The 54,978-nt window shown below is 59.8% G+C and carries 58 protein-coding genes, 1 tRNA gene and 3 pseudogenes (1 of these 62 only partly in view); 31 read left to right on the top strand and 31 right to left on the bottom strand.

Translation table 11 applies throughout. The features are described 5' to 3' along the window. Positions 1-113: 113 nt before the first annotated feature. From RWK44_RS32555 to RWK44_RS32610, 12 genes and pseudogenes are all read right to left on the bottom strand, one after another. On the bottom strand, positions 114-830 hold the full coding sequence (locus tag RWK44_RS32555) for a hypothetical protein (protein WP_316029969.1): 717 nt from the start codon (positions 828-830) through the stop codon (positions 114-116). Further along, positions 827-2,821, bottom strand: coding sequence for a BREX-3 system phosphatase PglZ (gene pglZ, locus RWK44_RS32560; RefSeq protein WP_316029970.1), 1,995 nt, complete (start codon positions 2,819-2,821; stop codon positions 827-829). The genes RWK44_RS32555 and pglZ overlap by 4 nt, the downstream gene beginning before the upstream one ends. Next, positions 2,818-5,631 carry a DEAD/DEAH box helicase gene (locus RWK44_RS32565; protein ID WP_316029971.1) on the bottom strand — a complete coding sequence of 938 codons (2,814 nt, stop codon included), beginning with the start codon at positions 5,629-5,631 and terminating at the stop codon, positions 2,818-2,820. The genes pglZ and RWK44_RS32565 overlap by 4 nt, the downstream gene beginning before the upstream one ends. Next, the gene (locus RWK44_RS32570) at positions 5,628-8,411 is read right to left on the bottom strand and encodes a DNA methyltransferase (RefSeq protein ID WP_316029972.1); all 2,784 of its coding nucleotides are present in this window, start codon (positions 8,409-8,411) and stop codon (positions 5,628-5,630) included. Before RWK44_RS32570 ends, RWK44_RS32565 begins: the two co-directional genes overlap by 4 nt. Beyond that, entirely contained in the window at positions 8,408-10,276 is a 1,869-nt protein-coding gene (locus tag RWK44_RS32575; protein WP_316029973.1) for an RNA-binding domain-containing protein, read from the bottom strand. Before RWK44_RS32575 ends, RWK44_RS32570 begins: the two co-directional genes overlap by 4 nt. A gap of 3 nt (positions 10,277-10,279) precedes the next feature. Further along, on the bottom strand, positions 10,280-14,011 hold the full coding sequence (locus tag RWK44_RS32580) for a DUF6079 family protein (RefSeq protein ID WP_316029974.1): 3,732 nt from the start codon (positions 14,009-14,011) through the stop codon (positions 10,280-10,282). 14 nt (positions 14,012-14,025) lie between these two features. Beyond that, complete coding sequence (gene brxF, locus RWK44_RS32585; RefSeq protein ID WP_316029975.1) at positions 14,026-14,484, bottom strand: BREX-3 system P-loop-containing protein BrxF; 459 nt, start codon at positions 14,482-14,484, stop codon at positions 14,026-14,028. Positions 14,485-14,751: 267 nt separating this feature from the next. Next, a pseudogene (locus RWK44_RS32590) lies at positions 14,752-14,933 on the bottom strand (TetR/AcrR family transcriptional regulator); the annotation flags it as partial. Further along, positions 14,921-15,700 carry an SDR family NAD(P)-dependent oxidoreductase gene (locus RWK44_RS32595; RefSeq protein ID WP_316029976.1) on the bottom strand — a complete coding sequence of 260 codons (780 nt, stop codon included), beginning with the start codon at positions 15,698-15,700 and terminating at the stop codon, positions 14,921-14,923. The gene RWK44_RS32595 and the pseudogene RWK44_RS32590, both read right to left, overlap by 13 nt. Positions 15,701-16,179: 479 nt before the next feature. Further along, the gene (locus RWK44_RS32600; RefSeq protein WP_316029977.1) at positions 16,180-17,442 is read right to left on the bottom strand and encodes a type II toxin-antitoxin system HipA family toxin; all 1,263 of its coding nucleotides are present in this window, start codon (positions 17,440-17,442) and stop codon (positions 16,180-16,182) included. Then, on the bottom strand, positions 17,439-17,669 hold the full coding sequence (locus RWK44_RS32605; RefSeq protein WP_038613852.1) for a helix-turn-helix transcriptional regulator: 231 nt from the start codon (positions 17,667-17,669) through the stop codon (positions 17,439-17,441). Before RWK44_RS32605 ends, RWK44_RS32600 begins: the two co-directional genes overlap by 4 nt. A gap of 267 nt (positions 17,670-17,936) precedes the next feature. Next, positions 17,937-18,545 (bottom strand): TetR/AcrR family transcriptional regulator, encoded by a 609-nt coding sequence (locus RWK44_RS32610; protein ID WP_316029978.1) that lies wholly within the window; start codon positions 18,543-18,545, stop codon positions 17,937-17,939. A gap of 111 nt (positions 18,546-18,656) precedes the next feature. Here RWK44_RS32610 and RWK44_RS32615 point away from each other — a divergent pair, with 111 nt between their 5' ends. From RWK44_RS32615 to RWK44_RS32625, 3 genes are all read left to right on the top strand, one after another. Then, positions 18,657-19,343, top strand: a complete 687-nt coding sequence (locus RWK44_RS32615) for a PspA/IM30 family protein (protein ID WP_316029979.1) — start codon at positions 18,657-18,659, stop codon at positions 19,341-19,343. A gap of 49 nt (positions 19,344-19,392) precedes the next feature. Next, the gene (locus tag RWK44_RS32620; RefSeq protein WP_003546080.1) at positions 19,393-19,674 is read left to right on the top strand and encodes a YiaA/YiaB family inner membrane protein; all 282 of its coding nucleotides are present in this window, start codon (positions 19,393-19,395) and stop codon (positions 19,672-19,674) included. A gap of 92 nt (positions 19,675-19,766) precedes the next feature. Beyond that, positions 19,767-23,162: an acyl-[ACP]--phospholipid O-acyltransferase gene (locus tag RWK44_RS32625; protein ID WP_316029980.1), complete on the top strand. Its 3,396-nt coding sequence runs from the start codon at positions 19,767-19,769 to the stop codon at positions 23,160-23,162. Positions 23,163-23,478: 316 nt separating this feature from the next. Here RWK44_RS32625 and RWK44_RS32630 read toward each other — a convergent pair whose 3' ends face one another. Then, positions 23,479-23,787 (bottom strand): hypothetical protein, encoded by a 309-nt coding sequence (locus RWK44_RS32630; protein ID WP_168258000.1) that lies wholly within the window; start codon positions 23,785-23,787, stop codon positions 23,479-23,481. A gap of 178 nt (positions 23,788-23,965) precedes the next feature. On the opposite strand from RWK44_RS32630, the gene dinB reads away from it, so the two are divergent. The 6 genes from dinB to RWK44_RS32660 all read left to right on the top strand — a co-directional run bounded on the left by dinB (position 23,966) and on the right by RWK44_RS32660 (position 28,736). Next, positions 23,966-25,054: a DNA polymerase IV gene (dinB, locus tag RWK44_RS32635; protein WP_316029981.1), complete on the top strand. Its 1,089-nt coding sequence runs from the start codon at positions 23,966-23,968 to the stop codon at positions 25,052-25,054. Between the two features lie 131 nt (positions 25,055-25,185). Beyond that, complete coding sequence (locus RWK44_RS32640) at positions 25,186-25,488, top strand: hypothetical protein (protein WP_131643064.1); 303 nt, start codon at positions 25,186-25,188, stop codon at positions 25,486-25,488. Between the two features lie 16 nt (positions 25,489-25,504). Next, positions 25,505-26,617, top strand: a complete 1,113-nt coding sequence (locus RWK44_RS32645) for a sialidase family protein (RefSeq protein ID WP_168285242.1) — start codon at positions 25,505-25,507, stop codon at positions 26,615-26,617. Between the two features lie 133 nt (positions 26,618-26,750). Then, positions 26,751-27,314, top strand: a complete 564-nt coding sequence (locus RWK44_RS32650; RefSeq protein WP_316029982.1) for a nutrient deprivation-induced protein — start codon at positions 26,751-26,753, stop codon at positions 27,312-27,314. After that, the gene (locus tag RWK44_RS32655) at positions 27,307-27,723 is read left to right on the top strand and encodes a phage holin family protein (RefSeq protein WP_025393550.1); all 417 of its coding nucleotides are present in this window, start codon (positions 27,307-27,309) and stop codon (positions 27,721-27,723) included. Before RWK44_RS32650 ends, RWK44_RS32655 begins: the two co-directional genes overlap by 8 nt. Beyond that, positions 27,723-28,736, top strand: a complete 1,014-nt coding sequence (locus tag RWK44_RS32660; protein WP_131643067.1) for a DUF3618 domain-containing protein — start codon at positions 27,723-27,725, stop codon at positions 28,734-28,736. The genes RWK44_RS32655 and RWK44_RS32660 overlap by 1 nt, the downstream gene beginning before the upstream one ends. Before the next feature lie 525 nt (positions 28,737-29,261). Here RWK44_RS32660 and RWK44_RS32665 read toward each other — a convergent pair. Next, positions 29,262-29,669, bottom strand: coding sequence for a hypothetical protein (locus RWK44_RS32665; protein ID WP_168260269.1), 408 nt, complete (start codon positions 29,667-29,669; stop codon positions 29,262-29,264). Positions 29,670-29,931: 262 nt separating this feature from the next. On the opposite strand from RWK44_RS32665, the gene RWK44_RS32670 reads away from it, so the two are divergent. From RWK44_RS32670 to RWK44_RS32685, 4 genes are all read left to right on the top strand, one after another. Next, positions 29,932-30,008: transfer RNA gene (locus RWK44_RS32670), tRNA-Pro, on the top strand. Between the two features lie 692 nt (positions 30,009-30,700). Then, positions 30,701-31,663: a sterol desaturase family protein gene (locus RWK44_RS32675; protein ID WP_316029983.1), complete on the top strand. Its 963-nt coding sequence runs from the start codon at positions 30,701-30,703 to the stop codon at positions 31,661-31,663. Positions 31,664-32,030: 367 nt separating this feature from the next. After that, positions 32,031-32,195 carry a hypothetical protein gene (locus RWK44_RS32680; protein ID WP_017959352.1) on the top strand — a complete coding sequence of 55 codons (165 nt, stop codon included), beginning with the start codon at positions 32,031-32,033 and terminating at the stop codon, positions 32,193-32,195. A gap of 292 nt (positions 32,196-32,487) precedes the next feature. Further along, positions 32,488-33,210, top strand: coding sequence for a Crp/Fnr family transcriptional regulator (locus RWK44_RS32685; protein WP_077975706.1), 723 nt, complete (start codon positions 32,488-32,490; stop codon positions 33,208-33,210). Between the two features lies 1 nt (position 33,211). Here the strand turns inward: RWK44_RS32685 and RWK44_RS32690 are convergent, their stop codons facing one another. Continuing rightward, positions 33,212-33,451: a DUF6894 family protein gene (locus tag RWK44_RS32690; RefSeq protein ID WP_131666974.1), complete on the bottom strand. Its 240-nt coding sequence runs from the start codon at positions 33,449-33,451 to the stop codon at positions 33,212-33,214. 220 nt (positions 33,452-33,671) lie between these two features. Between RWK44_RS32690 and RWK44_RS32695 the strand changes: the two genes are divergently transcribed. Continuing rightward, complete coding sequence (locus RWK44_RS32695; RefSeq protein ID WP_131666972.1) at positions 33,672-33,920, top strand: hypothetical protein; 249 nt, start codon at positions 33,672-33,674, stop codon at positions 33,918-33,920. 59 nt (positions 33,921-33,979) lie between these two features. Beyond that, positions 33,980-34,225, top strand: coding sequence for a hypothetical protein (locus tag RWK44_RS32700; protein ID WP_025393557.1), 246 nt, complete (start codon positions 33,980-33,982; stop codon positions 34,223-34,225). Between the two features lie 140 nt (positions 34,226-34,365). On the opposite strand, the gene RWK44_RS32705 is transcribed toward RWK44_RS32700, so the two are convergent. From RWK44_RS32705 to RWK44_RS32715, 3 genes are all read right to left on the bottom strand, one after another. Further along, the gene (locus RWK44_RS32705) at positions 34,366-34,815 is read right to left on the bottom strand and encodes a type II toxin-antitoxin system VapC family toxin (protein WP_316029984.1); all 450 of its coding nucleotides are present in this window, start codon (positions 34,813-34,815) and stop codon (positions 34,366-34,368) included. Further along, on the bottom strand, positions 34,812-35,063 hold the full coding sequence (locus RWK44_RS32710) for a type II toxin-antitoxin system Phd/YefM family antitoxin (protein ID WP_316030008.1): 252 nt from the start codon (positions 35,061-35,063) through the stop codon (positions 34,812-34,814). Before RWK44_RS32710 ends, RWK44_RS32705 begins: the two co-directional genes overlap by 4 nt. A gap of 137 nt (positions 35,064-35,200) precedes the next feature. Beyond that, positions 35,201-35,464: a hypothetical protein gene (locus tag RWK44_RS32715; protein WP_316029985.1), complete on the bottom strand. Its 264-nt coding sequence runs from the start codon at positions 35,462-35,464 to the stop codon at positions 35,201-35,203. Between the two features lie 261 nt (positions 35,465-35,725). Between RWK44_RS32715 and RWK44_RS32720 the strand changes: the two are divergent. The 3 genes and pseudogenes from RWK44_RS32720 to RWK44_RS32730 all read left to right on the top strand — a co-directional run. After that, positions 35,726-35,892 (top strand): annotated as a pseudogene (locus RWK44_RS32720) (DUF982 domain-containing protein); the annotation flags it as partial. Positions 35,893-36,011: 119 nt separating this feature from the next. Beyond that, on the top strand, positions 36,012-36,467 hold the full coding sequence (locus RWK44_RS32725; RefSeq protein WP_316029986.1) for a hypothetical protein: 456 nt from the start codon (positions 36,012-36,014) through the stop codon (positions 36,465-36,467). Then, positions 36,464-36,799 (top strand): hypothetical protein, encoded by a 336-nt coding sequence (locus RWK44_RS32730; RefSeq protein WP_316029987.1) that lies wholly within the window; start codon positions 36,464-36,466, stop codon positions 36,797-36,799. The genes RWK44_RS32725 and RWK44_RS32730 overlap by 4 nt, the downstream gene beginning before the upstream one ends. On the opposite strand, the gene RWK44_RS32735 is transcribed toward RWK44_RS32730, so the two are convergent. The 3 genes from RWK44_RS32735 to RWK44_RS32745 all read right to left on the bottom strand — a co-directional run bounded on the left by RWK44_RS32735 (position 36,796) and on the right by RWK44_RS32745 (position 39,042). Continuing rightward, positions 36,796-37,176 (bottom strand): hypothetical protein, encoded by a 381-nt coding sequence (locus RWK44_RS32735; protein ID WP_316029988.1) that lies wholly within the window; start codon positions 37,174-37,176, stop codon positions 36,796-36,798. The two genes, RWK44_RS32730 and RWK44_RS32735, sit on opposite strands and share 4 nt — an antisense overlap. A gap of 257 nt (positions 37,177-37,433) precedes the next feature. Then, positions 37,434-37,724, bottom strand: coding sequence for a hypothetical protein (locus RWK44_RS32740; protein WP_316029989.1), 291 nt, complete (start codon positions 37,722-37,724; stop codon positions 37,434-37,436). Between the two features lie 751 nt (positions 37,725-38,475). Further along, entirely contained in the window at positions 38,476-39,042 is a 567-nt protein-coding gene (locus RWK44_RS32745) for a hypothetical protein (protein WP_316029990.1), read from the bottom strand. Positions 39,043-39,156: 114 nt separating this feature from the next. On the opposite strand from RWK44_RS32745, the gene RWK44_RS32750 reads away from it, so the two are divergent. Further along, positions 39,157-39,396 carry a DUF982 domain-containing protein gene (locus RWK44_RS32750; protein WP_077975709.1) on the top strand — a complete coding sequence of 80 codons (240 nt, stop codon included), beginning with the start codon at positions 39,157-39,159 and terminating at the stop codon, positions 39,394-39,396. A gap of 26 nt (positions 39,397-39,422) precedes the next feature. Here the strand turns inward: RWK44_RS32750 and RWK44_RS32755 are convergent, their stop codons facing one another. Genes RWK44_RS32755 through RWK44_RS32765 form a run of 3 tightly spaced genes read right to left on the bottom strand, consistent with a single transcriptional unit; the run spans position 39,423 to position 40,155 of the window. After that, positions 39,423-39,647: a hypothetical protein gene (locus tag RWK44_RS32755; RefSeq protein ID WP_316029991.1), complete on the bottom strand. Its 225-nt coding sequence runs from the start codon at positions 39,645-39,647 to the stop codon at positions 39,423-39,425. After that, a complete protein-coding gene (locus RWK44_RS32760) occupies positions 39,644-39,880 on the bottom strand; it encodes a hypothetical protein (protein WP_316029992.1) in 237 nt (78 codons plus the stop codon). The genes RWK44_RS32755 and RWK44_RS32760 overlap by 4 nt, the downstream gene beginning before the upstream one ends. An 11-nt stretch (positions 39,881-39,891) precedes the next feature. Beyond that, positions 39,892-40,155 carry a hypothetical protein gene (locus tag RWK44_RS32765; RefSeq protein ID WP_168257994.1) on the bottom strand — a complete coding sequence of 88 codons (264 nt, stop codon included), beginning with the start codon at positions 40,153-40,155 and terminating at the stop codon, positions 39,892-39,894. 450 nt (positions 40,156-40,605) lie between these two features. On the opposite strand from RWK44_RS32765, the gene RWK44_RS32770 reads away from it, so the two are divergent. Continuing rightward, positions 40,606-40,818 carry a hypothetical protein gene (locus tag RWK44_RS32770; protein ID WP_316029993.1) on the top strand — a complete coding sequence of 71 codons (213 nt, stop codon included), beginning with the start codon at positions 40,606-40,608 and terminating at the stop codon, positions 40,816-40,818. A gap of 192 nt (positions 40,819-41,010) precedes the next feature. Here RWK44_RS32770 and RWK44_RS32775 read toward each other — a convergent pair whose 3' ends face one another. After that, positions 41,011-41,658: a S24 family peptidase gene (locus RWK44_RS32775; protein WP_316029994.1), complete on the bottom strand. Its 648-nt coding sequence runs from the start codon at positions 41,656-41,658 to the stop codon at positions 41,011-41,013. A 142-nt stretch (positions 41,659-41,800) separates the two neighbouring features. Between RWK44_RS32775 and RWK44_RS32780 the strand changes: the two genes are divergently transcribed. The 9 genes and pseudogenes from RWK44_RS32780 to RWK44_RS32820 all read left to right on the top strand — a co-directional run bounded on the left by RWK44_RS32780 (position 41,801) and on the right by RWK44_RS32820 (position 46,617). Then, positions 41,801-41,992, top strand: coding sequence for a hypothetical protein (locus tag RWK44_RS32780; protein ID WP_041936201.1), 192 nt, complete (start codon positions 41,801-41,803; stop codon positions 41,990-41,992). Next, entirely contained in the window at positions 41,989-42,201 is a 213-nt protein-coding gene (locus RWK44_RS32785) for a hypothetical protein (RefSeq protein WP_316029995.1), read from the top strand. Before RWK44_RS32780 ends, RWK44_RS32785 begins: the two co-directional genes overlap by 4 nt. 273 nt (positions 42,202-42,474) lie before the next feature. Beyond that, positions 42,475-42,754, top strand: a pseudogene (locus RWK44_RS32790) (sigma-70 family RNA polymerase sigma factor). Positions 42,755-42,787: 33 nt separating this feature from the next. Continuing rightward, the gene (locus RWK44_RS32795; protein WP_316029996.1) at positions 42,788-43,153 is read left to right on the top strand and encodes a hypothetical protein; all 366 of its coding nucleotides are present in this window, start codon (positions 42,788-42,790) and stop codon (positions 43,151-43,153) included. After that, positions 43,119-43,517 carry a hypothetical protein gene (locus tag RWK44_RS32800; RefSeq protein WP_316030009.1) on the top strand — a complete coding sequence of 133 codons (399 nt, stop codon included), beginning with the start codon at positions 43,119-43,121 and terminating at the stop codon, positions 43,515-43,517. Before RWK44_RS32795 ends, RWK44_RS32800 begins: the two co-directional genes overlap by 35 nt. Beyond that, complete coding sequence (locus RWK44_RS32805) at positions 43,514-43,813, top strand: GcrA family cell cycle regulator (protein ID WP_027668500.1); 300 nt, start codon at positions 43,514-43,516, stop codon at positions 43,811-43,813. Before RWK44_RS32800 ends, RWK44_RS32805 begins: the two co-directional genes overlap by 4 nt. Next, positions 43,810-44,007, top strand: a complete 198-nt coding sequence (locus RWK44_RS32810; RefSeq protein ID WP_316029997.1) for a response regulator transcription factor — start codon at positions 43,810-43,812, stop codon at positions 44,005-44,007. Before RWK44_RS32805 ends, RWK44_RS32810 begins: the two co-directional genes overlap by 4 nt. Before the next feature lie 13 nt (positions 44,008-44,020). Then, on the top strand, positions 44,021-44,614 hold the full coding sequence (locus RWK44_RS32815; RefSeq protein ID WP_316029998.1) for a hypothetical protein: 594 nt from the start codon (positions 44,021-44,023) through the stop codon (positions 44,612-44,614). A 428-nt stretch (positions 44,615-45,042) separates the two neighbouring features. Next, entirely contained in the window at positions 45,043-46,617 is a 1,575-nt protein-coding gene (locus tag RWK44_RS32820; RefSeq protein WP_316029999.1) for a carboxylesterase/lipase family protein, read from the top strand. Positions 46,618-46,692: 75 nt separating this feature from the next. Here RWK44_RS32820 and RWK44_RS32825 read toward each other — a convergent pair whose 3' ends face one another. The 4 genes from RWK44_RS32825 to RWK44_RS32845 all read right to left on the bottom strand — a co-directional run bounded on the left by RWK44_RS32825 (position 46,693) and on the right by RWK44_RS32845 (position 51,040). After that, positions 46,693-46,929: a hypothetical protein gene (locus RWK44_RS32825; RefSeq protein ID WP_085997531.1), complete on the bottom strand. Its 237-nt coding sequence runs from the start codon at positions 46,927-46,929 to the stop codon at positions 46,693-46,695. Positions 46,930-47,169: 240 nt separating this feature from the next. Further along, positions 47,170-47,673: an AAA family ATPase gene (locus RWK44_RS32830; protein WP_168283649.1), complete on the bottom strand. Its 504-nt coding sequence runs from the start codon at positions 47,671-47,673 to the stop codon at positions 47,170-47,172. Between the two features lie 948 nt (positions 47,674-48,621). Continuing rightward, a complete protein-coding gene (locus RWK44_RS32840) occupies positions 48,622-50,148 on the bottom strand; it encodes a winged helix-turn-helix domain-containing tetratricopeptide repeat protein (RefSeq protein ID WP_316030001.1) in 1,527 nt (508 codons plus the stop codon). Positions 50,149-50,344: 196 nt separating this feature from the next. Then, positions 50,345-51,040, bottom strand: coding sequence for a class I SAM-dependent methyltransferase (locus tag RWK44_RS32845; RefSeq protein WP_316030002.1), 696 nt, complete (start codon positions 51,038-51,040; stop codon positions 50,345-50,347). Positions 51,041-51,656: 616 nt separating this feature from the next. Between RWK44_RS32845 and RWK44_RS32850 the strand changes: the two genes are divergently transcribed. Continuing rightward, a complete protein-coding gene (locus tag RWK44_RS32850) occupies positions 51,657-52,478 on the top strand; it encodes a glycosyltransferase family 25 protein (protein WP_222011642.1) in 822 nt (273 codons plus the stop codon). On the opposite strand, the gene RWK44_RS32855 is transcribed toward RWK44_RS32850, so the two are convergent. Then, positions 52,426-53,856, bottom strand: coding sequence for a sensor histidine kinase (locus RWK44_RS32855; RefSeq protein ID WP_077975730.1), 1,431 nt, complete (start codon positions 53,854-53,856; stop codon positions 52,426-52,428). The two genes, RWK44_RS32850 and RWK44_RS32855, sit on opposite strands and share 53 nt — an antisense overlap. 58 nt (positions 53,857-53,914) lie before the next feature. Next, positions 53,915-54,598, bottom strand: a complete 684-nt coding sequence (locus RWK44_RS32860) for a winged helix-turn-helix domain-containing protein (RefSeq protein ID WP_131666440.1) — start codon at positions 54,596-54,598, stop codon at positions 53,915-53,917. A gap of 304 nt (positions 54,599-54,902) precedes the next feature. On the opposite strand from RWK44_RS32860, the gene RWK44_RS32865 reads away from it, so the two are divergent. After that, positions 54,903-54,978, top strand: partial view of a DUF982 domain-containing protein gene (locus tag RWK44_RS32865; RefSeq protein ID WP_316030003.1) — the start only. 221 nt of this gene lie beyond the right edge of the window; the window shows 76 of its 297 coding nt (coding positions 1-76); it begins with the start codon at positions 54,903-54,905; the stop codon falls past the right edge of the window.

Genomic DNA, 54,978 nt, shown 5'->3' on the forward strand with positions numbered 1-54,978 from the left:
CTATTTTGATCAATAGGCGCGGCTGGCTGGTCCTCGTTCTTCCCCGTTAGTACGGGCCGAAGGATCGGGCTGCGATCCAGGTAACTCGTTAAAAGCGTAACACAGTTTACGCTTCAACTCGCCAAGCCGACGACCTGGCTCCCCGAGCTATCCACTCGCACTTCAAGACCTCGCGCCTTGGAAAGAAGGTACGCTGCGGAGCCCCCGAGAACAAAGGGGTAGATAATTGGATTCGCTTCTAAGTTGGTTACCGTGAGCGCCCGTCCGGTGTATCGTAAGCAAGCCTCGGCAAGCCAAGCGCCAAGCGGTGATCCGTGCAGATCGACCGCCTGCTTGCGCACAATCCGCCTACCCTTATCAAGTCGTTCGATCGCGCCCCAACTCGCCTGAGACTGCAAAATCATATTCGTCATGCGGTGTGTGCCCTCCCGTTCTCCGTATATCTCAGCCATACGCCGATGAACCTCTGCTGAGCCGCAATCGCCTTGAAGCGCTGTCAGCCGGCCAACGATCTCCGCCACTCTTCCGAAGAATGGATAGGTTGCGAGGGCCATGCCCCAGGTCAGCGTAGGAGCGGAGGCTTCGAGTGCGTCGAGATAGATTTGAACGCCGCGATCTGCAAAGTCGACCAGGTCCGGCCGCGGATCCAGCCACAGGCGATTAAGCACAGTCTTCGTCTTCTTTTTCGCTGCCGCCCCAGTGTGCGACGAGTCCAGAACCTCCATGAGATCGCCGACAGTTGCCATGCCCGCTCTGATGCGCAGGGCAGTTGCAGCCCAGTCCAACTGGATGAAGCGGTCGAAACCGATTTGCGGCGACGGCGAGCTCATGAAGTCATTCTCTTTATGCTTATTTTCACGAATGGGACGATTAGTTCCTCGACCGAAATCCCGCCATGCGCGACGATCCGGTTACCTTTCGAAACGAATGCTCCTCGCGTGCCAGCGTATAGCGGCAAGAAGTCGGACGGCAGTCCAGGACTGTCGAACCGGAAGGCATTGATTTCTGGCGGCACTGACGCTGCCAGAGCCTCACTGCGATAGGTCCGAACCCTTTCGCCCCTCAGCTCAGACACGACTCCTTGACTAAGGCGGCCAATGCCTTCGGCGTCAACGTTCCCGTGGTCAGCGGTGAGATAAATCTCATATCCCTGGTCAGTGAGCAGTAGCAACAGTTTTTCAACGAACCCGGTATCACACCACGCACTGATTTGCCCGGCGATGCCTCGCTTGCCTAGCATCGCCCCGTGGACAATTTCGTCTATCATATCGACGACGATTCCGGCTACCTTCGTAGTCGGTAGGGAAATGGCTTCCTCCAACTCAGCCAGTTGCTCCGTTCGTTTCATGCCTTTCTGAAAAATAATCTCTAGCTTGCGAAGCCCGTTCTCCTGCCAGAAGCGAGTCCATAAAGACGGCTCTTGAGACGTGGTCTCGATCGAGTTCGGAAATTCACGGGGTTTGAGACCGGAGAACAGAGCCTGTCGTGAGACAGAAGTCAGCGTCGGCAGCCATGCGAAGCACCCACCTTCCTCTGCTGAAAAACCGGGTACGTGTGCCGCCAAGTGCTCTCGGATCTGGATCCATTGGTCCATTGCCAAACCATCGAACACAAGGAGCGCGATGCGTTCTTCGCCGGCGTTCCGACGCAGTGCCAGATACCGGGGCACGTGATGAACCATCACCGGCCCTTTCGCGGCTGGTAGAGACGGCAGGTTCGCGTAGTGCTGAACTAGCCAGTCCTTCAACCGCTCGTCCGCCTCGCGCTGTAGAGTGTACACCTGTTGCCGTATAGGTTCGGCGAGCGCTACGCTCAGACCGTTAAATCGGGAGATGACCTCTCCAAGCCTACGAGCTGTTTCCACCCAATCGCGATGACTTGCCTCCACTTCTGGCAGGTCGGCGGCGATCCTCTTCACGCCTTCCGACACAAGGCTGCCAAGTGCCTGGGGATTATCAACCAGACCGACTTGGACCCAGCTCGGTATATCAGCCGCCGAACCTGACGCACCAACAGGCTGAAGGGCCCCTTCGAGGAACATCGTGTCGATGATGACCCTCACGTCAGGATGCTCGAACGGAATTAAAACCTCAGGGGATGCATCTGCCGCGTCGTTCAAAGTCCGGTCGCTCTGGATCCCATACTGCAACAAGAAGCGGTCCCAGGCATCCTGCACGACGCGCAACATGTAGCTCTTGGACGACAAAAGCTCCGCGACACGCAGATCCCCAAGATGCGTGTTCTTCAAGATTGCCGCAACATGGTCCGCGAGAAGATCTGGCAAGCCAGCTCCGCGGTAATGGATCCGCAAAACTTCCCGCCACAAGTCTTCGGGCCTGCTGAGCAGGTAAGGGCTGAAGCGGAAGATGTGGGTGAGAATGAATTCCTTCGTTGCTCCTTCTCCAAGCGGCTGAGTGGCGTGCTTGTTGTGCGCTAGAAATAAGGCTTCGTGGTGCTCCGAGTCGATCTGCCGAATTACGCCATAGCTCAGCCTAGGAAACAGGTCGGCCAGGCTCAGGCTGACTTTGCGTCCCATGCGGACGTAATCCCAGGGCAGCGCATTAACGTCGGTCCCGCGCAGTTGCAAGACGAGCGCCTTTGATGTCCCTTCCTCGCCGCGATCCCATGCCGCCCGATAGCGCTCTTCGTATTCTGTTCGAAAGGCGACAGAATCCTCGAAGGGCAGCACTTCAAAACCCTGCTCTTGTAGGTCGTAAAGGATGCGCTCGTCCAACAGAAGATCATCCGGGTCGCAGGCGATCCAGAAGCGGGAAAGATCAGGAGGAAACTCCTGCAGTATGCGATCGGTCCAAGCGCTCATGATGCACCAGACGCCGGCTCGCCGACGCGTAACATAAGGACGGCATTCAAATCGAGGGTATATCCCTCGGCTGAGTCGAGCTGCGCCATGCGGGCATCATGGTCGGACTTTAGACGCTTGCGCCGGTAATCCCGCACGGCCTGCAGGCCGACTCGGCCGATGGCTCGAGATCGCGCATCGTAAGCGTATTTGGCGCGGACACGCTCGTCCTGTATTCGGGCCCTGTGCTCCTCAACCAGATCCGCGAATATGCGTTCACCCTGAGCGAGTGCGACATTTCTTGACCGATCAAAGCAGCTGTCGGTATCTCCGGCGGTGACTGCTCCGATGGTCTCTATCCGCTCCGTCAGAAGAAGGTCCCAGATCCGCTTCGCTGTCGGCAAGAAGGTCCGCCCTTCGTCGTTCACGAAGACGGAAAGGAATCGCCGTCGGCCGAAATCATCGGCGGATAGGCTGATCTCCCAAAGCGACCATACGCCCCGGACGCTTTCGGGAAGTCCGGTAATCCGGACAGTAGGCAGCGGTTGGCCCGAAACGCAGCGCGGCAGATCGCTGATCAAAGCCCGAGCACGGGGATCCTCAAGCGTCACCCATTCAAGGTCAGGCCGCTCTTCGGCTGTTCTTGCGTCGAAGCAGACCTTGGCTGACTCGCTGCCATCCGCCCAACGCACCCGCCAGGCATCGGCTTCCTTGACAGCCTCCCCGCCGCGCGAAGGTAGTCCGGTCGTGATCGCCCGCTCCAACCAAAACTGTGCTGGGTGGTCTCTCCATTTGCGGGCATCGTCCGCATCAAGCGGGTGCCCCTCCGAGAAGAGCTCGCGACTCTTCCGGCTTTCCGCGATGGTCGACCGAAGGTGGGAAACAACCACGTCGCATTCGCTTTCGACCGCATCTGGGTTCTGGATTCCCTGGACGAACAGCTCGTCGAACAGCGGCTCTGTTTCGACCGAGTCCATCACATCGGCAGCCTTGTCCACACCAAACTCTTCGGCGATGACGGCAAGCTTCGTCTCCAGGACCTCGCGCACACGATGCTCGACCGTGCCCTGCAGGACGAAGTTGATCGCGCGCACGATGTGCGGCTGGCCGATACGATCGACGCGGCCGATGCGCTGTTCCACTCGCATGGGATTCCAAGGCATATCGAAGTTCACGATGACGTGGCAGAACTGGAGGTTCAGACCTTCGCCACCGGCGTCGGTCGAGATCAGAATGCGCACATCGCGGGAGAAAACCCCTTGGGCCCGAGCGCGTGCTTCGAGATCCATGCTCCCGTTTAGCGTAGCGACTGAGAAACCGCGGCTTTCGAGGAAATCCGCGAGCATCGCCTGCGTTGGCACGAACTCGGTGAAGACCAACACCTTCAGCTCAGGATCGTTCTCTTCCTGCTGAAGCTTATAGATCAGTTCTAGGAGCGCTTCGGCTTTGGCGTCCGTGCCCTGAGCCTCAGTGGATTGGGCTAGTTCGAGCAGGGTGTCGACCTCAGCCTTCTCCATCTCCCAGCCCCTGGTCTGCACGGCGAGTTCCACCTGAGTCTGGCCATCGAGTTCGGCCCATTCATCGAAGTCTGCCGTTTCGAACAGGGACGGCTGGAGCTGCGGCTGGTCCAGCAGGGCCTGTCGCTTTTCGAGCGTCGTGCGGATGGCGGCTGTGCTGGACGTCACCAGCCGCTGCATCAGGATCATCAGGAACCCGATGTGCCGTTGCTTCGCGGCCACGGCCTGGTTGTAGCCGTGGCGGACATAGTCCGTGACAGCCTCGTACAGCTTTTGCTGAGCCGCGTGACGGTCCTGCCAGGCCACCGGATGGAGCCTGGTCATGCGCGGCCTGAATAATGGTTTCCCGTCGGCATCAATCGCGACGCGCTTCTCGGTGCGGACGACGAAAGGGCGCACCCGCTCACTCATCACGCTGCTCTCATCCGGGAACGAATCCCGGTCGAGTAGCTGCAACAAGCGATGAAACTGGTCAGTCTTTCCTTGGTGGGGAGTCGCTGAAAGGAGCAGCAAGTAGGGGGCGGATTCGGCGAGCGCCGCGCCCAGCTTGTAGCGCGCGACCTGATCCGTGCTCCCGCCCATGCGGTGCGCCTCGTCGATGATGACGAGATCCCAGGATGCCGAAATCAGATCCTCAAAGCGTTCCCGGTTGTGGGTACTGAGCTGTTCAAAGCTCCAGCCACGACGCGCCTCCAGCGGCTTCACCGAATCGAGGGAGCAAATCACCTGATCGTGCAGCCGCCAGAGGTTTTCCTCGTCATTGCGCCACTGGCGAAACGCTGAGAGCTCGGTAGGCTCGATGTACTGCAGTGTTTCGCCGAAATGGAGCCGCATCTCGGCCTGCCATTGTCGCACCAGCCCTTTAGGGGCGACCACGAGAATCCGCTTGGCCATTCCGCGCAGCTTCAGTTCGCGGAGGATGAGACCGGCTTCGATAGTCTTACCGAGCCCCACCTCGTCCGCCAGCAGGTAGCGGATCCGGTCGCGGCTCATCACTCGGTTCAGAGCATAGAGCTGATGCGGAAGCGGTACAACGCTCGATTGGATCGGCGCGAGTAACAGATTGTCTTCGAGCGCATCGAGCAGCTTTGCCGCTGCCGCTGTGTGGAGAATATGTTCGACCGTGGGCTGGACCTTATCCAGTGGCAACAAGTCATTCCCACGCGCTCGGACGACGGCATCCTTGGCGGGCAGCCAGACGCGATAGGCGGTTTCGCCCCAGACGTCCTGACGGTCGACGACACGGCAAGGCGCGGCATGCCGTGCATGCCAGCACCAATCGCCGATGCCGTATCCGAGGACCGCATGTGTCACGCATTAGGCTCCATGCGGGTGAGCGCGCTGTCGTACCAGAACAGCAGCTTCTCATCTTCCTGCAGCGCTTCTTCCGGCACCTTCTGGGCAATCGAGATGATCGTCGTGAAGTCCTTCGCTGACCACGCCGAGCGGAAGCCCGCGCGCAGCACTTCGAGTCGGAACTCCTTCAAGCGTCGACCTGGGGCGGCCCGATAGGTTTCGAATTCCTTCAACAGGGCCTTTTCCCGCTTCTGCTCCAGATCCTGCGCCTTGTTAGCGTCGGGCACATACCAGCGATCACGGGCCTTTGCCTTCAGCCGCGGGTCCGATTTTTCGAGGTTCCGCAGATCGTGATAGTTCGTCGACAGGTAATTGTGGATTTGGCTGGGTACGTCGCCGGAAGCGTCATAGCGTAGGAAGTTGTCATCCAGCAGCGCCGACAGCTCCGGGCGCGTTTCGTGCTTTTTCCAGCCAGCGCCGAGCTGCGTGGTGAACTCAGGATGCACTTCCTGATAGGTGGAGGGGCGCTTGCGCAGGAAGTCGGTCAGCCAGTCGATGGCGCTGCGCTCGTCAGCGACGAACATCTCCATCTGCGGCGCTTGAGTGACTTGCGCACGCTTCCGGTCGTATTCAGTGACTTGTTCGGGTAGGAACACCATGCCATCGCGTGCCGGGAAGCGGCTTCGAAGTCCATCGAGAAACTCTTCGGTCGAAAGCGGCACTGGAACATCGTGGCGGACGAACCATGCCACCATCCGATCATAGATGCGGCGAGGATCGCGCTCGACAACGAATTCCAACGCACCGTTCTTCGACTTGGAGACGGAGAGTTGGCGAAGATGGGTCTGCACAAAATCCCAAGCGGATTCCGGCGCCGCACCGCGCTCGGCAAGCCGCTGCTCCAGTCCACCATTCGGCTTGTAGGCGGATATGACGAGATCCTGCTTGACCGCCGTTGTCGAGGTAACCTGCCGATAGCTGCCTTGGATCTTGTCGAGCGCAGTCACCTCGGCCACCACGAAACCGGCCTGTTGAAGCGAAACCTGAATCGCGTTCCAGACCGCTGCCTTGCTGTTGGAGAATACCACCGTCATCCACCGGCCGGGCTTCAGAACACGATAGTATTCCGCAAAGCATCGCTGCATGAGGTGTTGATATTCAGGGAGCGCCTTGTCCTTGAATTTGTCCATAATCGCTTCTGGACGGGCATCTGTCGTCACGCCATGCCAAGACTCCACTAGATAGTTTAAGTCCGCGTAGAAAATGTTCTCACCAAAAGGCGGGTCTGTGAAAACGTAATCAATGCTACAATCAGGGACTGGGATCCCAGCAGCGGTGCCGGTGTTAACGCTGGCATAACTGTTAAAAGTTCTATAGCCGCGGAACGCTTTTGTTAGTCGATCTAGTTTGCCATCGAGATTGTACCATGGGCTGCACTCTGCGTGTTGTGATCCAACGTAATATACACCGGTCATCTGACGGTTGACTTGCGATCCTCCTGGACGCCCTTGCTGAATCGGCTGGTAACGGTTCAGAACCGAAAGGCCCCAGACGGCTTGCTCAACCATGAACAGGAGCATTGCCTGAACTCGAGGATCTGGCTGCTCCATTGCCTTCTTCCAAAGCATACCCATTGCTTGGGCTGCTCGGGGCAAGAAGAAATGGTGGATGTGGGTGAATCCTTTTGGGGCAATCCTCGAGCCATGGTACATTTGCTCGATCGGGAAACGCCTGGTGGGAACATTATCCGGAATCCCTAAATTTTCGATCCGTCTAATCAGTTCAAGGTCGTTCTCATCCGGGCTCTTCTCATACCGCCGTTTTCCAACGGCGTAGACAACAATGGCAGGGCGAAATTTGACGCGCTTCCAAATGTCGCGGGTAACTGGATCACTAATGTTCTCAAGAACTCGTTCGAGGCGATCCTTATTCATGCTCGCGCCGCAGTGTGGGCAAGGAAAAGTCTCGTGAACTCGCTTCGTCTTGTCGTCTAGGGCTTCCTGAAGAAAATTGATCTCTCCAGCGCACTCCGGGCAAGAAAACACCTCACTCCAGACCGTGTATTCGATCCGAGCCTTCGTCTTGCCGTCCGAATGCAGCGTTTCATACATCCAGCCGATCTCGCGCTCGACATCGCGGAGCAGCTGCTTGCCTGCCTTGGCAAAGGCATCAACATCGAATGGCAGGTTGTAATTCGCACCGATAAAGGTCGCAGCCGGGGACAGATCATTCAGCACGACGCGTCTCGCGCCCCATTTCGGTACTGCCGTTCCGGCCTTTTTCCACTCACTCTCCAGCTTGTGGCGATACACCGCAGGCGCGGTGCCACACCATTGCGCCGCAACACCGGTCATCCCGGATCCAGCGAAGCCATCCAGCACGATATCGCCCGGCTCGGTGAAGTGCAGGATCGACGGCACGATGGCCAGATGCGGTACCTTCGTGTGATAGGAGTGCGCCTTGTAGATCGGGTCGGTCTTACCTTCGGAGACGTCAATCGCCATTGGCTCGCGCGCGTATTTCTCGGCTGGATCATAGGGCCTGCCGTAATGCGTCACGAAATCCTTCAGCCACGGGTTAGGGCACGCGGTGTAGTAGGGCGGATCCGACATCGCGAGGATCGCCTCGTCCGTCCCCTTCGGAAACCCCTCCTGGTTTCGAAAAGTGGGATCCTTGAGCTTATCCTCCAGCAGTTTCAGGAAAAACTCCCTCCGTGCTTGGTCTGAGGCAAAGGTCTGTCCCAGGCACTCAACCGCACCCCCAGTCGAAACGGATTCGAGTTTGAGTTTGTCCGTCATTCGCCTGTCTCTTTCCTCGCCGTGGCCGTCTCGTAATCCAAGCGCAGCGTCTTCAATTTCAGTCCCGCATTGGTTAGCACATACCTCTGTTTCGAGGATGTGGGTTTGTCGGGAACGGTCATTCGGAGAATTCCACCGTCCAACAGCGGCTCAACATGCGCCATCTTGAAGTGCGCCCTTTGGTTATAGCCCGTGTAGGCCATGAGCTCGGCCAGAGTGCGAGACGCATCGGCGTGCTGCACGATCACCCATTGGATGTCCGTAAGCTCCTTCATTACAGAGACTTGTTCGGTGTCCTTTGTAGCGACTTGTTCAGTGACTTGTACAGTCGCCCCGTTATCGGTATCGGTTTTCGTAACTAGCTGTCTTTGCGCGTTAATATCTTCCGCTGGTCCGAGAAACCGGGTGCGTAAGTGATCAGCTAGGGCGAATTTTCCCTGGATGCCAACGCTAGGCCTGAGGATGACTTGTACGGCCAAGCGCTGTGCAAGTTCGCGGACCGCAGGACCGGGAAGGCCGGTTAGCGCCTTGATGTCGGCAAGGTCTATTTCGCCATTCCGGATCAGATAGGCGAAGACGGCGGCTTCGTGCTCGGAAAGCTGTACACCAAGGCTGGCTTGTGCCAAAAGCTGCTCCTCGGAGACGAGCTTCTCCCTGCGCAGCCGCAAGCGAAAGCTCTTCTCCGCCTTGTCGTTCTCGATCTCGGGCGGGACAAACCCCAATTGCCGCCAACCGTCGAAAATCGCTCCAACGCCAGTCCCACCCTGATCGGAAAGGCCGATGCGGCGGAATGCACCCACAATTCGCGGGTTGCGAACCTCTTTATCGCCGGGATCAAGCAACTGTTCGCGCGACGCCAGCGCATCGCCCGGATTGAAAAACTCGGCCTGATCCCGGAAGAACCGGATGACCGGCACACGCGTGGCGTCACCAAAGTCCTGATGGATGAGAAGGTTGATGGCAGCTTCGCGAAACGAGATGTAGTCGGGCGGGTCGTCATGCCTGCGCAACGTCGTCGGATCCACGGCGAACGGCTTCTCGCTGTGCTTGAGGTAGAAGTCAAGTATGGCCTTCCAGGCTTCAATCAGGTTTGATTCGATGGTCACCCGGTCGGCCCAGCGAACACTCGGCGCATACTCGCTCGCACCGTGCCGATAAAGCTGGAGGTCGACGACAAGCCGCGGCAGTTCCTGTCGGACATATTCGCCCGATCCTAGAACGACGATGGAAGCCCGAGTTGGCCGAATTTTGCCTTCGCGCTCGACGAGAAAGCCCCACTTGCGCAAGAATGAGATGTCATCTGCGGCGCCGTTCTCACCAGGATTGCTGGCTTCGAATCTCGCCCGATACCAGCGGACCGTACCCTCGTCGAAGCATTTCGTCGGATCCAAATCCAGCGTCTCGGAGTCGTAAGTGATGGTTCCTGCATCGCGAATAAAGCGCAGAAGCTCTTCCGCCGTGCATGCGCGGTCCCCACTACCTTTGCGGACATAAGCCCGTTTCGGGTTTCGGTCCAAGTGGACCGGCTTTTCGTGTCTTGGAGCTTCCGGGACATAAAGGCAGATCACGGAGCCTTCCGGCATCGTGTGAATATCGCCTGTAATCGGCAGTAAAGCACTGATCTTTTGTGAATCACGCACTTGGCCGAAAAAGTCGTTCTGAACTTTGTCGATTTCGGTGACTCCCGTGACGGAAAACGTCCCATTCGATTCCTTTACACCGAAGACGAGATGACCACCTTCGGTGTTGGCAAATGCACTCACCGTTTCAAGTGCGGACTTCGGAACAGCCCACGTCGCTTCTTTGAATTCAATGTCGTCCCATTCGACGGACTGGAGTCGGGCCAGAAACTCATCGCGCGTCATGGCTCACTCCACCACGAAGCGGAGTTTGGTCACATCCTTACCTTTGCTGCGGTCGTTGAGGAAACGCTCAAACCGCTTGCGCAAGTCATCCGGTGTTGCCGGCGATCCGCCTTCAAGCAACGCCGTTCTGATGTCTTCTCCAGTGATATTGATCTTTTCTAGACCCGACAGCGCCTCCCGAACCGCGGCGATGAACTCGGGCGTAACGAACTCAGGAAGAGCTTTGTTTTGCGCGAAGCCCGTCACGATCTTGCGCGATGAATCTTTCAGCAGCTCGAAGTTGGACTGGATTATCGGGTCTTCTAGGTTGTCGACCAGTGTCTGAACCCAGCCTTCCAGAAGACGGTCAAGCTCGTCATCGAGCTGCTTCAGGACATTTGCCGCAGGCAGCAGGTCCCCTTGCTCGTTCGCCGGGCGAAAGTTGCAGTGGGGGCAAACGGGGGTGCCCGCAAGATCGGAGTCGAGCAGCGATGCGCAGCTCTTCAACTTGTCCAGCTTCTCCTCGAAATTGGTGAGCTGGCTGGTTGGCATCAGTTCGATGCTGGCTAGTTGCCGCATTGCGACCAGCCTCGAATCCTTCCGCAAGGCGGTCTTGGTCGTCTCTTCCGAGACGCCGAGGCGCGCCCGGCTATGCAGTGCGACGTAGGCGGTGATGTATTCTTTCTTCTGCCGGGCGAGTGTCTGCCGATGCTCGGCCGAATGCCGTGCGGTCCGGTCCGCAGCAAGCTTATCGAGAACTTGCTTCCGGGTCTCGTGCGCCTGCTTCACCCAGGCATGATCTGCCGACAGGATCATTTCGGCTTGCGATAGATAGCTTGCCGTATTGCCAAGATCGCCGACGAGCGCAAAAATCCCTTCGACCGCTTCCAATACATCGAGATTCTTTTTCTGTGCTACGATGTCGTCGGAGCCGATACGAAGATTCTTGAGCTTCCCTACAGTGTTGTAAGGTGCCAGGCTTTCCGTGAAGGCCTTGAGTGCATCCAGTTTTGTGCGCCAGTCGCCGATCTCCTCGTTCCGCAAGAGTGCCTGGCCCCAGAAGCTCATCCGGGCAGCCATGTCGGTGGTCGCGCTGAGGACGCGCCGCGTGAGCTTCCCTACCTCCTCCTGCAGCCGTTTGACTGACTCGTCGGCCCCTTGCGTAGCCTGCTGGGCCAATCCGGGCGGCAGACTTAACATCTCGAACAACGAGCGAAGGACAGCTACGTTGATCTCCTTCGGCGCCTCGACGTGCTTGAACTGTGCGAGTTCATCGAGTGACCGTTCCGCGAGCAGCACGATCTTACCGGAGTCGATCTTGTCGCCGGTGATTGCGAGCACGATGTCGCCTGCATAGACCAGGCCACCCAGAACGGTTGTCAGCAGATCCGGCTCGAGGCGGAACTTGATCGGCGCGAAATATTCGACCTCCGCGTGGCCGCTGACCAGCTCGCCGCGGTTCAGCACCTGGCCATGGCCCTTGGCTTTCAGTCGAGCCAAGACCTCCTGCGCGTACCGAGACCGTGTGGGGTCGATGCGATCGCCATCGAGCATCTCGAGTCCGTCGAGGATGACAACGGCGTCCTTAGTGCGGTTTCCGCCCGCGAGCGCGCGCAGGGTGTTGCCGACGAGCTGCTTCCGGTTCGCGTCGGTCACAAGCGCGGAGAATGTCGGATATTCTGGAGCCACCTCGGCAAATTGATTGTTCAGCGCGAGGCCGGAGATGACATTCACGACGTCGCGGAAGTTGATACGTTCTTCCGGCCCCATACGGGCCTTGTCGCGCAGCGAGACCCCTTTGGTCCACTCCTGCAGGGTCTTGCTCTTGCCTTGATGAGTGACCTCGTAGGCTGTCATCTGTTTTTCCTGCAGCCACTTGCTCATGTCACGCAGGGCGTCTTTGGCTTTGTCGAGGTAGATGGACTTCGCGCCGCCGCTGGCCGTGGATGCAAGATCCTGAGCGGCTGCATAGAAAGAGAGATGACGCCTGATCGCGTCGTCGAGCCCTTTCAGCCGGAAGAAGACCTCGTCCGCCTTATGGTCGTCACGGAACCGCGGCGGCTCGAACGGCTGGATGAAATAAATGTAGAAGTCACGCTCGGGCTGAGCCGTTGGCCGATCGTTGGGCGCGCCGAAGAAGAGGTAACCATTGCGCTCGACGCGCCGGTCCTGCCATTCGATCTGGTACTGCCAGATTTGATGGCCGGTGACATAGGTGGTTTCGTCGGTGCGCTCCATAAGCTGACGGATCGCGCTGTAGTACGCACGATCGAGTATGTCATCGGACAAGGCTTCAGCTCGCTTCTCGATCTGGGCGTCATAGTCGACGTCCTTCTTCAGATCGAGATAGTACTGCTCGGTGTCGGGCGCTTTCGAGATAAATTGGCCGTTGACGGTCTTCAATGTCTCCCGGAGGACGGTCTGAACAAGAGAAAGCAGGTCGGCTTCCGGCTCTCCGCCCATGTCTTCTATGCCCGGCTGAAACAGGCAGAGGGTGTCGCGGAGTTCCTCAGCGGTCGGCCCCACGGGTACATAGATGTCGCCGCCTGTCGTCAGGCGATGGACGGAAAGTCCGTCAATGATGCGGAGCGCCATCGGCCTATATGCCGGGCGGGTGAATGCCTTCCTCACACGCTCCAATAGGACCTCGGACACCTTGAGCACTGGTCCTATGTTCGGATCCGCACGCAGCACGGAATTTGACGTGACCGTCTCCCAAAACTGGTCGTAGCCGATCAGCCCCGGCCGATCGTCGGGCACGTCATCCTTGAGGATGGCCTGGATCTGATCCCTAAGTGTAACCAGCGCGCCGCGCTTCTCGGTGAACACGAGCCGCTCGAAGGTTCCGATGTAGTCAGGATGCACGGGGAACAGTCGGACGTATTCATCCAAGCGCTCGTTCATCGAGCCATAGAATTTGGCGAATGGCGTTAGGTAAGCGCGGATCTTGGTTTGCTGATCCGCCGTCTTTTTCAGGAGGCGCTCGGCTACTACAAAACTGACGTCCTGACGGGCGAGGAGTATCTGTGTGAATCGATCCTTCACACGACGAAGACTGTCGGCAACATGCTGGAAGCGGCTGCTGTCGAAGATCGCTTCCTGAACGCCGGCCACGAACCGGAAGCGGAGGTGCTTTGTGACCTCGCCGATCTCACGAAGGAACGACAGGTCGAGAACGAGATCGTGATCCTTCCGCGATCTCAGGTATTCGAGGAATTCGTCGACCACGAGGAGCACGCCGTGGTTCGGATGGACATCGGCGAACGCTGCCATCATCTCTTCGAAGGCGGCCTTGTTATTGATGACCTTGTCTGCCGGCGGGAAGGAATAGCTGACGCCGTGCTTTTCCAGAAATACCTCAAGCTGTTGGGTGACGATGTCCCGCAAGGACATCTGGCTGGAAATCTCGATCCGGTGAACCTTGAACTTGCCTGCAATGGCACTTGCTGCGTCGGCCACCTTGGGATGTCGGATCATCGGTGCATAGGCGGCGTCTTCAGCGACCAACGAGAGCACCGACATGAGGTGCGACTTACCAGTCCCGTAGTTGCCGACAACCAGTACGCCTTTATGGTCCACAGCCTCGTCGAACGAGAGTTGCGGGATCATTTGCTTCGCAATCCGTTCTGCCATGTCGTCGGAAATGACATAGGTCGAAACAAGCTTTTTCGCCTCGTCGGGACGATTGGCGTCCAGAAGTTGAATGACCGACTCGATCGGCTCAAACTGTATGAGATCGCCATAACGCATCGGCATCCCGTGTTCCCCCTTCAATGAATTTTGAACGGAACCACGCCGTCGAGGCCGTAGTCCTGATGTTCTGGATGTCCTGTCGTGGCGTAGGAAAGTCGGTCTTCCCGAAGCTCCCCTGGCCACACCGCAATTACGCGACGCGCCTGAGCATGTCGCCTCAGTAAATCTAGCGGGCTGAGCTTTAGTGTCCGATCGAACAGAAGCTCGATATTGTCCACTAAGAGAAGCTCGTAATTTGCGTAGCCATCCGCGATAAGCTTCAGTAGCTCTGCAACTTGTAAATGTCTTCGCATATCCGGCAGTGTGATTAATTCACGGCCGAGAACGGGTCCAACGTTCAAGACAGGGGTTTGCCTACGCGCGGATAGTTGCCCGAGCAGCGAGGTCTTTCCAGATCTAGGTGGGCCGATCAAAAGAACCAACTTGCTGTTTAGGCCACTAATATCGTCGACTAAGCGGTCTAATTTGTCGATCATGCTTCAGCCCCGCATCCCAATTCAAGTATCGCATTTCAGCAGCACGATCTATTGATCCCGTCGGCGCCGCAAGCTCCCGCTCGGTTTTACATTGGTGTTTAACCTGCCACCCAAGCGGGAATTATTATAGATCAGCCTGCCGTCCCCATCGTCAACAAGTTTCCACACTACGGACATTCAGCCTCATCGAATCGGTCATTCTGCGCGTTATGATGCATGACCATCAAAAGCTGCAGTTTTCAACCTATCTACCGATCCTCCCCTACACGGGCATGTCGGTTGCAGCTCGGCGATCACATCCACCAGGAAGAGGTGCTCGCCGAGATGCCATTGCAGCGCCGAGCGGTTGTTCGGCGGGAAGTGACGGCGAAGCTCAGATATCCCTGCGCGAGGCTGCGCAGCCGGTCGGTCGGCCGCCCGTCTTTGGTCTTGCGCGTTACCCGCGCTTCGCGAACAGCCGAATATCCGTAAGTTCGGCAAGCTTCCCCACCAGCGTATCCTGAAATCCGATATCGCCAACCTCCGTCGCCGCCTCCCGCTGCTGTCTATGATACCAATACCCGCCGCTCACCTTGGCGGCGCCATCATCGCTCGTCGCAAGCCATGTCTGGGTGAGATGCCCCATTTCGAGGTCATCGGGCGCGCCGGCGCCGCCCATCTTCGTTGGCACCCAACCGGGGTCCACGGCGTTGCTCAGCACATCCGGCCAATGGCGGGCGACGGCGGCGGCGAGGGTGGCGATGTAGAGCTTGCTTTCCGAGTAGGCCTGGCTGGCGTTCCATGGCCGCTTCTTCCAGTCGATATCGTCAAGGGTGCTGCCGCCGCTGCGGTGCATGCCGCTGGTGAGATAGACCAGGCGGTCGGGGCGGGTGATCCAGGCGGTGAGCAAATAGGGGGCAAGCACATTCACCGCCAGCGTCTTTGCGTGTCCATCAGGCGTTTCGCCCCGGCTCCTCTCGAGGTAGATGCCGGCATTGTGGATGACGGCGTCCATGCGGCCGATGGCGTTGACCTGCTGGGCGATCGAGCGCGTTTCCGCGGCACTGGCGAGATCGCCGATGACAAGGCCGAGGGCGGCGGCTGATGTCTCGGCTATGGCGGCGGCACGCTCGCTGGAGCGGGCATGCAGCACGACCTCGTGGCCCTCCTTCATCAGGGCGCGGGCGGCGGCGAGGCCGAGGCCATCGGTGGAACCGGTGATGAAGATGCGGCTCATGGGGTTTCCTTTCGCGGTGGCGTGGAGGGCGTCAGTCAATCAGCTCAATGCGGGAGTTGGGGTGTGGGTTCCTGGGGTTGGTCGATATGTAGGCGGTTCGGACCGATCTAAGACCCCTCCCCAACCCCTCCCCACAAGGGGGAGGGGCTAGCCCAGCATCACCGCTTTGCCCGAGATCATCTCGTCGTTTGCCGAACTGGAGTTTTGGGAGATGCGGTGCGGCAGGTTAAGCCCCTCCCCCTTGTGGGGAGGGGTTTGGGGCGGGGTCTTTGCCCAGCGAGCGGGGGTCCGAAGGACGGGTGCCGGCAGGTTGACGAGTGCTTTTTAGGCGGTGATTTCAGCGCTTTGACTCGAAGCTCATGCAGCACTCATCAGCAACGGCCATGGATCCTCGGGTCAAGCCCCAGGACGACGGAGAGTGGGGAGAGGCGACCGGTTAGAGGCGCGACGTCGGGCGTCGTTTCCCGTTTCCCTCAACCTTATAAAGTCAAGCGCGCGGCCTCGGCTCGGTTCGTTATCAACCCGGCGATCACGTCGATCGGGTCTCGATCGGGCGATACGTCTGCGAGCTCATCGGCGACCTTGCCGGTCAATGTCAGCACCTTGTCGCAAAGCTCGTTCACGCGGCGGCGCAACAGCGGAGTGCCGATGCCGGCTTCTGCCGCAAAGACCTTCCAGCCCTCGGCATCCATTTCGGCCAGTGTGGCGCGCTTGCCAATTCTCATCGCCAGCCTTGGCGACAGTTCCGGATAGATCACGGTGGAGAGGAGGTCATAGAGTTTTGCCAGCCGCGGGCCTTGGCTATCATACAGGATGGAGAAGTTCTTGCCGTGGGCATCGGCATTTCCGGCGATCAGGTTGAAGATGGCCGCGTCCAGCAGCTTCAGCACATCGACAGCCGGCCTTGCCGAGATCCGTCTTATGAGATCGAAGCAATCCTTGAAGGTCGGCCCGCCTTCACTCGCATATTTCGTTTCCGGCGGCACGCTGAGTGCCTGGCAGAAATCTTCCTGATGGATGCGATGAACCAGGCCGCCGGCGCCGCGCATTCGGTCATATCGTTCGACCAGCAGGAACGGGCGTCCCTGCACATATCTCGGTTCGACGGCTGCGACATCGAGCCCGATGGCGGCCGCAAGCCTCATCACGAAAGCTTCGTTCTCGGTCGTCGCCTTGAAGCGGGCTATCGGTGGCTTCAGAATATGGGTTGTGGCCTGACCGGGCAGGGGAAGCCCGATCCGGCCATCGACCAGAACAACCGGCAGTTTGGACTGCGCGCCGGCAAGCGACAGTCTGAGGCCCTCCTCGCCGGCCAGGAGAGGCCGCACGGGCAGCGCCTCCAACACGGCAACGATGCCTGCTTCGTCCAAGGGCACGGGCCGGCGATCGGCAATCGGCCTTGTCTCGGCCGGTGCCTCACCTTCGGCAAGCAGTTGCAGCGCACCGGCGACATCGCCGCCCAGGTGATCGAGAAGCGCAAAGTCATTGGCGGGAGACACGCCCAAGGCCCGTGCTGCGGCCAGGCGCTGGCTTTCCTCGGGCAGCAGGCCGCCGAAAAACGGTCGGCATTCCCGACGGGTAAATCGCTCCGGTCGTTTCGGCAGAGAGGCCGAGAGCGGCAGCGTTTTGTCATCGTCAAGCCAGTCTCGCGCATAGACAAAGCCGATATCGCCGTGTCTGTCCTGCGTGAATTGACCGACAATGCGGCCGTCCCACCAGACGTTGAGAAGCCTTGCTGTCATTGCCTGCGCTCGCCGGGTGCCAGAATGTCGAGGGAGCAGCCAAGCGTTTGCAGAACCTGCAGGACTTTGCCGATCTGCGCTGTGGGCTTGCCGGCTTCGAGGTCGACGATAAAACGAAGCCCGACACCGGCAACGCCGGCAAGCTCGTCCTGCCGCAGGTTTTGTTCCTTGCGGGTGCTTCGAACCAGGGCGCCGATATCGGCTGGACTCTGTACGTGTTTTGGCATGTGGTTTTCCCGATCGGGAAAATATAGCCAATGCGGAGCTTGTGTCCAGGGAAATTTACCGATCGGGATTATTTGGAGGAGTGGGGAGGGTTGAGGGTATGAAATTTCCCGCTCGGTAAAATATCTGGTGACTCGTTGGGCGTGCGTGGATCCTCGGGCTTGACCCACTGCTGTATCGTTCGTGGGGATGCTTGCCCCTCACCCTAACCCGGGGAGAGGGGGCTGGTCTCGCCGCTCTCCTGAGCCCGGATAAAAAACCCCCGCCCATCACCCCCGCCGCCGCTCCGCCCCCGCCGCGATCGTCTGCACCAGCTCGTCCACCTCGCGCGCCAGCCGCTCCAGCGGCAAGCCGACAAAGCGGCCTTCGAGGCTGATGCTGACGACGCCGTGGACGGCGCCGAAGAGGGTGCGGGCGCGGATGGCGCGGTCTTCGGGAGGCATGTCGGGCTGCAGTTCGGCCAGCGGTTCGGCGATCACATCCATCAGGAAAAGGTGCTCGTTAAGATGCCATTGCGGGGTCGGGCTGGTTTCCGGCGGGAAGTGGTCGAACAGCGCCTTCCAGAGGTTCCGGTGCTCGACGGCGAAGCTGAGATATCCCTGCGCCAGGTTGCGCAGCCGGTCGGTCGGCGGCTTGCCGCGGGTCTCGGGCAGGGTGAGCCTCGCCTCCAGCGCCTTCAGCGTGGCGGAGTTGACGTGGATGACGAGCTCGGCGAGGTCTGAAAAGACCGTGTAGAGGCCGCCGAGCGCGCAGCCGGCATCCTGGGTGATGTCGCGGGCTCTAAGGTTTGTCAGCCCGTCCCTGGTGATCCGCTCGCGCGCCGCCTCGATCAGCCGGGCCTTCAGGTCTTCGCGTTTTTCTTCTCGTCTGCCGGCCATTAACCATTCCACTTCGATTTTTTGAACGTCGTTCAAAATTTATCTTGAACGACGTTCATGATTCTGCCATAACACCACTCGTGAACAACGTTCATAAACCGGAGGAAGGAAATGTTCAAACTGATTTCCATTTTGTTGCGGGGCAGGGCGCATGATGCCGAACAGGCTTTCGCTGATCATCACGCCGTGCCGCTGCTTTCCCAGCAGATCCGCGATGCCGCTCAGTCGATCCAGTCGGCCCGCCGCAGTGTTGCGGTCGCCATCGCCCAGAACGAACAGGAGAAGGTGCAGCACGGGGCGATCGTCGCCCGCATCGCCGATCTCGAAATCCGCGCTTCCGCCGCCTTGGCGAAGGCCAATGAGGGGCTGGCCCGCGAGGCGGCCGAGGCGATCGCCTATCTCGAAGCCGAGCGCGATGCATCCGAGAAGGCGCAGAGCCAGTTCACCAGCGCGATCGACAAGCTGAAGGGCATCGTCCGCGCTTCCGAGGCAAGGCTGCAGGAGCTGCAGCGCGGCGAGCGGCTGGCGCGTGCCACGCAGGAAGCGCAGAAGCTCGATGTCGTCGTTGCCGGCCCTGGCTTTGCCACGCTCGACGAGGCCGAGGAGACCCTGGCGCGCCTTCGCCTGCGCCAGAGCCAGAATGAACTGACGGCCGCCGCCCTGAAGGACATGGAAGGCGCCATCCGCCCGGCCGGCATCATCGAAAAGCTTGCCAATGCCGGCTTCGGCGCGCCGCTGCGCTCATCCGCCGATGATGTGCTGGCGCGGCTGAAGAGCCGCATCACGCCTGCTGCCTGAAATTGCATCCATCCAACCATCCATCCATCGAACCTTAGGGACCACTGATATGAACGACAGTTTCCAGAAACATTCCGCGAGCTGGGTCAGCTTCTCCTACATCTCCTTCGGCTCGGCCGCCTTCATGCTGGCGCTTGGCCTCTACATGATGCCGCTCGATCTCTGGGGCAAAGGCTATCTCGCCATGGGCATTCTGATGCTGGTGCAGACCACGGTGAATATCACCAAGACGCTGCGCGACAATGCCGAATCCGAGAAGCTGATCCGCAAGGTCGAGGATGCCCGCACCGAGAAACTCCTGGTCAAGTTCAATCGTAACGATGAAGATTGATCTTGGTTAACCACAGCGCAGAGTTGTTACTGCATTCAACTTTTGCGTAACAACTCTGTGGCCTTCTCTGCCAGTCGAAAGAGGGACCCGCCGTGCAACACAATCTGATGACCTCCAGGAAATTCGCGCCGCTGTTCTGGACCCAGTTCCTGACGGCCTTCAACGACAATTTCCTCAAGAACACCCTGGTGTTCCTCATTCTCTTCAAGATGTCGGCGAGCGAAGGTGCCGCCCTGGTGACGCTTGCCGGCGTCATCCTCATCGTGCCCTTCCTGCTGCTCTCGGCGCTCGGCGGCGAACTCGCCGACAAGCATGACAAAGCAAAGATCGCCGAGCTGCTGAAACGCTGCGAGATCGCGGTCGCCGCCCTTGCCGTTATCGGTCTGGCCTTTTCCTCCATCTTCGTGCTGATGGCGGCGCTGTTCGGCTTCGGCATCGTCTCGGCTCTGTTCGGGCCGATCAAATACGGCATCCTGCCCGATCATCTCGAACGCCGCGACCTGCCGAAGGCCAATGCCTGGATCGAGGGCGGCACCTTCATCGCCATCCTCGCCGGCACGATCATCGCCGCATTCGCCTTCTCAGGCGGCGACAATGTGCTGATCTTCGGCACGATGATGATGGGGCTTTCGGTGATCTGCTGGCTGGCAGCCCGCATGATCCCGCCCACCGGTTCCAAGGCGCCGGATCTTCAGATCGATCGCAATGTCATCCGCTCCAGCTACACTCTGGTCATGGAAATCCGCCAAGACAAGCGCCTGTGGCGTTCGGCGCTGATGAACTGCTGGTTCTGGCTGGTCGGCGCCTTCGTTCTCTCCATCCTGCCGACCATGGTGACCGAGCTGCTCGGCGGCTCCGAGATCGTCGTGCCGGCCTATCTCACCGTCTTTGCCATCGCCGTCGCTGTGGGATCGGCGATTGCCGCCTGGATGTCGTCTGGCCGCATCGTGCTGCTGCCGGCCCCTGTCGGCACGGCGCTGCTCGGCCTCTTCAGCCTCGATCTCGCCTGGAACCTCTGGGGCCTGGCTTCGGTGAACCATGCAACGACGATCGCCACCTTCTTTGCCGGTGAGAATACCATCCGCGTCGCCATCGATCTCGCCGGCATGGCGATAGCAGGCGCCTTCATCGCCGTTCCCACCTTCGCCGCCCTGCAGACCTGGGCGCATGAGGATCGCCGCGCCCGCGTCATCGGCGCCGCCAATGTGCTCTCGGCGCTGTTCATCACCGTCGGTCTCGGCCTCGTTGCCGCCGTCCAGGCGATGGGCGCTTCCATTCCTCAGATCCTGATCGGCCTCGGCATCATCAATTTCGCTGTCGCCTGGCTGATGCTGAAGACGCTGCCGACCAATCCCTTCCGCGATTTCATCTCGATCCTCTTCCGCGCCTTCATGCGCCTCGAGGTCGAGGGTCTCGAAAATATCAAGAAGGCCGGCCGCGCGCCGATCATTGCGCTCAACCATGTCAGCCTGCTCGATGGCGCCTTGGCGCTTGCCATCACCGAGGAAGAGCCGACCTTTGCCGTCGATTACAAGATCGCCCAGGCCTGGTGGGTGCGTCCCTTCCTGAAAATGTGCAAATTCCTGCCGCTCGACCCGACAAAGCCGATGGCGACGCGTTCGCTGATCAAGGTGGTGCAGGACGGCAACCCGATTGGCATCTTCCCCGAGGGCCGGCTGACGGTGACCGGCACGCTGATGAAGGTCTATGATGGCGCCGCCATGGTCGCCGACAAAACAGGCTCGATGGTCGTGCCGGTGAAGATCGACGGGCTGGAGAAGAGCTATCTCTCCTATCTCGACAACGGCAAGATCCGCCGCCGGCTGTTCCCCAAGGTCAAGGTCACCATTCTCGAGCCGGTGAAGCTGGACGTGCCGCCGGAGCTGAAAGGCCGCAAACGCCGCACGGCGGCCGGTGCTGCCCTTTATCAGGTGATGTCGAACCTGCTGTTCCAGACCGCCGATACCTCGTCGACCGTGCTCGACCGCGTCATTCAGGCCGGCCATGAATTCGGCATGAAGAAACTTGCCGTCGAAGATCCGGTCACCGGAAGGCTGACCTATGGCAAGCTGCTCACCGGCGCTGCCGTGCTCGGCGCAAAATTCCGCGCCCGCTTCCCGGAAACCAACCTCGGCGTCATGCTGCCGAATGCCAATGGCGCCGCCGCCACCCTTCTCGGCGTGATGAGCGCGGGCAAGGTGCCGGCGATGCTGAACTTCACGGCGGGTGCGGCCAATATTCTCTCGGCCTGCAAGGCGGCTGAGGTCAAGCATGTGCTGACCTCGCGCGCCTTCGTCACCCAGGCGAAACTCGGGCCCGTGATCGTCGAGATGGAAAAGCAGGTGACGATCGTCTGGCTCGATGATCTCCGGGCCGAAATCTCCCTCAAGGACAAGATTTTCGGGTTTCTCAGGAAGGCGCGGCCGTTGGTGAAACGGCAGCCGGATGATCCGGCGGTCATCCTCTTCACCTCGGGCTCCGAGGGCACGCCGAAGGGCGTGGTGCTGACCCACCGCAACATCCTGTCGAATGCCGCCCAGGCGGCTGCCCGCATCGATTTCCACAGCGGCGACAAGGTGTTCAACATCCTGCCGGTGTTCCATTCCTTCGGGCTGACGGCCGGCACGGTGCTGCCGCTGATTTCGGGCGTGCCGGTCTATTTCTATCCGTCGCCGCTGCATTACCGCATCGTGCCGGAGCTGATCTATGCCTCCAACGCCACGATCATCTTCGGCACCGATACCTTCCTCAACGGCTATTCCAGGACGGCGCATCCTTATGACTTCCGCTCGATCCGCTACATCTTCTCCGGCGCCGAACCGGTGAAGGCCGCAACCCGCCAGACCTATATGGAAAAGTTCGGCCTGCGCATCCTGGAAGGTTATGGCGTCACCGAGACAGCACCCGTCATCTCCATCAACACGCCGATGTACAACAAGTCGGGCACGGTCGGCAAAATCCTGCCGGGCATGGAATGGAAGCTCGAACCGGTGCCGGGCATCGATGAGGGCGGAAGGCTGCATGTGCGCGGCGCTAATGTCATGGCCGGTTACCTGCGCGCCGAAAAGCCCGGCGTGCTCGAGCCGCTTCTCGACGGCTGGCACGACACCGGCGACATCGTCACCATCGACGAGGACGGCTTCGTCAAGATCCGCGGCCGCGCCAAGCGCTTCGCCAAGATCGCCGGCGAAATGATCTCGCTCGCCGCCGTCGAGACGCTGGCCGCCGAACTCTGGCCGGGCGCGCTGTCGGTCGTCTCCTCGCTGCCCGATGCCAAGAAGGGCGAGCGGCTGGTGCTGCTGACCGACGCCCCCACCGCCACCCGCGCCGAATTCCTCGCCTTCGCCAAATCCAGGGGCGCCATGGACATGATGGTGCCGGCCGAGGTCAATATCGGCAAGGTGCCGGTGCTCGGCTCCGGCAAGGTGGATTTCGTCGCGGCGCGCAGGCTGGCGGAAAGTGCGGCGCTGGCGGGGGAGGCGGCGTAGAGCGTGGCTTGGCAGGCGTCAGGCGCAAACCGGAGAATTGTTGCAGGCGCGTTGCAAGACCCCTCCCCAACCCCTCCCCACAAGGGGGAGGGGCTTAACATGCGGCTCTCGTCGTGCGCCCTATTGAACGTTGACTGTGCGGCTGGTCTATTTGTTTGTGAGGCGGGTGCCACAGCTTAGCCCCTCCCCCTTGTGGGGAGGGGTTGGGGAGGGGCCTTGAGACAGACGGGCGCCGGTGATAGTTCCAAGAGGAAACCGACATGGCCGAAATCGATATCTTCGACGGGCACAATGACGCGGAGATTATCGGCCGTGCTCAGCGGCTCGATACACGCACTGCGCCGGCCGCTCGGAGGCTGCGCTGGACGGCGGCGACCTGGCTGGATGCGATATCCACCGAGACCTCGATCTCGCCTTCGAGCGGCGCATCGCGACGGGCGCCATCGTCATGAGAGGCATCCCCGCCCGATGGCGCCGAACCCGCACTGTTGCGGTCGCTTGCCGACTGGATAAAGATGTCGGGCCTCGAAACCCGATGCTGCTGAACCAGATGTTCGACCGCGAGATCAGCGGCTTCGCGTGTTTCGAATGTGGCTCGAATGGTGGTCGTGCTGTCGTCCGCCATTGATTGCCTCCTGAATTTGATTTCCACAGGATGAGAACGCCTTGGGCGGCTGGTAGTTCGACGGCAGGTCCGGGCCCCCATTGGAATTGTTGATATCGCCTCCCAAGACTGCTATGTTCTGTTTTTGTTTCGGCGCGCAATTTCAGAGGCCGATCCCGTCGCGATCGCTGAAACCGCCATGAACGAGATAAGCTCACCCCCCGTCCGGAAGATCGTCCATGTCGACATGGATGCTTTTTATGCGTCGGTCGAGCAGCGCGACAATTCGGACTTGCGCGGCAAACCGATTGCCGTCGGCGGGTCGGCTGCCCGTGGTGTGGTGGCGGCGGCGAGTTATGAGGCCCGTAAATTCGGTGTTTACTCGGCAATGCCGTCTGTGACTGCCAAGCGCAAATGTCCTGACCTGATCTTCGTGCCGCCGCGCTTTGCCGTCTACAAGGCGGTGTCGCAGCAGATCCGTGAGATCTTTGCCGAATACACGCCGCTGATCGAGCCGCTGTCGCTCGACGAGGCCTATCTCGATGTGACGCAAAATCTGAAAGGCATGACGGTCGCCACCGAACTCGCGCTGGAGATCCGCGCCAAGATCAAGCAAGTCACCGGCCTCAACGCGTCGGCCGGGATTTCCTACAACAAGTTCCTTGCCAAGATGGCGAGCGACCTCAACAAGCCGAACGGCCAGGCTGTCATCACGCCGAAGAACGGGCCGGCCTTCGTCGAGCAGCTTCCCGTCCGGAAATTCCATGGTGTCGGACCGGCGACCACCGAGAAGATGCACCAACTCGGGATCGAAACAGGCGCCGATCTCAAGGAGAAGACACTCGAGTTCCTCATCGAGCATTTCGGCAAGTCGGGACCCTATTTTTACGGCATCGCCCGCGGCATCGACGAGCGCCAGGTCAAGCCCGACCGGGTGCGCAAATCCGTCGGCGCCGAAGATACCTTCTCACAGGACCTCCACGCCTTCGAGCCTGCTCGCGAAGGGCTCCAGCCGCTGATCGAAAAGGTGTGGGCTTACTGCGAGGCCAACGGGATCGCCGCCAAGACGGTGACGCTCAAGGTGAAATATGCCGACTTCAGCCAGATCACGCGCAGCAAGACGCTTCCGGCACCCCTGCCAGCAATCGCGGACCTCGAGGAGATGGTCAACCTGCTGCTCGCGCCGATCTTTCCGCCGCGAAAGGGCATACGGCTGCTCGGCGTCACCCTCTCCTCGCTGGAAGAACGAGTACCGGCCGCGGCGCCGCAGCTGCGGCTGGCTTTTTAGACCGCCGGCATCAGCTGCCACAGGCGACGACCGTCCGTCGCCGCATTGGTTTTCATCCACCCGTCCGCGATTTCGAGCTGGGCCGGAACCTCGTCAGATCTCCGAAGTTTGCGGAACGAGGAGAATTCGACATGCATCTGATACAGTTGTTTATTCCGGCAGCGCCGCACGCGGCGATCGACATCGAAGACATTATCGCGATGATTCAGCGCGAGATGACCGAGCGCCATGGCGGGGCGACTTCATACCTCAATTCCCCGGCGAAGGGGTTTTGGTCGAGTGGCGAGGGCACTGAAGAAGATACGGTCATCGTCATCGAAGTGATGGTGAACAGTCTCGATCGGGGCTGGTGGCGCCAATACCGGCGCAAACTCGAACAGCTGCTCGGGCAGGAAGAATTGCTTGTGCGGGCACTTCCAGTCGAAACGCTCTGATCGTCTGGAAGCCTCCATGGACACGCAGTTCCGCAATGTCGAAATCTATCGCAGACGCGGCGAGTTCGCAGGCTGGCCGGCAAATTATGGTCTCTGGTCGTGGGGTGACGAAATGGTCGTCGTCTTCGCGCGCGGCAAACTCGGAGCGAAGGGGGAGTTGCACGAATTGGACCGCGATTTCCCCTTCGTACCCTGGCAGGCACGCAGCCTGGACGGCGGACTGACCTGGATGGACGAGCCGTTCTGCGGCCGCGTGCCGGGTGGGCTCTCGCTTTCGGCCGACGAGCACTTGAACGCCGACCTCAAGGTCCGTCCCCGTCTGTCGGTCCGTGAAGACCTCTGCTCGATTGACGATCCCATAGACTTCCTCGACCCCGAGACGATCGTCATGTGCGCCAGAACCGATGTAGAGGGCGATGCTGTCAGCTGGTTCTATGTCAGCCGGGATCGGTGCCTGACATGGCAGGGTCCATTTCGTTTCGCCGGTTTGCATCTTCCGCTCTCGGCGCGCACCGATATCGTTCCTCTCGGCAGGGACGATGCGCTCTTCATGCTCAGCACGTCCAAAGAGGACGGCGCGGAAGGAAGAGTGTTCTGCGCGCGCACCGTGGATGGCGGGCGCAGCTTCGTCTTTCAAGGCTTTGTCGGTCCGGAACCCGAGGGCTATTCGATCATGCCGGCATCGACGGCACTATCCGGTGGCGCCATCCTGACGCTGACGCGCTGCATGGGCCGAGGCTTTGGCAAGGGTTGGATAGAGGCCTTCACCTCCCGTGACCAAGGGAGGACCTGGACGCCGGAAGGCTGCATCGTCGACGACACGGGCAGCAATGGCAACCCGCCGGCGCTCGGGCGGATCGAAGGCATGCTGATGCTTGTCTACGGCCACCGTGATCAGCCATTTGGTATCAGGATGCGCATGAGTTTCGATGACGGCCGGACATGGGGCGCCGAGAAGATCATCCGCAGCGACGGCGGCACGGCTGATCTCGGCTATCCGAGACTCGTAAACCGCAGCGATGGATCCCTGCTCGCCGTCTACTACTTCAACGATGGCGATCGGGAGGAGCGTTACATAGCGGCGTCGATTGTCACGCCTGCCAAAGATCAGGAGCCGGAAACGCTCTAGACGGCGCTGCTTCGCGCGGTCGCAGTTCTGAGCCATAGCGAAGGCGAACGTACCACGGCGCGTCCGGGAACAAAGCGGGCTATCCATGGTTCGGGGCTGCGGCAATTTGCCGGCACGAATTGGGAGGTTCGAAATGCAGAACGATATCACAGATCCGGCGGGGCGGAGTGCGTCCGCGCAGACCCCGTCCTCATCCCCAGGTTCCGGCTCCTCGCCGGGAACGCGCACGTCCATTTCCGATCTGGAAGCGAAGGTGAGCGAGGATGTTTCCGCCGTCAAGGAAACGATCAGGGAAGGCGCCGACACCGCAGTCGAGAAAGCCAAGGAAGTCATGTCCGAACGCACCAGCTTCGCCGCCCGCCAGGTCGGTGGCGTTGCAATGGCGCTCGAGAAGGCCGGCGCCGAAATGGAAAGCTCCGGTCAGGCAGAAGTAGGACGATACGCCAGGCAAATCGGGCGGAGCGTGCAGACTGTCGCTCGGCGGATGGAAGGCAAAGACATCGGCGAAATCGCCACCATGACCGAGGATTTCGGGCGCAAACAACCGCTCGCCTTTCTCGGCATCGCCGCACTCGCAGGCCTGGCCGCAAGCCGCTTCCTGACAGCGTCGGCGAAAAGGCAAACAACTGCCACGTCGCGCGGAGCATCAACCGGTCGCTCCGGCCCAGCAACGACTGGAGGCGAGTACAATGGCTAAATCTTCAGAGAACACACCCCTTTCCGAACTCGTCAGCGGCCTCGTTGGTGATGTCACCGGCCTGCTTCGCAAGGAAATCGATCTTGCCAAGACGGAGGCTTCGGAAAAACTTTCGCAGGCGCTCAGCGGCGTGGAGATTCTCCTCTTCGGACTGGTCCTGGCAATCGGGGCGGTCGGCGTCCTGCTGAGTGCCCTTGTCGGCGGTCTCGCGGCCTTTCTCGTGACACAGGGTTTTGCCGAAACCACTGCCACTGCGCTCGCCTCTCTGATCGTCGGCATCATCATCGCCGGCATCGCGTGGGCAATGGTCTCCCGGGGCCTCTCCGCGCTTCGCGGCAACAACCTGACACTGGATCGAACTGCAACCTCGCTTCGCCGCGACGTTGATGTTGTGAAGGACAAAATCTGATGGAAAATCCAATGGAGAAAACATCGGCCGAGCTTCAGCGGGAGATCGACCAGGACCGCCGCCGGATCGGAGACCGGATTGACGCTATCCAGGAACGGATGTCGCCAGGCCAGCTGGTCGATGAGGTGATTGCCTACGCCAAGGGAAGCGGCGGCGGAGAATATGTCAGCAATCTTGGCCACGCCCTCAAGGCGAACCCTCTGCCGGTCGCGCTGATGGGCGTGAGCCTGGCCTGGCTCATGGCAAAAGGCAGCCCGTCATCAGGCGACACGGCGACCTGGAGGGAGGATCCTGAATACCCGCTTTATCCGGCGACTGGCCAAGTCCGCAGGATTGGTCCGCCGGCCATGGAAAACGGAGCGCGTTACAGCCATTTTGCCGACGAATCCGGCAGAAGGTTGAAAGCCTTGACCGACGAAACAGGGGGGCGTGCCGGCCATTTCATGGACGAGGCAGGCAAGACCTATCGCGGCTTCGCCGACGCTAGCGGAAAACAGATCAGTCAGATCACCGATGAGACCGGTGCAATGCTCGACGCGGCAACCGGCTGGGCGGCGGAGAAATGGGAGCAGGCGAAAAACGCCGCGAGCGACTTGACCGCCCGTGCGTCCGGCGCGGCGAGCTCGCTTTCGAGCCGATCCTCTTCGGCGGCGACCAGTCTTCAGGAGCAAACGAGCAAGCTCAACGAGGCGATCCTCATCCATTTCCGCGACCAGCCGCTGGTTGGCGGAGCCCTGGCTTTCGCGGTCGGAGCGGCAATCGGCGCGGCGCTGCCGCACACCGACACCGAGGATGAATGGATCGGGGAAGCCGCAGATAGCGCGAAAGACACCCTCAGCGATCAGGCGCAGGACGTCGTCGCGCAGGGTAAAGAGGTAGCGTCGGAGGTCTATCAAAAGGCCGTGGATGCTGCATCCGATGCTCATGATGCCGTCAAGGAACGCGTGGTGGATGAAGCCGAAACTTTCATAAACCGCAAGGACAGCTTAGGCGGAACCGATCGAAGGATCTAAAGCGGTCGGTTCCAGGCAAGGCTCCGGGCCAAAGAGGCTTTCCACGCTGCGTCATGCTCGGCCTTGTGCCATGGCTGTCCGGTTCGCCCCGATGGCTGCCTTACCGGGGTCGAGCCACTCGTCTCGACCCCGGTTCGTGGCGGCAGGCGGATGAGGGGCAGGTGTCACCGGATGAGGGGCAGCTCTCGCTGTCCTTCGTCCCCACGCGGAGGAAGACTTTTGTAAAAGTGCCATCCTCAATCTCCGTCATTCCTGTGCTCGTCACAGGAATCCAGCCACCGCGCGTCGGCGCGGTGAATGACCCTCATAGGGTAAGCAGTTTTCCCGCGCCCAAGGACTTGGGCGCACTGGATTCCTGTGACGAGCACAGGAATGACGGAGGAGAGGTAGGGCGAGACGCAAGAGGCAGCCCTCACCACCTGGCGAAGTCCCTTGGCTCAACCCAGGTCGGTGGCGGCGCCGGATGAGGGCCGCCCCCGGCGCAAACCGGACAGCAGCGGCCGATATCTTCCGACAAGCCGTCCGTTACTTCTGTTCGGGCGCCAGGAACTCTGCGCAATAGGACGGGCCGTTGACGCCGGGGATGTCGGCGACGGTGCGGATGTCACGGATCGTGTAATCGGAGTTGGTGGTGATTTCGGCCTGGCAGCGCAGATAGGCGGTGCGGGCCGACGCGATCTGCTTGCCGCGCTTGCCATCGGCGCCTTCGGCATATTTCGCCGGGATGCGCACGGTCTTGTAGCCGCCGCGCCAGGTATAAACGGTGCTCGAGCCTTGCTCGCTGTCGCTGATCGGCGGCCCGTAGGCGGCAAAGAAGACGCCGGCCGATTTGCCCACCCAGCGGGCCTCGATCGGATTGCCGGCGGAAGGTATGGTGGTGCATCCGGCAAGCGCAATGGCAAGCCCGGCCGCGGTCATGATGCGGAAATTCATCGTGTCGTCCCTGATCTCTAGCGCATGGCTGGCAAGCCGCCCTCGTGAGCGGTTTCGCCTGTCCTGTCGTGCCCTTTAGCGCGGAACCCTGCAAAAGAAAATTGCTCCTGAGAGACTTCCGTTCGATTTGCGAGAGGTGTGGCTTTTTGCTGCAGCCGCTCATCTGTAAACCCGTCACAACCCCGTCAAAATTTCCGCCGGCTTTTTGGAATTTGGTGCTTGTGCAACCAGATAGGCTGTTCTATAGAAGCGCCGCTGGTCACGGAGTGTAGCGCAGTCTGGTAGCGCACCACGTTCGGGACGTGGGGGTCGAGTGTTCGAATCACTCCACTCCGACCAGCTAGAACCCTTGCACCATAAGGGTTTTCACTCCCGAGCCGACTTCCCCGCGAAAGCTATTTTCATATCAACGGACCGATTGCGGACCGTTTGAAGCAGCGGACCGATTAAAAAAGTGTTCGCTGCCTGCTGTTGGAAGTCCGGACTCGCATGCGCATACCCGTGACCGATTCCGCATTTGCTTCCGCGGAACTCCATTCGAAAAAAAGCCCCGCCTCTCGGCGGGGCCAGTCTATGGATCGCACAGGAGGAACGCCCGTGCTTTCCTGCCGATATAACAAAAAGCGGACCGGCTAGGTTCCGTCATTCCACGCCGACGATCAAAGAGGAGCCCCGCCGAAACGCAGCAATTGGAAAGGACGGATCGCACAGAAGAAGCTTGGGAAGCGGACGGCCCAGTATGGGGCCACCTCGCAAGGTTTTCTCTAAGACGCTAAGCTGTTATTGTACGAAACCGAACAAAAGCTACAACTCCACGTCACAATTTGTATTAGGCAGTCGGCCGCTCAGCGATCACTTGCTAACCCCAAGCATTATGTCTCCTATGCGTTGGGCGGCCACCTGCATGCTTCCCGGGACTGCCCTTCTACCGCTGGTAATACCAAAAGGACGCCCTGATCGTCCTTTGAGCAATGTGGCAACAGCGCATCGTCACGACTAAGCTGTACGAGTTCGCGTTTTGGAGCAGCGGCATGGAGCTGGTCGAGTACTGCCTGCACAAGCTTGGAGACTTTTTTTACAACACTTACTATTTGAATGGTCGGGCAATGGCGCTCAGTTTCGCCATTTCCATTGGCCTGGTTCTGACGGTTTTCGCGGTGGAACTCACCTATGTGGGGTTCGGCAATTCCGGGTTCCGTCGGGTTTTCTTCGAACGCAGCAAATCCACAATCACCGACATCGTCTATTTCGTCCTTCAGGCGACGGGAATGATTACGCTATTCGCGGCGCTCGCATCATTTGGTCTGTCCTATGCCATCACCAAAGCTACTCAGAATGCCCCCCACCTGGACCTTGCCGGGAGGCTGCCAGGCTGGGCACATGTTCTCTTGTTCCTAGTGCTGTCAGACTTCTTGAGCTACTGGCAGCATCGGTTGATGCACCGGCTGCCCGTACTATGGCGGCTGCACGAATTTCACCACGCAGCCGAAGAGTTCAACGCGCTGACTTCGTCGCGGGAGCATCCGCTGGAGAAGGCCATAAACATGGCCATCATGGTCGTTCCGGCGCTGCTTGTCGGCCTACCAACGGCCGAATTCGCCGTCGTGACCATCACCTTTGGCGCTATTGGTCTGGTCAAGCATAGTGCCATTCCCTGGCATGGCTGGTTTGGCAAATACGTGATCCAGTCACCACGCGACCACTTCATCCATCACTCCCGAGTGCGGGAACATCATGACAAGAATTTCGCCAATTATTTCCCGATCTGGGATCATTTGTTCGGCACCTATTACGAAGGCGATGCACACGGTGCAAAGCTCGGTCTGGACCGCGACTACTTCAACCAAACCGATCCGTTCCGCGAAACCATCGCCACAGAAATCCGTTTCTTCCAGCGCGCGGGGCAAGCTGCCAAGGCAACGTGCGGCATAAGCCCCATAAGCGGAAAACCTGCCTCGCCCCAGGGGCTGTCGGGCCCGGAAGAGCGCCGGTAGCGCAAAGCTCGCATCGCTCTGTTGTGATAAGCGGCTCCATGTGGCGCAGAACGTGCTTGTGAGATCATCGCCAAACCCTGCAGCGTCCCTGATCGTCCTCGCGCGTTTGCCGCTATGGATCAAAAAGAAGCCCCGCCGAAACGGGGCAATTTGGGAACGGACGGATCGCACAGGAAGGAAGGGTTGACGTACAGCCCCGTCACAAGAGGGGCACCTGTGCGATCCTTGTGATCTAACCCATAGATAGTCGGAAAAGTTCCTGTGCGGTTCCGCACCCAGCGCCCCGTGCCTGAAGGATTGGTATCGGCACCTTGTTTCATCCGAATAAGAGCACATCTCGATGGAGTAAGCGTCGTCAGGAAAACAAATGGCTTACGAGCCTGATATGGCCATCGTCTTCGATAGCGCGACAAAGGCGGTGATCGTCAGTTTCCGCGGAGTCACGGTCTATCTGCCAGGTCCCTATGCTGACCGAAAGGCGGCCGTCCTGACCGCCGAAGCGCATTGCCGCCGGCTTGGCTGGCGAGATTGATTGCGATTTATGTCAACGATCCACAAAAGGCAGATATTAATATTAGGAATCGCTCGTCCTTTCGCAATGAGCGCGCATGCCGAGGCAAAATGTGCTAAGGTCTTTGCCAGGTATCGAAAGATCGCTACCGATTTCTCGTCGCTGGTTGTCAACAATTTCAGCGGCTTATGTGCGGTTTTGTCATAAACGCACAGTTCCTTGGGACCTATGGTCAAACCAACGGCCGTCCCGTAGTTTTTCACCAACTCACAGGCGTTTGGTTTTGACATCCAAGCTCCCATGCGGAGCCGCTATGACTCACATTGACCAATCGACTGTCGAAAACACCCTGCTGAAAATGTTGAGCGCGGACCGCTTCGCACGCCTCTCGGAAGGGATGGAGCGCGTCGACCTGCCATTACGGCACGTTCTTGTCGGTAGTGACGTGCCGACCACGCATGTCTGCTTCTTGGAAAGAGGTCTGGCATCCATGGTTGTCAGCAGCATAGACGAAGAAGTGGTGGAAATAGGCCATATCGGGCGCGAAGGCGCATCCGGCATGCACGTCGTTCTGGCGGTAGAGACCACCCCCACGCGCACCTTCATGCAAGTCGCAGGGTCGGGAATTATGGTGCCGATGGAGGCGTTTCAGCGCGCGCTCGCCGATGATCCCGAGATGAAGGATTTCTTCCTTCGCTATGTTCACACAACCGTGCTGCAGCTCGCCCATTCTGCGCTCGCGAATGCGCGCTACAATATGCACGAGCGGCTGGCTCGGTGGATCCTGATGTGTCACGACCGCCTTGAAGGCAACAACCTGGCCATTACCCATGAATTTCTGGCATTGATGCTCGGCGTCCGCCGTTCGGGCGTCACCAATGAACTACACGTCCTTGAGGGCGTCCACGCCATCCGATCGACCCGCGGAAACGTGCGAATAATGGACAGGGAAAAACTGATCGAAATTGCCGGTGGCTGCTATGGAGTGCCGGAGCGCGAATACGAAAAGCTGCTGGGTCCGCTCCGCGCCAGGTAGATCAGCCCACTCGCTTGACCGCTTCCGAAAAGGGCAGCACGAGCAGGATATCGCCTGTTTCGTTTCTGATCTCGACGCTTCTTGACGCAATGTCATATCCGAGGAGCACGGCACTGCTCATCAACGCGCGAGCATCACGCACCGCTTCAATGCGAGCGGCATCCAGATCAGGAAGCTCTGTTCCTTCCCAGTCTTCGAGCGATCCGGCTTCCGACAGGATATTGAAGTAGAAGCGTGGCATTCGAAATCCTTCAAAGCCCGGCGGGATAAGTCACTTATTTTGCCGTTCCGCAGCGTTCAGATCAACAGCATTGGGCATGCTTTCGTCATCGGTGCCGATGTCCTTACGGCCACTGTGCGCAACCGCACTGATAGTTGGCGGCGAGGAACCAATGGATTAAGTTTTTAACGCGAGCTTCAACTCAAGACTAATCTGGAGCGGCGACGCGTCGGAGGATGATATGATCGATTTCAATCTCTCGCTCCAGACGAAGGACGTGAACCTGCTGACGGAGGCTGTGCGGACCTGGTACCAGCATAATCACGTCACACCGACGGAAGGAGCAACGCAATTACTCTGTAGCGCGGCTGTCGATCTTTTTAGCCAGGGGCACAGGACGCCGGAGGAACTGGCTACGCTGCTGATCGCCAGGTTTGACAGCCCTCATTCGCTGAAGATCAACGCGACGACGTCCGCTGCTCATCACTAGCGATATCGGTCCCATCCCTTGGCGAACCGTAGGCGCTCTCGGATTTTGGAGGCATCGAAATGCTTCAGTCCCTCATTACATTGTCCGATCAAGACATCGAAGTCGTCATCACTGCGGTTCGGCAGTGGTGTACAAGGAACCACTGTGAGATCGATAGCAACGAAGGCCGCCGCGCCCTGACCCTTGCCATCGATCTCGTTCAGAACTCCGCCCGAGACACACTCCTCCAGAACTTGACGGAGCGCCTTGGCCCCTGGTCCGGTCAGATGGACGCGGAAACCTCCAGCCTAGCCAACCAGCAATGAGTGCCTCCATCTAGATGAATATCGGGGCGGGCGGGACATCATTGAGCCAACGCCTAGCAATCGTAGCGCGGCCGGCGAAGCATCCTACTCGCGAGATATTTGCGATTCGCTCGGCGGCGTCTTGGCAGCGCCGGTAACGATCATTCCGACCGGAACGCGGCGGGAAGATCAACAGCGAGATCAAGCGGCTGGAAATGCCGCAAGTTTTCCGTAATGACAGTGAGGTCATAGGCGCGCGCGGTCGCCGCGATGATGAGATCGCCAAGGCCGGGATGACGGCCCTGGCTTTCGGCTTCATCTTCCAGGGCGCCGACGATGCGCGCGACAACGGTATCCATCGGCAAGATCCGATCGCCGAAACTCTCGGTGATGACGTCCAGCCATGCCGAAAGGCGCTTTGCCCTCTCGACCCCACCGCGACGGTGAAGGCTCCGCATTCCCTTCTCGATCTCCGCGACTGACAGAGCCGAGAGAAACAGGCTATCGGCTTCGCCTTGCTCATGAAACCATGCCCGCACCGGATCGGACGGCGGCGCCTTGCCCGGCGCGAGCTTCGAGATGATGTTCGTGTCGAGAAGATAGGCGGTCACAGATCGATATTGCGCATTTTCGATGGGTTCCGCTCCAGTTCGACCCCACCGGGAAACGTCAACAGGAAATCCCCAAAATTCGGCCGTGGCTTCTTCAAAGCTCTTTTCGCGGCCTCGGCCGCTTCAACGGACACAAGCACGGCAGCGGGCTTTCCGTGCCGCGTGATCGTCACGAATTCGCCGTTTGCCGCTTCATCCACCAGACCGGCGAAACCGGCCTTCGCCTCTGCCACGCTGATTGTCGACACTGCCGCCTCGTCCTCTAAATGACCATATATGGTCAAATTAGACGGTGGCGCAGGCGGAATCAAGAGAGGAGAATTTTCCAAGGGCGCATCTGCGTCGCGTTGGGCAAGTCAACGTTCCGCCACTTGGATTTTGGCGTCTACATGCCGAGGCGGTCCATCAACTGGTTCGCCTCGATCTTAGCTCGCCATTGCATCAACTCTCCGGAGATGCGGTTGCCAACAGCGACGATGTTGAAAGATAGGAACGCAAACAACGCAGTGTGCGCGAGAGTCTCATATGCCCAATAAGCCAGCGCAGCACCGATGGCGGTCACAAAGAGAGTGTTCCAAATGTCATCCCGGTACTTCTTCTTGCTCTTGATCCTGAGGTCTTCCAGATGAGCGTCTAATTCTGTGGACATGCCAGCGTCCTTTCGAGAGTCGAAGCTAACCGTGCATGAGTGCGATCAAAAAGAAATACCTCGAGCCGGACTGCCTGAAGAATAGCGGCAACATAAGTGCGACACCCGGTAAGACGACACGTCCAGGAAAAAAAGGGCAATAAAGTCTGTAAAACGGGAATCGGTTGAGGTGCTGCATAGAGTTCGGGGGTTGCTAGGATCAACCGGAACGAGTCCCGAAGTGATTCGTTGAGTCGCGTGTCCAGCGTGAGGGGGTGCATCATGAGCAGGCGACGAAGCTTCAAACCGGTGAAAAACACCATCAATGGGAAGACCAGAGCCGTCTACAGGCGGGCAACACCTTGCTGAATGACTGGCCCGAGCAGACGCCGGCGGCCAGGGCGGCGGAACGGCTTGTGCTTGATGTGTTCGCCTCCGAAGTTATGCCGAGATAGACCGAAACCTCTCACGTATCCGCATCAGGATCGAAAAAGATCACCGAGAGGGATTCACGTTGACCTCCGGATAGCTCTCGGCAAGATGCCGGAAAAGAGCTTAGGAGGGGATCGTGCGACGCTTAATCGTATTGTTGACATTCATGGTGGCGGGCTCGACGGCAGCATCCGAGCAGGAGGCGAAATTGTCGCGCTTGGCTTGGGCAGCATTCGAGTGCCATGAGCTCGCTTTAATCGCCGACAATCAACCTGAGAAAGAGCGTCTGTTTAGGATTGGCTCCGGCACCTCGACGAAGTTTGTGGAAGCTGTACGAGCGGGCAAGGTCAGCGATAACGAGATGTTCAATTTCGTCCCCGGTGGCATCGCTCGGGCGACTGACGGTCCGTCCGTAGAATTCGTTGTTGGTCGTATCTATCAGCTTATCGTGGCCGATACGTTCGAGAACGTCACCCAAGAGGACAGCAGCGGCAAGGCTTTGCCGCCGGATAAGTGGGTGGCCGATCCCTTTGAGATGAAGGGGATCGCGCAGACGAAATACAGGGCGGCAAATTGCGAGCTGATCAAATGAAACAGTGGATCGAGTTTTCCGTTCTCGTCGTCTGGGTCGTTTCGTCGATGTGCTTCCTACCGATTCTCGTCTCCGTGATCTATCTCAACGGCTATTCGTGGATTTACTCGACGCCGTCAGGCGTGCTGCTGATCGGGGTGATCGGCACCTATACTGGCATGCTGGTGATCGCTATGTCGCCTAAAGGCTCGGACAATGAGATCAAGAAACAGATCAGCCGTGCGGAAGAGGCCTTGATGGCATCGAACCGTGCTCTCCTCTTCGAGTTGACCGGCCAGATAGGAAGAGTTGAGAGTGCGGTCGACGACTTGCATAGGAAGACCCGAGTTTAGGTAATTCGTCGTAGCCTTAGCAAATCGCGGATCGCCAAGTGTCCGATCATAATGCCGATGATTATCAGCAGATAGGGCCACACGACGATAGCCGCGACAATGATCCACCCTTTCGGGTTGTGGACCGCTCCCGCCATTTCCGCGTCCTTACCCTGAAATGGATCAACCCAGTTAATTGCCATAGCCGCTCCCTGTAGCAACAAGTAGAGGGAGGTCAGCGCAGCAACCACGCAAGCGGCCCGCACAAGGCTAAACTTCCGTTTCTCCGCCAATTTCATACTAAGCGCTGGAAAGACGCCGAAGGAATACACTAGGCATCCGAATAAGACCCAGCTGTTATAAATTGATGCCATCAGGCTCTGAAATTGCGCGATCATAGAAGGCCCCCAACCACAATAGAACTACTGACGTGGTTGGAGATTCCGCGCAAGACGAGATGTGGAGATCGTTAAGCTGTCAAGTTCCATTGCGAACCTTGGACCGGCGGCTTCATATCGCCCGTCCGAATGGACCAGGCATAGGACAATTTGTCCATTGGGATGGGAACCTGAGACTGTGTCGGCCGCGTCATGAAAATACAGTGATAGCAATGGCTTGAGGCTATTTTGTTGACAAGCGCAGTATTTGAAAACGTTCACAAGCCAAACTTTTTCTGACGGATCGGCCATCCAAACGTCAAGAATACCCCCGCAACCGCAGAACAGATCGCTGATGCACCGAGCAACCGGTTTCGAATCGTCGAATGGGTGGCTTTGATGTCAACGATATCGGACTCGGTAGAGCTGATCCGGGTCTTCCGCCCGTTAATTTCAGCTTGCTGTGCCGATTGTGATTGCATGAAACCATCGATCTTGCCGCTGATTTTGGCGACGCTCTCGCTGAGGTCCATAATTTTCGTTAACAAAAAAAATTCATCGGTAGGCATTAAAGGACTCGTCGACATCAGTGGCCAATTTGTCCATTGAGGCACAGGCGCTGCAAGATTCGAGGTTCGCTACAGGAATTGTAGACGGCGAGTCCTTTTGAAATTAATGTCGAAAAAAACTGGGCCGCAAAATTCGAAACGACAATTTCCGATGAATGAATTTTCGAGTCCTTCAAATTCCCCTCAAGGGAAAAATCCTTTGACAGGACTCGTGCTTTGTTGAAAGGTATCATTACACGAAAACGAAAGGGACCGGTGTTGGTACCACCGATCCCCTCGACAGCAAAACCGTTGTTACGGTTTCGTGGACTGATCAGAGCCGTCTCGGTGGTAAAACCACGAGACGGCTTCTCTCATTTCCGTCGCGAAATGAAGACCGTAGAAGATCATCATTGTCGCGAACGTAGCTGCCATCCACATCCTCAGGACCATGTCTAGCATGGTTTTCTCCTTCGTTTGCCGTGGATCGGCACCAGCAAGATACTGGGCTTCAGCGCTCTTTCGCAAGGATGAAAAATACGCATTACCCGCTATTCACAGACGAAAAAAAATAATGAAGCGATTTCAGATACTTATGACACACTTATCCACAGGTAGACAGGGGGAAAGTGCCGGAACTTAAGGGGAACGCGAGCGATAATTCGACCTGAGCAGCAAGGTTTGTCGCTTCGCTCGACGGGAATCGACTTGACGATATACCGAATCACGCACCGGGCGGCTCCTAATCCACAGCCGTCTGATCACAGCGTAGCTAACGTCGCTGCCGCCGCCAATTACCAGCTCCTGTTCTTGATCGTGGCGTTCTCTGCTGATCGCCGACGCCCGGACGCGATACCATTTCCTTGCGAGCCTGCTGGCTGTTGAGTTGTTTTATGGCGTTGACGGCTGAGGTCATGATATCTCCGGCGACAGATCGATGCCCTTGCGGACGTAGATCGGCTGCTGCCGCAATGGTTCGAAGTAAATCCTTAGGACGGTAGGATTCGCGGCAATCGCGGCAACAGGATTTCCGCCAAAGCTGGACGCAGTGAACGCGAAACCATCCTGAGCATCCGTCCTTCTCTACGACAAGGATTCGAGGGGCTTGGCTGTCGAGGTTTGAAGTGTTGACGGGCGCACTCACGCCCGGAGCCGTTATGCCGTAAGCGATATCATCAATCAGGGTCAGGACCCATATGATAAGGCTGATCGTCCACCAATCCCACGTCGGAAGAAGCCAGTATAGCCAAATTGGCGCCAGCCACGGCAGCAACCAGAGGACATATGTCCAGGTAAACTTGTCGCCCCGTTTTTCTGGCTCTGGCATGTTTTCAGCCACCGGCAAATTTCTTTGATTCTCTGATCAACAATAACACGCACGACAGGCTCCTCAACCGGAACGAGTCCCGAAGTGATTCGTTGAGTCGCGTGTCCAGCGTGAGGGGGCTGCATCATGAGCAGGCGACGAAGCTTCAAGCCGGTGAAAATCACCATCAATGGCAAGGTGAGGACAGTCTACAATGTCGTGCAGGCGGGCAATACCTTGCTGAATGATTGGCCCGAGCAGACGCCGGCGGCCAAGGTGGCCGAACGGCTTGTGCTTGATGTGTTCAATGATGCGGCCGAGCCGGAACAGGTGCGGCGGGCATTCATCACGGCGGCCAAGGCCAGCGACATCAAGTTCAGCTCCTGATCCGTGGCGTCTGGCAAAGTCTTGGCTCACTTCCATGACACGTGCTCCTGGTTTCGCAGATCCTGGCTTTTGAACTGCGTCTCCATCCAGGCGGCTGAGACGATGGCCGCGAGGAAGCCGAAGGTGAGGCAGGTGATTGCCTGGAGCCGCCACGAGACGAAGGTGACCCGCGCCGGGGTGGCAGGCTTTTCTGCGCATTCGCCGGGCGGGCAGGCGCAGCCGGAAAAGGCCTTGATCAGACAATCGCTCATGCCGCACCGCCTTTCACCGTGTCGATGGCGGCGAGGATCTTCTGGTGAAGCGGGCAGCCGTGATCGGCACTGCCATCGAAAAAGCGTTCGGCCTCCACCAGCGCCTTCAGGAGATCGGGTGCCCCGGCCGTGAAGCGGGCCTTGGCGCGGGTGTTTTCGGCTGTCCCGGCCCGTCGGGCGGCAGGAAGGGAAGGGCTCTCGGTTGAACCAGGTGTAAGGTTGGCGGCAGGCATCTCCGTTCCCCTCAGGCGTAGAATTGATCATTGTTGGCGATGCCCATGATCTCGCGGGCATAGCGGTAATGCTCCTCGACGGAGGCTGCCGCCCCGCGCAGCCAGGACGGGCCGCGGATTAAATGTTCGGGACGGCGGAGGAACGCGAAGCCAAGCGCGCCCATGCGCTGGGCCTCGATCGCCATATAGGCACGGCAGTCGCCGATCGTCTGCGCGCCATTCCAGCGGGCATCCCGCCTGCTTTCCTCGGTCTCGATCTTGCGAATGTGCTGCATCGCCCTGTCCTCTCGTCCGTTTGAGTGGCTTCAGGTGAAGGTATATATCATACCTTATTACGTCAACGGGAAAAGGTATAAAAAATACCTCTTGGATTGACGAGGTACGAATCATAGATCTATGTCTGGGGCAAGTGATTGGGCGACCGGGTGCAACTCCCGAGCTGACGAAGCCCAGCGGCGCGGGAAGCGAAAGTCCTTAAGTGCGCTGTCAGAAAATCAGGACGAGGGCGAAGCGAATGGCCCCTCTGGCACGTGTCCCATCCCGGCTCCGGCCTTCAGGACTTGGCCAATGCTCTCCCGGCTTCATGGGCTTTGCTCATGGGGTAGGGGGAAGCTTTGGCCGGAACCCTCCCTCACCAGCCTTCAGGAACCTTCTCCTCCTAAGCTGAAGAGAGAGGAGTGAGAACCGAAGTTGGAGTATGAAGCTAAGAGAAAAACAGGCCGGCCATGCGCAACGAAATCGAAATCACCGACGAAGTGATCGAGGCGAGCCTGGGATCACCGAATTCTATGATCTATGGAAGGACGCTGCCAAAGGACATGTTCCCCGCAGCCATCCGTTCCATCCTCGTGGCGGTGACGAGGGTGGTGCGCGAACGGCATCCGGAGCTTCCGCAATTTGCGGTTTCAGAGGATGAATCGTCCCGATATCTCTCGTGATCCCGGCTAGGGACCGGCGAGCTTCGGAGCGAAATCCTACAGGCCGTACATCTCTCGCGCGGCGCTGTAGGCCAGGAGCAACACCGCGATCGTGACGATATAGAACCAGATTCGGCCGGCGCGTGAGGAAGGGCGTATCATCCTGTTTTCCCTATTGAAATATGATTGATTCCCGGCATTAAGTCCGAGCCCCTACATCTCGATGATCGATCGGCGGACGCGGCCGACGATGGTGACGGCGCCCTGGAATTCCGGCGGCGACACGTCCTCGTAGGAAGCGGGCTGGAAGGGCGGATCGTCGTTCGGGCGATAGCGCTTGTAGGTTGCGGCCCCCGTCTCGTCGGCGACGACATAGAGCGCGTTCGGCGCCAGGCGCTTGTCGCGCAGATTGACGAAAATGATCGAGCCCGGCGGCGAGATCTTGTTCATCGAATTGCCTTCGACCTCGAGCGCGATCCATTCGCCATCGGGCAGGTCGAGGGCGGCGACCGTCGGGAATTCCGAAAAATCGGTGATCGGCGCCTGCTCGCTCAGCTGGCCGGCGCTGACCCAGGAGATTTTGGGGACATCGGCGACGGAGGCCGGCAGCTCATCCGGATCGAGCGCGTTGCCGGCGCCGAACTGCAGCCAGTTGAGATTGACCTTGAAAGCTTGGGCATACTTCTTCGCATCGGCAATGCCGAAGCCGTTGCGGCCGGATTCATGCGCCTTGTAGACATTGGCATTCCAGCCGAACCGATCGACGATCGCCTTCGGCCCGGCAAAGCCGGCATTCTTTCGGGCCATGACCAGCCGCTTTGCGCGTTCTTCGCGCTCAAATTGTTCCTGATCTTTCAACATGATATAAAAAATACCCTAAATTAAGGTATATGTCATGCCCTAATGTGCTTGACATTACGGGTATTAATTGTACCCTAATCGCCATGACAAACACCGACATCATCAACAACCACATAGCTTTTCTGGCTGGGGAGACGGCGCCATGAGGTTCACCATCTCAAGCGAAGAGCGGCTCGCCATGGACGTCATGCCGACCGGCGTCGTCATTCACCGGCCGCAAGGGCCAAGGGGAGGGCGCATGTCCGTGATCCCCGTTCGCAACGAGGATATCCCCTTCCTCGCCAAGGCCCTGCAGCAGGTGCTGAACGCCAACCGGGAGGTGGAGTCGCTATGACCATCGCCACCGCAACACCCGCCCGCGAGTTCCAGCGCCGCCGAGCCCGCTACACCGGCTGCCCGATCTGTGCAAAGGCGCTGTCGATCGCCGAGGTAATCGAGCGACACTGCGAGAATTGCGATCGGCCGACGCGCCCGGAAGAGATGCGGGAGATATTCCCCGGCGCTCTGCCGACCCCCGACCCCGATAGCCCAGCCCCTCCCTGACGGCTATCGGCCGCTGGCGTCGTTGCCCTCCCTCGGCGACGCCAGCATCCTCGGGCGCGACTGTGTCGTGCCCATTGGGCGCGGCGATGCCGTGCCCATCGGCGCGACGATGTCGTGTCCGACCCAGGCGGCGGCCTGGCAGACGACCGGAGCCTTTGCTCGCGCAAGAGCCCGCTCCGGTCGTCATCGATGAATTGAATCAAGCACGGGACGAGCCACCCGCTCCGGCGGGAACGGCGAGCCGCGTTCGAAATCGGAAAGAAGGACCAAGCGATGAGCATCCAGGCCGAGGCGGCGCCAGCGCAGCAAAGCACGCAGATGAACGCGCTCGAACTCTTCCGCACCGGCCGGGACTACATCGAAATATCAGCGCTGCTCGGAAGGTCGGTGCCCTCGGTGGAAAGCGAGATCCACCGGCTGCGAAGCGCGGAGAAAGGCGACAGCGCCCAACAGGACCATGCCGGCTCAGAGATCAGGCGGTTTGCCCGCCGTCCCGCGAGGCCCGGCGCCGCGGTCAATTTTGCCCGGCGGGCGACGGAGGCTGCGGGTTTGAGGTCGGCCATCTCAACCGGGAAAGGCACATCGCATGGCTAAGGACACGGTGAGTGAGGAGATCATGGAAATCCTCCGCCCGGTGCTGGGCGAGGAACTGGCGGCAGCGATCATCGAGCATCGCAAGCGCACGCTGAAGAAGCCGCTGACGGTCTATGCCGCGCGGATGCAGGCCAGGGAATATCTGATGACCGGCGATCCGGTCGGCGCCGCCGAGATGCAGATCTTCCGCGGCTGGCAGGCGATCAAATGCGACTGGTATATCAAGGAGAAAGCGAGGGAAGCCGGGTCGATCAACAGCAGCACGAGAAGGACAGCAGTGGATGCCGCACGAGATTTCCCCTCTGGTGAAGATCATTTCGGGGATGCTTTCTGGCTTCCCGGCATCCGCAGGCACTGATCCCGACATGCAGATCCGCGCCTATCTCGTCGCCGTCGAGGGCCTGCCGGCAGAGGCGGTCTGGCGGGCCGCCAAACGCTTCATCTCCGGCCAGGTCAGGGACCATAACCGCGCCTTTGCCCCGAGCTCGGCGAGCTTTGCCGAAGAGTGCCGCCAGCAGCAGGCGGCGATCGAGGCCGAGCGCCGGCCGCGCCTGGAAGCCGAGCCCGAGGTGCCGCGGCCGAAAGTGCCGGCCTACAAGATGCAGCTGCTGCGCGATGCGGCCAATGGCAGCCGCAGCGCCAAGCGGGAGCTCGCCCGCATGTTTCCCGACAACCCGATCATTGCCCGCGCCGCGCGCGATGCACAGGAGGCCACCAAGTGACCATCACCTTTTGGACGGAAGACAAGATCGTCAAGGCGGAAAAGCTCTGGAAGGAAGGGCTGTCGGCCAGAGAGATCGCCAACCTGTTCGGCTCGAAGAAGAACACCGTCATCAACATGGCGCACCGCAACCGCGACAGGTTCCCCTCGAGGCAGGACACCTGGCATCCGCATCCGAAGGCAGGCCCGCCTGTCCAGCCGATCCGCCACCCCGACCGCGTGACGCGGGTGACCCTGTCGGGCGCGCATGTGACGATGCCGCGCGTGCCGAGCATCGATGGGCCCGCGGAGCCATGAGCCCGGTCACCCCACGCGAAACCGAAGTGATCCGCTGGATGGCGGCGGGCAAGACGGCCGCCGAGATCGGCACCATTCTCGGCATCTCGCCGATCACCGTGAATACGCACATCGCCAACGCCAAGATGAAGCTCGGCGTCTTCAAGGAAACGGCGCTGGTCGCCGCGGCAATCAGAAACGGCATCATTCGATAGAAGGACGATCAGCATGGGCGGCAAAGCCACCAAGATGAAGACGCAACGGGTCAACAAGGGCGCCGGCCGGCCGCGCAAGGAAAATGTCGAGCGTTTTCCCTGCGGCAAGATCAAGCCCTTCGAAACCGAGAAGGAGAATATCAGCGTGGCGATATCCGCCCGCCGCCGCATCCACGGCTTCGGCCGCACGGTTGATGACGAGACGGTCAGGAGCCCCTTTGCCGGCTACACCCTCGGCCGCATGTTCCTCGACGGCCTGATCACCGCCGAGCAGCGCCAGGCCGGCGACGACTATGCCGAGACGATCGCCCGCTACCACAAGACCACAGGCATCCCGGCCCCGAGCCCGAGGGCCCAATCGCTTTTTACCGTCAAAGGCCATGAAGGCGAGCAGACCGAAACCTTCGCCGACCGCGCCCGCAAGGCCAGCAACCGCATGATGGCGCTGCAGGGCATCCTGCTGCGCTGCCCCGACGGGCCGCAGGTGCGCAGCATGGTCTATAACGTCACGGTGATGGATTACGACCACCTGCGCCAGATGCCGCCGCAGCAGTTGCTGTGGCTGCGGCGGGGGTTGACAGCGTTGCGGGGGGCGAGGGGTGGGTGATGGGGTGGCGGAAGCCTCCGTCGGGTGTCCAGGGCTGCGATCTCTCTCCAGCCTCATCCTGAGGTGCCCCGCAGGGGCCTCGAAGGACGGGGCTGCCCGCCCGCCTGCCTCGATATGCCAATGCTGCAATTGGAGTCCCGCCACCCGCCCTCGTCCTTCGAGGCTCCGACCTTTGGCCTGCGCACCTCAGGATGAGGGCTGATCGTGGTGTTTGCCTCGGTTTACCGGCGCGTCTTGCCGCTGCGCTTCCCGTTGAGCCAGGCTGCAACCTCTCTCCAGCCTCATCCTGAGGTGCCCCGCAGGGGCCTCGAAGGACGGGGCTGGCCGCCCGCCGGGGCACTTGATCAACGTCGGACGGACCCTTTTCGTTGCCGCCCTATCGGAGTATTTTGCTCTCAAACTGTCTCAACTTGGCGCTGGAGAGTGCAGTGTTTGTGGACGGCCGTCGCACGTTCCTGCTCTTTTTGGCCGTCGCAGCGTGTCAGCTGACAGTCGCGCCACAATTGGGTGCGGCAGACGACACCGTTACCATCGACAGCGGCATGCTGAAAGGTGAGAGATCCGGCACGGTCGTCAGCTTCAAAGGCATACCCTATGCGGCACCGCCGGTGGGTGATCTGAGATGGCGCAATCCGAGGCCAATGGAGGCATGGAGCGGTATCAAGGATGCCCGCAATTTCGGTCCGTCCTGCATGCAGGCCGGTGATCTGCCGAAGTCAGAAGATTGTTTGACCCTCAATGTCTGGACACCCGCCAAACGTTCCCGGACACCCTTGCCGGTGATGGTTTGGATTTATGGCGGCGCTCTTGCCGAGGGAAACACCCTTCAATATCCAGGTGACCAGCTCGCCGCCCGGAGAGTTGTATTCGTCAGCATGAACTACCGTGTAGGCCGATTGGGGTACTTTGCCCATCCGGCGCTGATGAAGGAATCCCCTGACGAGCCCGTCGGCAATTATGGTTACATGGACCAGCTCGCAGCCTTGAAATGGATCCAGCAAAATATCGAAGCCTTCGGCGGCGATCCGAAAAAAGTGACGATATTCGGAGAGTCGGCCGGGGGCGGCTCGGTGATGGCGCACATGATATCGCCATTGTCACGGGGGCTTTTCCGCGGCGCCATTCTACAGTCACCGGGTCTGCCTACCGCGCGTGCTGAGAGTACGCCTTTATCACCTTTGACAGCGGCAGAGAAAACCGCGTTGGACTATGCGGCTTCTCTGGGAATCAATGGCAGCGATGCCGACGCTCTCACCGCCCTTCGGGCGCTGCCTGCGGAAAAGCTGACCGAAGGTGCATCGGCACACGACGTGCTGGCGGGAATGTCGACCGGCAAGCCCGTCATCGGCGTCTCAGGCCCGATTATTGACGGAAAGTTTTTGCTCGAAACGCCGGAAGCGGCCTTTGCGGCAGGCCGGCAGGCGCCGGTTCCCGTCATCGTCGGGGCAAATAATCGAGATCTCGGTCTTGGTGAGGCCGCGACGAAAGACGATCTCTTCGCGCTGTTCGGGAACCATGCAGCTGAAGCCCGCACCCTCTACGATCCGACCGGCCAACAGACGCTCGATGAATTGAAGCAGCAGGTTCTGGCCGACAAAACGCTTGTCGAACCATCCCGCCACCTCGCTGACGAGATGATCCGCGCTGGTCAGCCGACGTGGTGGTATCGCTTCTCCTATGTCGCCGAGGCCCTCCGCAACGATCCGGCATGGAAAGGCACTCTGCACGGCTTCGAAATTCCGTATACGCTCAACGTTCCAGACGCACTGGTTAAAGACAAGGTGACACCTGCCGACTGGGCCATGGCCACATTGGCGAGTGCTTACTGGGTCCAATTTGCAACGAGCGGTGACCCCAATGGCGGCTCACGGCTAAAATGGCCTCACCACGACCCCTTCGTCCACAGGGTCATCGACTTCACCAATCACGGCGTGACGTTCGGAGCAGATCCGCTGAAGCAGAGGCTCGACCTCTGGCAAAGCTATTGGGAGGAAAAGGAGTGACGGGGTCGGCGCCGCCCGAATTCTGGCACCGTTGTCGCGCCATTCAGCGGGGGGTGCGAAGCCGTCTGGAAGGCTTCACGAGGCTGAGAATTTCACCATGACACCCCGCTGGCGAAAGTAGGCCTCCATCCGCTTCCTGCCAGAACGGTTATTCTGCACGAGCCTGGCCGGGTCGAATACGGCCTCTTTCACACCCGCCCGCGTCAACGCTGCCTTCAGGGCCGCGATATGCACGTCGATGTCGGCATTGTCCGCCTGGAGCGACTCATAAATGCGGTTTGTTGCATCTGCTACGGTCGGTTCGCTCACGATTACACTCCTGTTGTCGGTTGGCTGGCCTGACCGTATTGGGGTGAAACTTGTTCACGTCAATGGGTGACAATGGATTGGAACATTTCGTCCACTTTCGAAGATGAACCACTCAACGGCAGGAACAGCTCCGCCACCGTCCCGTGCTCCGGCCCCGGGTAAGAAGGCGAGGTGTCCTCACCAGCGAGCTGGCCCGGACCCGCCTGCTACGCAGACTGAGAATACCCCCAGCGCTGTGGCGTTTCATCTAAAGGCGGTGATGGCTGGATGGGTTAGCCGATCGTAAAGCGCCAACTCCTCGGCGGTTGGCGGCTCGAACAGCTTCGACCACCTAAGCAGGTCCGCCCGCGAGATGTCGAACGTGCCGACTGGAAGCTCGGCGTTTCGCCGGGAGACCCGGTCCCAAAGCGCATCAAAGGGAACGTCGAGGAAGCAGAGGACGACGCGGGCACCAGCTGCGCGCGCTTCCTCCCGGCAGGTGTCGCGTTCTGCCCGTGACCACACACCCCAATCCACGACAACGTTACACTGAAGCCTGATGGCACGCAGAGCGATCTGCCATTGCAGGCCCTCGACTCTGCCTCGGCAGGGACCAGTTTCGGCTTCCGGCGTAGAGATGCCGGGGTAAAGCCTGTGCATCCAGTCGTCGCCGGTCAGACGGAGGGCAGATGTTTCATGTTCGATGATCTTGGCGAGCGACGTCTTCCCCGAACCGGGAAGACCGCAAGTGAGGTAGAGCGTGGGCATTGGAAAATCTCTGATTTGGATTGGCAAGTGGAAGCCGCCCCGCGGTGTCGTGCAGGACTGCGCTTCGCTCAAGGCCGCAAGGCGCGGCCAATCAGAGGTGTGTTGCCATGGTCTGTTTTGTAGGACCGCTCTGCTCGGGGGTCAAGACGGAGCGCATGGGTGAGCGCACCGGTGAGGTCGTCTAACCCACCGGCTGCTTTGTGGTGCCTCCAACAATAAGCTGACTGTCAGCATCCCGCCCGCAGGCGGCGCCTCCGATGCCTCGCAAATCAAAATCCGTAAGGAGGGGCAAAGAAGCAGTTCGCGTGGTCTTCGGTTGGGTGCAAGCAAATGTGAAAATGACTGTCTCCGGACGGAATGGTGGCACCATACGGAATTCGGAAGAAGTGTTGCTTTGTGACGAGGTGATGGTCGCCCGGATTGAGCAGCACTCTGAAACCGTCAGAACCGGTGCTCACGCTGGTACTCGGAATTTCGTGGCAATCGCCTCGTTCTTTGTCCCCTCGGCAGCAAGCGGGTGGATAGATCCATCCCGACTCGGTGTCGTGGGCGGTAGCGCCATTCCAGCAAGACAGCGTCGACAGGATAGCTGAGAAATACAAAGCGCGATTCATCTTTTGTGTTCCGGGGGCGGCAGGTCGCAAATCTGCCGGCAATTGTGAGCGAGGTCCTGCCGCATGTAACGAACGGACTCCGATCAAATGACGATATTTCCCCGATCGGCATCTTTGCCCGACCCTGTTTCGAATTAGAAAATCGTTTGCTGATATGGTCGCCCGCGAATTCCTCGACGCCGACCAAGGCAGGATGCGTCATGGACGTTTCACGACGCAGATGTTGTTCGCATCGCGGCTCGACTGGTCTATTCGTCCAACGGGTATGATCTGGGGACCGGCGGCTTGTGACAGCGCCGCATCTGACGCGCGGTTTGGTCGCCGCTGGCCGGCCTCATTCGGGAAGCCCTGCCGTTCGCAAGGCCGCTGCCAGCGCGTCCATCAAGTACGGCTGAAACAGGTTCGTTCGCACGTAGCCGCCGACCGAGAAATTCGGCGCCACCTCGATCAGTCGTCGTGCCGCAGAGTGCGCGGCTTCGACATTGCCAAGGCCGACGTGGCTGACCGCCAGATAGGCGTACGGGATGCTGAAGCCGGGATTTGCCCGGACCGCCAGAGCGGCGTATCTGGCTGCGTCGGCGAAGGCGCCGGCAAAGAGGTGGGTCAGGGCGAGTGCGCAGTAGGGATGGTAGCTCAGCGGATCGTCGAGCGGGCTCAGCCGCAGCGCCTTGTGCGCATGTTCCACCGCCCGTTGGTGTCGCTCGCTGTGGGCACTGACCAAAGCGCTGAAGCCAAAGGCCAGGGCCGAATTGTTGTTCAATGCGAGAGCCCGGTCGAGCACCTCGACGGCGGCGTCGTAGTCCCGGGTGAGGTTGGCGCGGACGAACGCGCCGATGCTCATCGCCTGCGGGTCGTCGCTGTTGATGCCTAACGCAATGTCGGCGTGGCTGAGTGCGGTCGCCTTGTCTGCGGGATCCAACCCGTTGCGCAGGTAGCGCTGCTCGTAACACCATGCGGCATAGCCATGCGCAGCGACATAATCGGGCTGAAGCTCGATCGAGCGCGCCAGCAATTGCAGGGCCTTGTCCGTCTCGACGGGCGTGTTCGCGTGGGCGTGCGGCAGCGCTCGAAGGTAGAGATCGTACGCGTCCAGACTTTCGGGCCGCTTGCGGTGCGCACGCTCGATCTCCGCACGGCGAACACTCGGTTCGATCGAGCCCACGATCTGCTCAGTCAACCGATCCTGGAGATCGAACACGTCCGTTGCCGCGCCCTCGAACCTGTCGGCCCAGACATTAGTGGCCGATGCGCCGTCGACAAGCTGGGCATTGATCCTCAGCCTCCCCCCGGACTGCCGCAAGCTGCCCTGCAGCAGGTAGCGAACGCGTAGTTCGGCGGCAATTGTGCGCAGATCGGCTTTCTCGCCCCTGAAGCCGAAGGAGGAATTGCGTGCGATGACGAACAGACCCGGGATCTTAGAGAGGTTGGTGATGATGTCCTCGACCAGGCCATCGGCGAAGTAGTCATTGGGCTCGTCGCCGCGCATGGTGGCGAACGGCAGCACGGCGATCGAAGGGCCGCCGAGCGCACCCTCGTCGCTACGCTCCAGGGACAGGCGGTAGCCCCGCCGCGAGACGGTGGCCAAGATCGCATACCGCTCGTCGCCGAGCGCTCGCCGGATCTCGTGGATGCATTGAACGAGACTGTCGTCGGTAACGGTGACGCCTCCCCAGACGGCTTCAAGCAGCTCGGCCTTGCTGACCAGCCTGTTCGCGTTCTGGACGAGGTGGCGAAGGACCGCAAAGGCCTGCGGCCTGAGAGCGATTGCATCGCCGTTCTCAAGACGGAGCGTCTCGCCTTCCAGGTCGACGACAACCTTGTCGTTGAGGATAAGGGTGGCAGTTGCTGGCGAACCGACCATGACGATCCTCACATGTGACGGATCCCGTCGCCTAGCATACACCAGGTCTTCGCCGACGGCTCTTCATTCTTTCGGGGGTCTGGCCGGCGCAATTTTGGCAAACGACCGGAACTCGCTCGTTACTCGGACGCGGCGTGGTGTGTGGTCGCAATGAAGCACGACCGCGCAGGAGGCGAAAAACGATGTCTACCCGTCGTCATGCTTTCACCACTGAAAAGAACAGGAATCGCGGCTTGGTCGTCAGGCTCTGATAGGCCTGCGGAAAAAGCGTCCGGGCGCGAGGATCGGGCTGGGGCTCGCTGACGATGTCGATCTGAAATCCGGCCGATTTCAGCGCGTCGAACATGGCATGCAGCGGCCGGTGCCAGAAGCGCATGGCGATATCCTTGCCGCCGCGCTGCCAGGTCTCATCGAAGCTGTAGGTCTCGAAATAATCGTCGCGGCCGGTCGAGGCGTGATCCATGAAGGGATGGTGGGTGGAAAAGACCAGGCGTCCGCCTTCGGGCAGCAGCCGGTTGAATTCCGAAAGGGGCCTCGACCAGTCGGGCAGATAATGCATGACCAGCGAGGCAAGGATCAGATCGAAAGCTTTGTCCACAAAGGGCAATGCTTCGTTGAGATCCGCCGTTAGCAGGCGCGCGCGCCCTTCCAGGCGACGATGCGCGATTTCAAGCATGCCGGCACTGGCGTCGATCCCGGTCACAACAGCCCCGCGCTCGAGCAGCGCTGCCGCATGCGCCCCGCCTCCGCATCCCGCATCGAGCACGGAAAGCCCCGCGACATCGCCAACCAGGGCAAGAATGGCCGGCCGCTCGTAATAGGCATTCCAGGCATTGACCTCGTTATCGGCGTCATAAGCCGCCGCGAAGGCATCATAATCATTCTCGGCCAAGATTTTCCCATTCCGAAGACTGTTTGAAGACGCCTGTGTGTCAGAAGCTTGATACCACCGACAGTGCCTAGCAAGCATAGCCGCGAAAGCCCGGACTCGCGTGCTATACGATTCACGCCGAGGACTGCCCCTCACCCTAACCCTCTCCCCGTAAAAGACGGGGAGAGGGGACGTGCCATGCGAGACGTGGAGGGGGTACGGAGAGGTCGCCGCATGTCCCTTCGCCCCGCGAGCGGGGAGAAGGTGGCGGCAGCCGGATGAGGGGCGGCGGCGATCTCTGAGCGGTTGTGGGTGCTGCGCCGGTTTGCTCAAGCCGAGGACCATCCGGCGTCAAGCCAAGGGTCACCGGCGCGGCACGCAGTGGGGCGCTGTCGTCATCGAAGGCGCGGGGTTGTCGTTTCGATCGCGGGAAGGGAGGCGTCCACTGCATGCCGCACGACGCTGGTAGCGCGAAATTGTTACGCGCACTTTGCCGGGGACATACCAATCCGTAAGATTGCCGCGCTGGCCGTTCGACCGCTGCACTTTACCAAAATGTATAGTTCCAGCGAGGTCCCCGTGAGGTTTGGAGCGCAGGCTTGGCGCCATCATTGCCAAGTCGAAGGTCAGCTCTTTCATGAACATGCGCACCGCACCTGCCGCCCTTATGCCGGCCCTTCATCCGATCAGCCTGCGGGTGAATACCTACCTGATCAATCTCGACCGTGCGCCATTGCGCAGGTTTCGAATGGAGCGCCTGCTGGCAAGCTTCGGCCTTGCCTTCGAGCGGGTGGCGGCGGTCGATGGGGCGGGGCTGAGCCTGCCGCATCCGGGCTTTGACGAAGCTGCCTATCTCAGCCGCCACGGCCGGCGGCCGAACCCTTTCGAGATCGGCTGTTATCTAAGCCACGTCGAATGCGCCAAGCGGTTCCTCGCCAGCCATGCCGAGTTCGCGCTCATTCTGGAAGACGATCTCGATTTCGATGACGATCTGGCCGAGCTGCTCGATGCCGCCCTCGATCACGGTGCGCGCTGGGACATCCTGCGCCTGTCGACCGTCAATTCCGGGCGAAAGCACAAGGTGGAGCCGCTGACCGCGTCGCGCTCGCTCGCCATTGCGCTCACCCGCGAGAAGGGGTCCGGCGCCTATCTCATCAACCGCAAGGCGGCGGGCTGGATTGCCGGCGTGCTTGTCCCCATGCGCCTGCCTTATGATCTCGCCTTCGATCTGGAGTTCGATGATGGGCTGAGCGCCTGCTTCGTCGATCCGCTGCCGGTCAGCCAAAGGGTCGATCCCTGCTCGCAGATTCAGGCAGCGCTTTCGACCTACCGGCTGGGCCGCCGCCGGCCGTGGAGCGTGCTGCCATATCGCACTGCCGCCGAGCTGCGCCGCTTTGCCGCCCGCTTCAGCCGGCTCGCGGCATGGCGGATGGGAGGTTGGGACCAACTGCCGAAGTGAGAGGGAAGGCGATCGAAACGATGAGGCCGGGATGATTGTCGGCCATGGTGATCTCAGCCGAATGCAGGTCGGCGATCGCCTTGACGAGGCTGAGCCCGAGGCCGCTTCCGGGCGTCGCGCGGCTCTTGTCGAGCCGGTAGAGACGCCGGAAGACCTTGTCCCTTTCATCGGCGGGAATGCCGGGGCCGCTATCGGCGACCGCAATGATGGCGCGGCCGCCCTGGCAGCGCAGCGAAATGGTGATGCCGGTTCCGGCCGGGCAGTGGTTGATCGCGTTTTCCACCAGGTTGGCGATCATCTGCGTCAGCAGATCACGGTCGCCCCGGATGAGCGCGGGACAGCGCTCCGCGATATCAAGCGCCATCAGCGCGTCTTCGGCGACATCGCCATAGACCTCGGAAATCACCGCAAGCACGGCGTCGATATCGATGGCCTGAAAACGCTCCTTGCGCGCGCCGGCCTCGATCTGGGAAATGCGCAGCAGCGCCTCGAACGTGGCGTTGATCCGGTCGCTCTCGTGTCTTGCTTCGTCAAGCAGCGCCGAAACATCCGCCTGCTGGTCGTTTCCGGCTACCGCTGCATCCAGCGTCAGGCGCAGCCTGTTCAGAGGCGTCTTCAGATCGTGGGCGATATCGGCGCTCACCTGCCGCATGCTCTCGACCAATCTCTGCAGCCGCTCCAGCGCCGCGTTGATCTGGATCGCCACCGTATCGAGATCGTCGCCGTTGCCGGTGATGGCAATGCGGGCGTCGAGCGCGCCGTGGGAGACGTCGTTCATGGTGAGGGCGACCCTGTCCAGCCGCGCCTGGGCGCGAACGGCGAGAAAGACGCCGCCGCCGATCGCGGTCGCGACGACGATCGCGGCGGCCCATTCGAAGCTGACCAGCACGATCCGCAGCATCTCGTCGACATCGTTGAAATTTTCCGCCACCACCAGGCTGTAGGGACCGATGGTCGAGACCTGCATCCGGTAGCGTTCATGCCCCTTCAGCCCGACATCCCTGGAGGTGACGGTATAGATGCCGTTCGGGATGCGGGGTGCGGCGAAATTGCCGGCGAGTTTGCGCCCGCCTGCATCCGTCAGCGAATAGAGCCCATCGGAGGTCGACTGGAAGCTCGCATAATTGTTCAGTGTGTTGATCAGATCCTCGGTGTCACCGGGATTGTAGGTCGAGACGATGAGCGAATTCATCTCGTTCAGCGACTGTTCGAGATCCCGCTCAAGGCCGAGGCGCAGCATGTGGTAGATGATCGCGCCGCTCAGGATGAAGGTGACGACGAAGAGCACGCCGAAGGTCACGGCAAGCCGGAACGGCGTGCTCCTGCGCAGGCTCGAGCATGATGCCGAAAAGTGTGCGCGGTTTTCGGACGACATCATGCTCTTAATCTTTGAATTGCGAACAGGATTTAGGATTTTCAGGCCGATGGGCCTGAAATCATCCTGTTCGAGGCGCATGCAGGCTGTATCCGGTGTTGCGGACCGTATGCAGAAGCTGGACCTGGAACGGCTTGTCGACCTTGGCCCTGAGGCGGCTGATATGGGTCTCGACGACGCTGGTCTTCGGATCGAAGTGGAAATCCCAGACCCGCTCCAGCAGCATCGTCTTGGTGATCACCCGGCCTTCGCCGCGCATCAGCACCTCGAGCAGGGTAAATTCGCGCGGCTGCAGCTCGATCACCTGGCCGGCGCGGCGGGCCTCCCGCCGGATCAGATCGAGCTCGAGATCGGCAACCTTCAGCACCGTCCGCTGCTCCTGCACCGGCGGGCGCCGGCCAAGCGCATTGACGCGGGCCATGAGTTCGGAAAAGGCAAAGGGCTTGACGAGATAGTCGTCGCCGCCAGCCTCCAGCCCCTCGACCCGATCGTCGACGCCGCCGATCGAGGTCAGGAACAGCGCCGATGTGCCGATCTTGGCAGCCCGAAGTGAACGTACGATCGCCAGGCCATCGAGACCCGGCAGCATGCGATCGACGACGATGACGTCATAGGCCTCGCGCTGCGCCTGAAACAGCCCGTCGCGGCCATCGCCAACCACGTCACAGACATGCCCGGCCTCGGAAAAGCCATTGGCAATATAATCGGACGTCTTGGTATCGTCCTCGATAAGCAGGATTCGCATCAGCCCGATCATTCCCGCCATGCCTGGGGCGAGATCTAGCCGAGAGGAAGGCTTGGCGACAACTTACGGATTGGTAAGGTGACGGGTGGGGAGCGGCGAACTGGCTTTCCAAACCATCTACGCCCGATCGATTCGAAGAAGCTATTCACCGGGCAGTCCGTCACCCGCTCCGGATGATCACGCACGAGGACATGCATCCTGGCGTCAAGCCATCCCGGCGATGATTTCAGCCAATCCGCGATCTTGAAGAGCAGAATTCCGCTGCCTAAATCAGCGGCACTCACGCCATGAAAGGAGGTAAACGATGGCACTCGACACTTTTGAACAACCGATTTACGCGCAACGGAAGTACTTCGTGCAAGAGATCGCCGGGCTTGACG

The organism is Rhizobium sp. 25PS6, from assembly GCF_032464655.1.
Taxonomy (GTDB): domain Bacteria; phylum Pseudomonadota; class Alphaproteobacteria; order Rhizobiales; family Rhizobiaceae; genus Rhizobium; species Rhizobium laguerreae.

What these genes read in the sequence shown, in the direction of transcription:
- RWK44_RS32555 (WP_316029969.1), bottom strand. Translation starts at nt 830, where the DNA reads ATGAGCTCGCCGTCGCCGCAAATCGGTTTCGACCGCTTCATCCAGTTG.
- pglZ (WP_316029970.1), bottom strand. Translation starts at nt 2,821, where the DNA reads ATGAGCGCTTGGACCGATCGCATACTGCAGGAGTTTCCTCCTGATCTT.
- RWK44_RS32570 (WP_316029972.1), bottom strand. Translation starts at nt 8,411, where the DNA reads ATGACGGACAAACTCAAACTCGAATCCGTTTCGACTGGGGGTGCGGTT.
- RWK44_RS32575 (WP_316029973.1), bottom strand. Translation starts at nt 10,276, where the DNA reads ATGACGCGCGATGAGTTTCTGGCCCGACTCCAGTCCGTCGAATGGGAC.
- RWK44_RS32580 (WP_316029974.1), bottom strand. Translation starts at nt 14,011, where the DNA reads ATGCCGATGCGTTATGGCGATCTCATACAGTTTGAGCCGATCGAGTCG.
- brxF (WP_316029975.1), bottom strand. Translation starts at nt 14,484, where the DNA reads ATGATCGACAAATTAGACCGCTTAGTCGACGATATTAGTGGCCTAAAC.
- RWK44_RS32595 (WP_316029976.1), bottom strand. Translation starts at nt 15,700, where the DNA reads ATGAGCCGCATCTTCATCACCGGTTCCACCGATGGCCTCGGCCTCGCC.
- RWK44_RS32600 (WP_316029977.1), bottom strand. Translation starts at nt 17,442, where the DNA reads ATGACAGCAAGGCTTCTCAACGTCTGGTGGGACGGCCGCATTGTCGGT.
- RWK44_RS32605 (WP_038613852.1), bottom strand. Translation starts at nt 17,669, where the DNA reads ATGCCAAAACACGTACAGAGTCCAGCCGATATCGGCGCCCTGGTTCGA.
- RWK44_RS32610 (WP_316029978.1), bottom strand. Translation starts at nt 18,545, where the DNA reads ATGGCCGGCAGACGAGAAGAAAAACGCGAAGACCTGAAGGCCCGGCTG.
- RWK44_RS32615 (WP_316029979.1), top strand. Translation starts at nt 18,657, where the DNA reads ATGTTCAAACTGATTTCCATTTTGTTGCGGGGCAGGGCGCATGATGCC.
- RWK44_RS32620 (WP_003546080.1), top strand. Translation starts at nt 19,393, where the DNA reads ATGAACGACAGTTTCCAGAAACATTCCGCGAGCTGGGTCAGCTTCTCC.
- RWK44_RS32630 (WP_168258000.1), bottom strand. Translation starts at nt 23,787, where the DNA reads ATGGCGGACGACAGCACGACCACCATTCGAGCCACATTCGAAACACGC.
- dinB (WP_316029981.1), top strand. Translation starts at nt 23,966, where the DNA reads ATGAACGAGATAAGCTCACCCCCCGTCCGGAAGATCGTCCATGTCGAC.
- RWK44_RS32640 (WP_131643064.1), top strand. Translation starts at nt 25,186, where the DNA reads ATGCATCTGATACAGTTGTTTATTCCGGCAGCGCCGCACGCGGCGATC.
- RWK44_RS32645 (WP_168285242.1), top strand. Translation starts at nt 25,505, where the DNA reads ATGGACACGCAGTTCCGCAATGTCGAAATCTATCGCAGACGCGGCGAG.
- RWK44_RS32650 (WP_316029982.1), top strand. Translation starts at nt 26,751, where the DNA reads ATGCAGAACGATATCACAGATCCGGCGGGGCGGAGTGCGTCCGCGCAG.
- RWK44_RS32655 (WP_025393550.1), top strand. Translation starts at nt 27,307, where the DNA reads ATGGCTAAATCTTCAGAGAACACACCCCTTTCCGAACTCGTCAGCGGC.
- RWK44_RS32660 (WP_131643067.1), top strand. Translation starts at nt 27,723, where the DNA reads ATGGAAAATCCAATGGAGAAAACATCGGCCGAGCTTCAGCGGGAGATC.
- RWK44_RS32665 (WP_168260269.1), bottom strand. Translation starts at nt 29,669, where the DNA reads ATGAATTTCCGCATCATGACCGCGGCCGGGCTTGCCATTGCGCTTGCC.
- RWK44_RS32675 (WP_316029983.1), top strand. Translation starts at nt 30,701, where the DNA reads ATGGAGCTGGTCGAGTACTGCCTGCACAAGCTTGGAGACTTTTTTTAC.
- RWK44_RS32680 (WP_017959352.1), top strand. Translation starts at nt 32,031, where the DNA reads ATGGCTTACGAGCCTGATATGGCCATCGTCTTCGATAGCGCGACAAAG.
- RWK44_RS32685 (WP_077975706.1), top strand. Translation starts at nt 32,488, where the DNA reads ATGACTCACATTGACCAATCGACTGTCGAAAACACCCTGCTGAAAATG.
- RWK44_RS32690 (WP_131666974.1), bottom strand. Translation starts at nt 33,451, where the DNA reads ATGCCACGCTTCTACTTCAATATCCTGTCGGAAGCCGGATCGCTCGAA.
- RWK44_RS32695 (WP_131666972.1), top strand. Translation starts at nt 33,672, where the DNA reads ATGATCGATTTCAATCTCTCGCTCCAGACGAAGGACGTGAACCTGCTG.
- RWK44_RS32700 (WP_025393557.1), top strand. Translation starts at nt 33,980, where the DNA reads ATGCTTCAGTCCCTCATTACATTGTCCGATCAAGACATCGAAGTCGTC.
- RWK44_RS32715 (WP_316029985.1), bottom strand. Translation starts at nt 35,464, where the DNA reads ATGTCCACAGAATTAGACGCTCATCTGGAAGACCTCAGGATCAAGAGC.
- RWK44_RS32730 (WP_316029987.1), top strand. Translation starts at nt 36,464, where the DNA reads ATGAAACAGTGGATCGAGTTTTCCGTTCTCGTCGTCTGGGTCGTTTCG.
- RWK44_RS32735 (WP_316029988.1), bottom strand. Translation starts at nt 37,176, where the DNA reads ATGATCGCGCAATTTCAGAGCCTGATGGCATCAATTTATAACAGCTGG.
- RWK44_RS32740 (WP_316029989.1), bottom strand. Translation starts at nt 37,724, where the DNA reads ATGCCTACCGATGAATTTTTTTTGTTAACGAAAATTATGGACCTCAGC.
- RWK44_RS32750 (WP_077975709.1), top strand. Translation starts at nt 39,157, where the DNA reads ATGAGCAGGCGACGAAGCTTCAAGCCGGTGAAAATCACCATCAATGGC.
- RWK44_RS32755 (WP_316029991.1), bottom strand. Translation starts at nt 39,647, where the DNA reads ATGAGCGATTGTCTGATCAAGGCCTTTTCCGGCTGCGCCTGCCCGCCC.
- RWK44_RS32760 (WP_316029992.1), bottom strand. Translation starts at nt 39,880, where the DNA reads ATGCCTGCCGCCAACCTTACACCTGGTTCAACCGAGAGCCCTTCCCTT.
- RWK44_RS32765 (WP_168257994.1), bottom strand. Translation starts at nt 40,155, where the DNA reads ATGCAGCACATTCGCAAGATCGAGACCGAGGAAAGCAGGCGGGATGCC.
- RWK44_RS32770 (WP_316029993.1), top strand. Translation starts at nt 40,606, where the DNA reads ATGCGCAACGAAATCGAAATCACCGACGAAGTGATCGAGGCGAGCCTG.
- RWK44_RS32775 (WP_316029994.1), bottom strand. Translation starts at nt 41,658, where the DNA reads ATGTTGAAAGATCAGGAACAATTTGAGCGCGAAGAACGCGCAAAGCGG.
- RWK44_RS32780 (WP_041936201.1), top strand. Translation starts at nt 41,801, where the DNA reads ATGAGGTTCACCATCTCAAGCGAAGAGCGGCTCGCCATGGACGTCATG.
- RWK44_RS32785 (WP_316029995.1), top strand. Translation starts at nt 41,989, where the DNA reads ATGACCATCGCCACCGCAACACCCGCCCGCGAGTTCCAGCGCCGCCGA.
- RWK44_RS32795 (WP_316029996.1), top strand. Translation starts at nt 42,788, where the DNA reads ATGGCTAAGGACACGGTGAGTGAGGAGATCATGGAAATCCTCCGCCCG.
- RWK44_RS32800 (WP_316030009.1), top strand. Translation starts at nt 43,119, where the DNA reads ATGCTTTCTGGCTTCCCGGCATCCGCAGGCACTGATCCCGACATGCAG.
- RWK44_RS32810 (WP_316029997.1), top strand. Translation starts at nt 43,810, where the DNA reads ATGAGCCCGGTCACCCCACGCGAAACCGAAGTGATCCGCTGGATGGCG.
- RWK44_RS32815 (WP_316029998.1), top strand. Translation starts at nt 44,021, where the DNA reads ATGGGCGGCAAAGCCACCAAGATGAAGACGCAACGGGTCAACAAGGGC.
- RWK44_RS32830 (WP_168283649.1), bottom strand. Translation starts at nt 47,673, where the DNA reads ATGCCCACGCTCTACCTCACTTGCGGTCTTCCCGGTTCGGGGAAGACG.
- RWK44_RS32840 (WP_316030001.1), bottom strand. Translation starts at nt 50,148, where the DNA reads ATGGTCGGTTCGCCAGCAACTGCCACCCTTATCCTCAACGACAAGGTT.
- RWK44_RS32850 (WP_222011642.1), top strand. Translation starts at nt 51,657, where the DNA reads ATGAACATGCGCACCGCACCTGCCGCCCTTATGCCGGCCCTTCATCCG.
- RWK44_RS32855 (WP_077975730.1), bottom strand. Translation starts at nt 53,856, where the DNA reads ATGATGTCGTCCGAAAACCGCGCACACTTTTCGGCATCATGCTCGAGC.
- RWK44_RS32860 (WP_131666440.1), bottom strand. Translation starts at nt 54,598, where the DNA reads ATGCGAATCCTGCTTATCGAGGACGATACCAAGACGTCCGATTATATT.